Below are 57671 nucleotides of genomic sequence, written 5' to 3'. Positions count from 1 at the left end.
TCGCACGCGTGCCCTTCTTCCTCTCCAGATGCCTGCTCATGCTGATCACCTTGCATTGTAGCATATCGCAGCACGCAGACGCGCGCGGCGCGTCACTCGGGGCACGGCTGAGGCGAAGGCTTTGCGTCAAACCCTGAATGTCCCGCGGGAAGGCTATGCTCCCCACACCCCGCCGCGCGAGGCGGACGCTGCACCGGCTCCGGGCCGATGAGCTTTAAGTTGTTATGCCGTTTCCTGGCGCTCAGAATGCTTGCGGATCATCCCCTGGTCTCGTCAGGACGCTATTTACGGCCATCGAAAATCCAAAATCTGCCATCCGAAATGGCATGAGCCTTGTCACTGAAAGGTTACACCACAGTTACTCCATCGCAGGCGCGATCACGCTATACTCCCGCTGTACGCTGTGGCATAGTATTCAGGAGGCCATCGTGACCGCGCCATTGCTCCACAACGACCTGATCCGTCGCGCCCGGGCCGCCGATCCTGAAGCCCTCGGCGCCATTTACGAGCACTACGGCCCGGCTATCTATCGCTACATTTATTTTCGGGTAGGTGACACAGAACTCGCCCGTGACCTGCACAGCGAGGTGTTCGTGCGCGTCCTGGAGGGTATTGATCGCTACGAGGATCGCGGCTGGTCAATCAGCGCCTGGCTCTACCGCATTGCCTATGCGCGCACGATTGACGCGCTGCGGCGGAAGGAGCGCCATGTGCAGGTCGATCTGGAGCCGGCCGATCTTGCTACTGATGGGCCGGACACGGAGCTGGACGAGCAACTCAACCGCGCCGCTCTGCGGCGCGCCTTTCCGCGCCTGTGTCCTGCGCAGCGCCGGGTGCTCATGCTGCGCTACATCTACGGATTAAGCCTCGACGAGACGGCGCGACAGATGGGCCGCAGTGTCGGGGCGATTAAGGCGCTGCAGCACCGGGCCATCGAGAACCTGCGCCGTCTGGTGCTGGAGGATCTGGGAGAGGCCAGACGATAAGGCGCCAGGCGCATGTCGAATTACTCAAGAAAATACGGGTAAATTCAGGTACATCAGCGGAGCGCACCCTGAGCGTGACCTAAGGGTGCGTTCCGCTGCCCGCCATTCGACCGGCTCAAGGCGCGGACGGCGCACGATGCCGGATCGAATGCGTAAGAATCATCAATCCGCGCCAGCCGTTGGGAAAGGGAGGCATGTGCGAGGCTTTACCCCTTCTCAGGTGTAGGGTTTTCCGGCATATGCTCGCGTCGCATGCGCCATCCGGGGCATTGGGACGCCAACCCCCCCTCTCCTGCGCGCGGGAGAGGGGGGCGGGGGGGTGAGGATCGTAAGCGCATGGGAATGCCGAAAACCCCTTCTCCCTCGAAAAACCCTACCCCTGAGGAGGCTTTACCCCCCATCCTCCTTGCTGAGAGCGTCTATCATAAAGCGGGCGCAAAAAGAGCTCTACTCGCCCATACTCGCATTCGCGTTCATCAAGCGTCAGCGTTCCTTCAACACACTCACCAGGTCATCCAGCGAGAGCGCCGAGAGGCGCCGGGGAGGCGCCTTGGCCGTGCCGCACAGCAGCAGGCGCCGGCTCGGATGGAGGTACCAGTCGGCGTCACTATCAATCCGCTTGAGCGTGTGGTACACTGGCTTAAGATCCACGCTCGAACGACGTTGCGCCGCGACGCCCATGTAGCCCTGCCGGTCGCGGTAGGCGTAGAGCACCGCGCCGTGGCTGTAAGCCAGACGACTCGAGCCGCCATCGTCGCTCTGCATAGCGATCCCCAGCCCCCAGCGCGTCTGGAACTCTAGCCGCCGCTTGAAGGCCTGTTCCAGGCGCACCTGACGCAGTTCATGCTCATACCAGGCATCAAGGTTCGGCAGCATCGCCTGGGCTACATGGTGCGGCCGGTTGGGGAACAACGCATTGTAACCGGCGATCAGATCATTGATGTTGAAGAACACCGGCTGCCGTTCCGAGAACGTCTCGGCATGGTCAATGCGCGTTACCTGCGCTACCAGGCGTCGCAGAGCCTCATCGTCCGGCGCGAGCGCGCGGCGCACGAGTTCGGCGGCGCTCAAGCTCGGATCGGCGCTGTGGTGATGATCGAAACGCCCGCCCCCCGTATCCACATGGACAATCAGCGGATCGGCGTCAGCGTCAGCGTCATTCAAGGTGCGCCCGGCGGGAACAAATGCAAGTTCCGCATTAGCGGCGCCTCCGAAACGAACCAGAATCCAGATCGCCGCCAGGCAGTCCAGATCGGGCGCCAGGTGGCCAACAATAATCTGTGGAGTGACCAAGGAACGTCCGCTCACATTCTAGGCGCCTCTCCGAACGTCCCGCCCTCTTGCGGTTCCCGTAGATCGGGCAGGGAAATCGGAACGGCACAATCAGGCCTGCGAGAGTGATCCTGGTGGATTGGGCCGGAGGGGGCGCAGAAGGGTGCGGACCTCCTCGCAACAATCCATCCGTGCATACGCAACCTGTCAAGTCACCAGGTACAAATAATCTTTGAGACTTCAAGTATAACAGACAGGCGCCCTTATAGTCAATGAAATGTCATTTTCAGCATGGTATACTGCCCATCAGCACGGATCGCCCGGTCTCGCTGACTCAGGAGAGTTTGCCTCATGACCATTATTGAACGCGCAGGACCTGCCCACGCCCGAGAGGTGACGGTGGAATGGTTGCGGAGCATTCCCTACGTTATCCAGTCGCCGTATCGCCCGCCTACGATTGCCGGAGTGATTGTCAAGGATCTGACGGTGCATCTCGATGGCCGCGGAGATGTTATTGAACTCTGGAGCCGCCCCTGGATGGACAGCGACGGTCTGCTGATGCCGGCGCACGTCTATCAGAGCGCTACCGATTATGGCGTTACGAAGTGCTGGCACCTGCACAACGACCATACCGACCAGTTCACCGTGACGCGCGGCAAATTGCAGGTCACCCTGGTGGATATTCGACCTGATTCGCCCACCTTCGGCCATGTGAACCCGATCTTCCTTGGCAGCCAGAAGCCCCGCCTGATCAAGATTCCGCCGATGATTATGCACGGCTGGAAGGCTCTCTCACAACCTGAGGTGATTGTGATCAATTTGCAATCTCACGTTTATGACCCTGCCGACGAGTTTAAGCTGCCCTGGGATTGCGTGCTGACCGAGGTATGGGAGCCGCGCAACGGGTGAGACGCCCTCTCTGAGAAACGCTCTAGGACCCAATTTCTACAGCATGCTCAATGTGCTCCAGCCGGGCGATGCGCCCGGCGCGGTCCACTTCAACGGCAATCACGTCAATCCGCCAGGCGCGGTCGGCGCTGCCCTCGTGCTCGGCGAGATAGGCATAGGCGAGTTGAACGAGGCGCCGCGCTTTATGCGCGTTCACACTGGTTTCGGGTGGCACAGGCGTTGCGCCGCCCGCCCGTCGCGTGCGCACTTCCACGAAAATGACCTGGTCGCCGTCGGTGGCAACCAGGTCAATTTCTCCCGCGGAGCAGCGCCAGTTTCGCGCGACGAGGGCGAAACCGTTGCGTTGCAGGTACGCTGCAGCAGCCGCTTCGCCGAAGCGGCCCAGCCTGGCCTTAGCCGAAGGCATACTTGCGCCAGACATCGTGGCGTTCGATCTCGCCCAGCAGGGCGAAGGCGACATACTGCGGCTGCCGCGGGGTGGTTAGCAGCACCATATTCGCCTGTTCAGGCGTGCGCCCGCCTTTGCGATGGTTGCAGTCGCGGCAGGCCGTTACCACATTGTCCCACGTGGTTGTGCCGCCCTGAGAGCGGGGGATCACGTGATCCATCGTCAGATTGGCCCGCCCGGGCTGCGCCCCGCAGTACTGGCAGGTTTCACGGTCGCGTGCGAAGACGCCTCGCCGCGAGCAGGGCAATTTCATGCGACGTGGAATGCGGATATAGCGCACAAGGCGAATAACAAGGGGTACGTCGAAGCTAATTGAGCGGGCGCGGAGTTGCTGCGTGGCGGCCTCGACCAACTCCGCCTTTTCCTGAAGCAGCAGGATGAGAGCGCGCCGAACCGAGATCAGTTGCAGCGGCTCGTAGCTGGCGTTGAGAACGAGTACTCGTTGTCCCAAGGCACCCACCCCCTTAAGAACCGTTGTACATCTACAAGGGCTCTTCGCGCGGGGGTAAGGGTGTCCCCCGGCTAGAGCGCCAGGCTCCTGGCCCGGCTGGCGGAGGAGACCGCACGGATGGCTCGCAACACAACACTGCCTCCCATCCCGCCGCAGCGGTCGTCGAAGCCGGCGGGAGTGAGGATTGACAATGCCTGATCAGGGGCATTGTCGCAACCGGGTTGATGTGTTCGGTGCCGCGCGTGGGCCATGCTGCGCCAGTGTCCTGCAACGCCGCTCCGGTGAGTTCCGAAGCGCTCGCCGATGGTAGTGTCAATATAACAGTAACATAGATGGGCGCAGCTTGTCAATTTGTAATTGTTCACCGTTCGTCTTGCTCACGTTGAGGTGTGATGCCCGTTCAGCGCGTCTGTCGGCGAGCGGCTTCGCTCAGGATGAGGTCGTCAATCAGACGTTCGATAGGGGCCCGGTCGTCGGTGAAGGGCGCGTAGCGAGCTTCAGCCGGCATAAAGGGCCGCACCGGTCCGAAGCGCCCTTCGTTGAGGGCCCAGTACATCACCAGTTGCAGAGCGCGGTAGCGTGGCTCGTCTTCTGCCAGGGTCGCCATAACGGCCGCGTTTTCGATGAAATGCGTCGCGCCATCCCCCACCGGCGCGTTCATGCCCACCAGCAGGGCGTTCGAGAAGCGCGTGTCAATCACATACACCTCCGGGAAGACCGCCAGCATTGTCGAGGCCAGGGCGTTGACCAGACGGTCATCGCCGCTGGAGGGTCGCCCGGCGTTGACCACGGCCACCCCCCGCGGCGTGAGATGCGCCCGCACGTCGCGGAAAAACTCCACCGTAGCCAGATGAAACGGCACGTAGGGCTGCTGGTAGGCGTCCATCCCGATCACGTCATAGCGCCGGGGAGCGGCGGCCAGCCAGGCGCGGGCATCCTGAGCATAGGTTGTGTAGCGCGGATACGCCGGGTCGAGATCCTCCATGTCGAAGTATCGCCGGCCCATCTCGATGATCGCCGGGTCAATCTCTACCGCGTCTATCAGCGTCTCCGGCCCATAAATGGCGAGGAACTGCTTGGGAACGCTGCCCGCCGCCGAGCCGAGCACGGCCAGGCTCTGCACCTCGGCGGGGCGCATCGCCGGGTAGAGGTAGGGCGCCACGGCGAAATAATCCCATGGCCCGCCATCGGTCAACAGATCGAGCGGGTCGCCGGTCTCGCGATACTTAAGGCGGTAGACCGAATGGATGGCCTGCCCTTCGTTCAGGATTAACACCCGCCGCCGGTCAACCGCGCCCGATGTATAACTGATCGTTTGCTCGGCCACCTGAATGTAGTTGTGGCTCGATTCGCGTTCGGCAATCAGCGTGCAGCCACGGCAGTCGGCCGTCTTGATAGTCGAGACCAGCGTGGAGTGGACGAGCGCCAGCCCGGCCACGCCGGCGAGCATGAGCAGGGCGCGCCAGTCGCGCAGCCCGATGGCGCCAAGCGCCGCCAGGAAGCCGGCGAAGAGGAAGATCGTCGCCCTGGTGCCGATCAGGGGGATCAACACCAGCACGGTGAGAAAGGTGCCGACAATCGAGCCGATAGTGGAGAGGGCCGAAATCGTGCCCGCGGCTCGCCCTGCCTCGGCCACGCCCTGCCGGGCCTGGTGCAACTGCAAACGCACGGCAAATGGCCCCACCGTGGCCATCAGGATCACCGGGGCGGCGAAGAGCAGGATCACTCCGGCCAGCGCGCCCAGAAAGCCGCCCGCGGCCACGCCCCGCAGCGAGGACTGGGCCAGTTGCAGGAACGGGCGCGCCACCAGGGGCACCAGCGCCGTGAGCAGCCCGGCCCAGGCGATCAGCCAGAAGAGCAGCCGACGCTCCGGTCGCCGGTCAGCCAGTTGCCCGCCGAGCCAGTACCCTGCGGCCAGATAGACCAGGGTCATGCCGATCACCACTGCCCAGATCGGCTGCGAGGTTCCGAAGTAGGGCGCCAGCAGGCGCGGCATCACCATTTCTACGCCCAGGGTGCCGACCCCGGCGAGAAAGACGACGCTCAACAGAAAGCTGTCGGTGCGTGGAGGCGAATTGGTCATGATCGTTGCCGCGGCATTCCCTGCGCTTCAATCGGACAGGAGCGGCGGGGAAGGCGGGCAGGCCCGGACGGAGGACGGGCGCCAGCGCTCCCGTCCTGGAGGGGGGCGCGGCCCCTCCGAGCCTCGCCTGAAACGAAAAGCGTCGTCATACTCCTAACGAATCGCGTTTATGATCAATCCCTGGAGCAACTGGATCAGCAGGATCGCCACCAGCGGCGAGAGGTCAATCATTCCGATGGTAGGAATCACGCTGCGGATGGGCGCCAGGATTGGCTCGGTAATATCACGGAGGATCTGCGTCACCCGCAGGTTGCCCAGCGGATCGATCCACGAGACCAGCACCCGCCCGAGGATGGCAAACAGGAGCGCTTGAAACAGCAGGCTGATAAACGTTTCGAGAAAGCCCGACATACGTCAAAACCTTTCTGGTGAGAGCCCGGAATCGGAAGCTGACACGGTGACAATCAATGAACAAAGCCAGTTGGAGGGGCGCGGGGAACTCCGGGTTCCCCATCCCCCTGCCCGCCGGGTAAGGTGGCTACACGTGATTATCCAGACGGGCCTGCACGGCGGCGGCGTGGGCGAAGAGGCCCTCGGCCTCGGCGATCCGGCGCGCCGCCGGTCCGATCCGGGCAAGGGCGATGTCGTTGACCGCAATGAGCGAGATCACTTTGCGAAAGTCATCAACGTTCACTGGCGAGGCGTAGCGCGCCGTGCCCTCCGTCGGCATGATGTGCGAGGGGCCGGCGCAGTAGTCGCCCAGCACCTCGAAGGACTGCTCTCCGAGAAACACGCCGCCGGCATTGCGCACCTTGCCGACGCAGGCCCACGGGTCGGTCAGCAGCAGGCAGAGGTGTTCGGGGCCATAGGCATTGGCCAGGTCGAAGGCCGTGTCCAGATCGGGGGTGAGCACGATTGCGCCGCGCCGCTTGACGGCCTCGGCAGCGGCGCGGGCGTTCGCCGCCGGCAGGGCCTCGAGTTGCCGGCTGACCTCGGCCTGCACGGCCCGCGCCAGTTCCGGCGAATCGGTCAGCAGGATGGCGCTGGCGTCGAGATGCTCGGCCTGGGCGAGGAGATCCGCGGCCACATAGCGTGGATTGGCCGCAGCGTCAGCGATGACCAGAGTCTCGGTTGGCCCGGGCAGGCTCTCGATGCCTACTGCGCCGAAGACGAGGCGCTTAGCCTGGATTACGTAGCGATTGCCCGGCCCGACGATTTTGTCCACCCGCGGCACACTTTCGGTGCCATATGCCAGCGCGGCGATGGCCTGCGCGCCCCCTACGGCGAAGACCCGATCCACCCCGGCAATCCAGGCGGCGGCGAGCACCACCTCGGCTGGTTCGCCGCTTTCGCCTCGGGGCGGCGAGCAGACCACAATCTCGCTGACTCCGGCGACGCGCGCCGGCACGGCGGCGTGGATCAGCGACGAGGGCAACGGGGCCGCGCCGCCCGGCACGTACACGCCTACCCGTTGCAGCGGAACCACGAGTTGGCCTCGTGCTCCTTCGACGCTGAAATCAATCCAGGTGTTGCGCGTCTGACGCTCGTGAAAGCGGCGGATCTCGGCCACGGCCAGGCTCAGGGCCTCGCGCAGATCGGCGGGGAGCGCCTCAGCCGCCGCGCGCCAGCGCTCGCGGGGCACTTCCAGCATCGCCGGGGCCACGCCGTCAAAGCGCTCGCTGCATGCCCGCAGGGCCATATCGCCGCCAGAGCGCACCTCAGCGATAATCGCCGCCACTGCCGCGGTGGTCGCGGCATCTTCATCCAGGGGACGGCGGAGCAGCACGGTGGCGCGGGCCACCGCCAGGTCGGCGATGATCGGGATGGCCATAGTCGCTCCCTTTCGCTCAGTCGCGCACGGCACTTCCCTATTATACCCCGAAGGCGTGAAGATTACGCAGCAGGGTAAGGGCCCCGGCTGGGCCGATGCGATGTCTGCCACCAACAGCGGGTTTGGGCGCGGTTGCGCGGCCAGCAGGCCTCTCCCGCAGCCGTTACATCAGCCTTGAGGGTCCGCGAGAGCTGCGCCGGCCCGCCAGAGTCCCGGTTCACTCCCGTGGTGCAGGCGTGGTACGGATCGTCGCGCTTAATTAGCGCTGAATCCGCGCCACAGCGCGGATTCGTGGCGATCAACGCTTGACAGTCTGCATGCTATCGCGTATGATGAACCAGACAGAGTGTAAATCATAAAACACAGGTGCGTACGCGCGCATCCTGTATCCGCTTGCGCTTTTTCCCTTCTGAGGTCGCCGGGATTCGCTTTACGCACGCATATGGAGTAGCTATGGACCAGCTACGAGGACGACGGGCAGGGGCGCTGATGCTGCTGGTGGCGGCGATGCTGCTCGCTGCGCTGCCATCCGGCAACGCCCGGGCCCAGGGGAAGGTCTACTTCCCGCAGACGGGCCATTTTCTCGGCGGGGCCTTTCGCTCGTTCTGGGAGCGGAATGGAGGCGTCGAGATTTTCGGCTATCCGGTGTCTCCGGAGTTTGTGCAGAACCGTGATGGCCGGGTGGCCCAGTACTTTGAACGCGCCCGTTTCGAACTTGATGTGGTGAATAATCAGGCCGTGATCAGTCTGGGCCTGGTCGGACGCGAGTTTACGGCGGCCCGCGGGTTCGGCTTCCCGCCGGTTGCGCCCGTGCGCGCTCCGGGTGTGCGCTTCTTCCCCGAAACCGGCCATACCTTGCGTGGCGAGTTCCGCAATTTCTGGGAACGCCGCGGCGGCCTGCGCATCTTCGGCTATCCAATCTCCGAGGAGTTTGTCCAGCAACTCGATGATGGGCGCAACTACCTCGTCCAGTATTTCGAACGCGCGCGCTTTGAACTCGTTGGCAACCGGGTGCGGCTCGGCCTTCTCGGCAGCGCGCTGGCGCCCTGCCAGTTGCGGCCAGGCTTCCCTCCCAACGCCCCGCCGCCCGGACCGGTTCCTGAGGGGAGTTCCGAAGCCTGCTTCCTTATCCCGGGTTTTGCGGCGCGCGTCTTTCCTGAAGCCAGCGCGCCCGGCACGACCCTCGGCTTCGAGGCTCGCGGCTACGCGGGCGGCGAGGAAGTGGCCATGTGGATCAACCTGGCTGCTGGTGGAGCGCGCGCCGTTCCCTATCGCGCCATCGCCGACCCCGATGGCGTGGTGCTGGTCGGTTTCCGCACCCTGGCTACCGATCCGCCCGGCAACTATAGCATTGTCGGTCAGGGCCTCCGCAGTGGCCGCGTGACCGTAGCCGCTTTCCGGCTCGTCCGGTGACGGACGCGCCGGGGCGGTGCTACGGGCGCGCTTCGAGCACCAGGGGAATGTCCGTCGGCGTCTGGTCGCCATCGCGGAGCACGCTCAGGGTGATCGTGTCGCCGACGCGATAGTCCAGGTCCAGCAAACTGATCAACTGATCGCCGTCGGCTATCGGGTGACCGTCGAGACCCAGGACGATGTCGCCGCCGACCCGCAGGGGCACGCCGTTGAGCGTCACCTCACGCGAGCCGCCCCGCAGCCCTGCCCGCGCGGCAGGGCTGTTTGCCTGCACGTCGGTGATCAACACGCCTCGCGCCACCGGCAACCCCAGGCGCTCGGCGGTCAGCGCGTCGAGCGAGAACATCCGGATGCCCATCCAGGGATGTTCGTAGCGTCCCTCGCGGATCAACGCCGGAACAACCCTGAGCAAGGTGCTCGCGGGTACGGCGTAACCTACGCCTTCGAAGGACCCGCCGCCCTGGCTCACAGCAATCGCCGTGTTGACGCCGATCACCTCGCCGCGCGTGTTGAGCAGCGGCCCTCCGGAGTTGCCGGGGTTGATGGCTGCGTCGGTCTGGATAATGTTGGGGATGCTGAAGCTCCCAAAGGTCCGCGTCGGGCCGCGCAGGGTGCGGCCCAGACCGCTGACGACGCCAACCGTGAGCGTGTTTTGCTCGCCGAAGGGGCTGCCAATCGCTACCGCTGTTTGTCCTACCTCGACCTGGCGTGAGTCGCCGATCGGCAATGGCGCAACGCCAGGGGGCAGGGCGCGCACCTTGAGCACGGCCAGGTCGCTGTCCGGGTCGCTGCCCACCAGATCCGCCAGCGCCGTCGTACCGTCGTACCAGCGCACCTGGAAGCGCTCGGCGCCGCTGACCACGTGATGGTTCGTTACAATGTGGCCCTGATCATCGTAGAGAAAGCCTGAACCCTGCCCGCGCGAGCGTTCGGGCAACCCCGGTACAACCGGATGGTTTTCGGGCAGCGGCGCTCCAAACACGTCAATGCTCACCACCGCAGGATTGGCGCGGCGGTATAACTCGACCAGCAGGCGTTCCTGGTCGGCCAGGGCCGCGCTAACTGCCGGTTCCAGGGTTGGCTGTGGCGCGATGGTCGGCAAGGGCGCACTGGTCGGACGAGGGGCGGCGACGGGTGTGGCAGTGGCAGCCTCGCCTGCGGCTCCGGATAGGGGCGCCATGCTTTGCGCCGTTGGTTCCGCCTGCCGCCCAAAGGGCCATGGGGGCGGACTGCAGGCCACGAGTGCCAGCCCAAGCAATAGCGGCAAGAGGAGCTTTAACATACGATGACCATTCCAGCAGTTCGCTGCCCAGATGCTGCGCCCGCTGCGACCGTTCCGGTCGCCGGGGTGCTGAGGCCCGGCCGCCAACCGCGTTACTGCGCACGGCTACAGAAATATCATACCGCAACGCGCTGCGGCGTGCGGCGTATCCTGGTTTAGAGTTGCGTGAGATCAGGGCTTCTTAGCGGGGCGATCAGGGCGCCTGCTGTTCGTATGGCCGGAGTGGAACGATGTGAGAGGGCTGATGCGATTTGGAAATGCCGTCTATGGTGATCCGATGAGACCTGGCGATAACGTGCATCAGTCGATTCGGCCGAATGAATGTGATAGCCTCATTACAACCTGCACAAGGCCGCAATGAACACACCGGCGACGATCTGTGGGCTATCGGCTATGCTCAACCCTCGCGCATTGCCGTAGCAACGGGGATCGGGTCCTGGCGTTCGGCGACGGGCCAGAGACCCGGCCAGATCGAGCAGAAGAACAACCCGGCGAAAAAGCCGGCCTGCGCGCCGTTGAGCAAGAGCAGCCAGAGAGGCGCGTACCATGCGCCACGGTAGTGACCAACAATCTCCAGCGGCCAGAGCAGGAACGGAGCGGCGCAGAGGGTCAGGCGCGCCCACCAGGGCAGGGCGCGGAGGCTCTCCAGCAGCCTCAGCGCCCCTCCAGACCGCGCTGCGCTCCGCCGGTCCACCAGCAGGCGCGCGGCCCAGAGGCCGATGGTCGCGCCCCAGCAGCGCGCGCATACGGCCATTGGCAACCCGAAGAGCAGGTATGAGCGTTCCGGCGTCGGGCAGATGAACGTGGCCAGCACATCGCGGGCAAGTTGTCCGCTCTCTGCCGCCAGGGGCAGACCGGAGGCGCGGAAGAGGGGCGAAAGAACAGGCCCCAGAAACAGAATCCACAGCAGAGTGTCGAAAACCCATGTCGGCCAGCGGCGCGGCGCGTGCGGAACATGGTGGAGAACGCTGGTGGTCATAGGCTTCTTCAATCCTCATCCGAGACAATGCACATCCCACCAGATGCGGGGCAGGCGCGCCACCTTTTCGCGCAGCTTCAGGTGCGCCCGGCGCGTGTAGGCATCGTAGTCATTGGCTTCAAGCTTGTCAAGGATGCCGCAGTAGATCCGCGCGGCGGCCCCGATGGCCAGACGGCTCTGGGGAGGGAGCAGCGCGATCCCTGGCCAGCTCTCGGCATAGAGGCGTCGGGTGCGTTGGACCTCAAAGCGCATCAGCGCACGAAAACGCTCATCGTACACTTCGGCCAGGATATCCTCCGCCGTCAGACCAAAGCGCGCCAGATCCTCCTCGGGGAGGTAGACGCGCCCGCGCCGAGCATCTTCGCCCACATCCCGCAGAATATTGGTGAGTTGCAGGGCCACGCCTAGCTTGATCGCATACGGCTCGGCGCCAGGAACGTAGCCGGTTATGCCCATCACCAGCAGGCCCACGACCGAAGCGACGCGGTAGCAGTAGAGCCAGAGATCGGCGAAGTTTGCGTAGCGTGAAATGGTCAGATCCATGGCCACGCCGGCGAGCAATTCGTCAACCAGGGCCGCCGAGAGATTGTAACGGGAGCGTGTGTCAGACCAGGCCAGCAGCACCGGGTCGTGGAGGGCAGGGCGAGGGGCGCGCGCCTGTTGCACCCAGGCGGCCAGGGCGCGGGCGGGGTCGTCAACGGCCATATCCACCGTGTCGTCGGTGGCCCGGCAGAAGGCGTACAGTGCGCGCACGGCGCGCCGCACATCTGGAGCGAGGAACTGTGAACTGAAGTAGAAGCTCTTCGAGTGGCGGCGAATGATACGCTCGCACTCGGCATACGCCTCGGCAAGGGAGTGGGGCGGGCGGGGTGGGCGCTCCTCGCTGCCCGCGTATGGCGGAGTGTCGGTCAGGTGAAAGAGCAACGCCAGTTGCTCTTCGGCCGGCAGCGGCTGGGAGATCAGCTTTCCGGAGGCGCCAAGCGCCAGTGAGGAACCAGGATTCAGCGACACACGGCTTCTCCTTCGTCTCAGCTCCCGGGCATCAACCAGGGTGCGGCAGGCCAGCGCGCCAGGCTAGGGACCGATGCGCTCACGCGATGCGGTTGACCATTCCCAGGTGTGCCGCGTGGTCGAGCGCCGGTCCGGTGGTTGTGAAAGAAATCCCTTCCCTTTCATAATACGTGAATTGAGGGATTGAGGCAACTATGGGCTGTGCAAGACCCGTGCAGCGTAGTGCGAGCATTCTGAAGCCAGAAAAACGCCCGGATACCTGGCGGATCCGGGCGTTCATAGCCAGTGACGTTGCTCAATGCACAAGGAATCTGTGCTTATGAAATGTAATTATTTGTGCCTCAATGAAAATAGCGGCTTCCGTCCGGGCTGACGAAGGCGCTGCCTGAGCGGGGCCCGGGGCAGGCGAGGCCCCCTCAAGATCATTGCGTTGGCGTGCGGAGAAGCCGTGCAGACGTGAAACGCAAGAACCTCACAGGGGTAACCTGTGAGGTTCTGACATCTACCGATTCGTACCGAGGATCTCGGCGACATTGTCTACGGCTTCGAGGGCGTCGTGACCAAGGAAGGTGCCGGGCATTTTCTGGGTCAGCACCGGGTTGAGGTTAAAGGCCCGCCCCCCATAGGCGAAATGAGGCGTCGGAGGGGGGAGAGAGAGAATGGCGCGACCGGCTTCGAGGAGCTGGGTGGCCGTCTCGGTGGTTGAGGCCGACATTGCCACCATATCGGGCTGCAATTTGCGCACGCTTTCGAGCAGGTCACGCAGGGGCACCTCAGGACCGAGATAGATCACCTGCCAGCCCCGGCGTACAAGGAAGACTGCAAGCATCAGCGCGCCGAGATCGTGTTGCTCGCTGGGAGCGCAGGCCACCAGCACCAGGCCCCGGCCGTCGGTGATGTTATAGGTGTTGAACAATCCTGACAGCTTGCGGCGAACGAACTGGGTCGCGAAGTGTTCAGCCGTAACGGTGATTTTCCCCGCGTGCCACTGTTCGCCGATCTCCACCATCACTGGCTGTACGAGCTTCAGAAAGACATCTTCGACTGGATAGAGGGCGAAAGCCTCACCCAGGATCTGCTCGGCGCGGGTCGCGTCATAGTCCGTAAGGGCGGCGACCAGACGGCTGTTCAGGCGCTCCCAGGTATGGGGTTCGGTATCAACCGCGGTGTTGAGCCAGGAGAGATTCGACTCGTTGCCATCGTTCATGAGAGCGATGGCCTGACTGATCGTTAGCCCTTCGGCGGTGCGGTCGCGCAGCCAGCGGATGGTGGCGATGTCGCGCTCGGAGTACAGGCGATGCCCGCCATCGGTGCGCTGGGGACGCGGAATGCCATAGCGTCGCTCCCAGGCCCGAAACGTGTCTGCAGGAACGCCGGTCTCCTGCGCCACCGCTTTGGTGTTATAGCGCGGCTTGTCCGAGAATTGGAAGAGAAAGTGTTGTTGTGCCATAGCCGACCGCCTTTCACGTGGCACACTGCCTCGTGAACAGAGGCACATATTGTAGCACGCACGTGCAAGATTGGTGCGTGGAAGCGCGTATTTTCTGCAATTACATTGTATCACGCTGCACAAAACCCGTCAATGAAATGCACAATAAACATTGGCGGATAGGGCTTGCACGTACCGAACACCGTTGCACCGCAGAGGGCGCAGAGGGGTGCACAGGGTGCACGAAGCGCATCCTTCAGGCTTCTCTGCGTACTCTGCGGTAACTCTGAACACGTACACATCGGCTTCTGGCTACCCGTATCGAGGTCCAGCAGACCGGCGCCGTTCGTGCCGCCGGGACTTGCGACATCGGCAAGATCGGCTATAGTACAGGCTATGCGCGCGCTCATCACCGGCATCAATGGTTTCGTCGGCGGGCATCTGGCTGATCACCTGCTCAGTGAGGGCCGCTACGAGGTGTGGGGCCTGGCCCGCGCCCCGGAGCGGGCGCCCGCGGGTCTGTCGGGGCGTATCGGGCTGGTCTACGCCGACCTCAACGACGCGGAAGCAACCGCGCGGGCGCTCCTGGCGGTGCGCCCGGCGCTGATCTTTCACCTTGCCGGGCAACCCTTCGTCCCCGAATCCTTTCGCGATCCAGCCGGCACACTTATCACCAACGTCCTGGGGACGCTCCACCTGTTCTTGCCCATTATCGAGCACCGTCTGTCGGTGCGAGTGCTGGTAGTGGGCACCAACGAAGAGTACGGCGCCATTACGCCCGACGATCTGCCGATAGATGAAGACACCCCGCTGCGGCCCGCCAATCCCTACGGGGTAAGCAAGGCGGCTCAGAGCCTGCTGGCGCAGCAGTACGCCATGAGTCACGGTCTTGACGTCGTCTGCGTGCGTCCGTTCACCCACATTGGACCTCGCCAGAATGAGCGCTTTGTTACGGCCGCGTTTGCCCGGCAGATCGCCCGCATCGAGTTCGGCCTGCAACCGCCGGTGATGCAGGTCGGCAACCTCAGCGCCCAGCGTGATTTCACCGATGTGCGCGATATGGTGCGCGCCTATGCCCTCGTCGCCGAGCGCGGCGAACGGGGCGTCGTCTACAACGCCGGCTCAGGGCGGGCGGTGACGGTCCGCGACCTGCTCGACGTATTGCTGCAGGCCAGCACCGCCAGGATTGAAGTGCAGGTCAGTCCCGACTTGATGCGCCCGATTGATATTCCCGTGGTCATATGCGATCCGCGGCGCATCCAGGCGCGCACCGGCTGGACGCCCCGCATCCCCTTGCAGCAAACGTTACACGATATTCTGGCTTACTGGCGCGAAACCGTGCAGCGTGACCTTGCTCAACCTGCAAGATAACAATACTGTCATCACCCGTCTTCCGCCCGTTCAACGCCCCGCAGGGGTCGAGGCGTAAGATGAGGTCGCCTGTGTCGCGCATGCGGCTGTGAGGTAAACCCGTTTCGTGCTATCGAGGTGTCTTGTATGAAAGCTGTGATCCTGGTTGGAGGTCTTGGAACGCGGTTGCGTCCGTTGACCTGTAATACGCCCAAGCCGATGATCCCTCTGGTCAACCAGCCCTTCATTGAGTGGATGTTGTTGCGGCTCCGTGACCAGGGCATCAGCGAGGTGATCCTGGCGGTGCAATACCTTGCCAATCGCTTTCGCGAGAGTCTCGGCGATGGCTCGCGCCTGGAGATGAAGCTCCATATCGTAGAAGAGACCGAACCGCTCGGCACCGCAGGCGCCGTGAAGAACGTCGAACACATGCTCGATGGTTCTACGTTCGTCTTTAACGGCGACGTGATGACCGATCTCGACCTCCGGGCCATGCTCGCTTTTCATCGCGAGAAGCAAAGCAAGGTGACTATCTCGCTCACGCCGGTGGAGGATCCGACCCAGTTCGGTCTGGTCGAGATGGATCGGCAGAACCGTGTGCAGCGCTTCCTGGAAAAGCCCGGTCCTGAGGATATTACCACCGACCTGATCAACGCTGGCACCTATATTATCGAGCCGGAAGTGTTTCGCTACGTGCCGCCCAGGCAGTTCTACATGTTCGAGCGCGGCCTCTTCCCGGTCATGCTCCAGACCGGCGACCCGATGTACGGCTTCCCGTCCCGCGCCTACTGGACGGATATCGGCAAGCCCCAGACGTATATTGACGTCCATCACGATATTCTGATCGGCAAGGTGGCCTATAGCTTCCGTGGCCGGCAGATCGCCGATCGAGTGTGGCTGGAGGGGGATGCCGAGATCCACCCGAGCGCCCAGGTGGTCGGTCCGGTGGTGATCGGGCCAGGGACGGTGATCAAGCGCGGCGCGCGGATCATCGGCCCCACGGTGATCGGCGCGCGCTGTATGATCGGCCCGGATTGCACCATCGAAGGCGCCGTGCTGTGGGATGACAATGTGCTCGAGGAAGGCGTGGTCTTACGAAACTGTGTGCTTGGCAGGAAGAACGTCATTGGCGAACGCTCGCATATTACCGAGGGGGCCATCGTGAGCGATGACTGCAGTCTGGGCGCCGAGAATCGCCTGGAGCGCGGCGTTCGTATCTGGCCGAACACGCAACTGGGCGACCGCGCGATTTCGTTCTGAGCATTGCCCTACCGTCTGTTCCTGGCCGGGCCGGGTCCCGGGCGGCCTTCTTGCCTGCTCCTCGCGCCCGGCTGCCAATCGTTTCGATAGCGTTCGCAGCTACCGCACCTGTTCGTGCCGCAGAGAGGGCGGAGGGCGCAAACAGCTTTAACAGGCTCATCCTCTGTTCCTCTGCGTGCTCTGCGGTAAATCCAAACACGTATCCTTGCCGCGGGCGGTGCTTACTTCTTGCCCAATGCCTGATCCATGGTCGCTTCGCCTGAACTGCGCTCCGGTTCGCGAGGCGGGGGCGCGCCGGCAGTGGCAGACGACGCGGCTGGCTGCGCGGTTGAGGCAGCGGGCGCAGTGGCCGCTGTCCGCCGGGCGCGCACGAAGCGGGCGCCTCCACGGATCAGCACGATCGCGCCGGTGGTGGCGACAAGCGCCAGGATAAACCATGGCAACCACAACAACAGCACCTGGGCCAGCGGCGATGTCGCCACGAGGTCGGCCACGTCGCCGTTGACCCGGGCCATATCAGCATAGCGCAGCAGATAGCTGGCGATCAAGGCTCCGTTCAGTGCGCCCAGCAAGCCGCCGACGATCCGGTCAAGGATTTGCCTGGATCGGCTCTGCGCCGGGGCCCGGGGCAGCAGGGCGCTCCCACCGTAGCCGATGATCGCCACCGTCAGCAGAAACACAGCCGCAATGAGCAGGAAGGTCGGCAGTGCCGGCAATTCGGGTCGTAGCGTTTCACGGATCCAGGCTGCCAGGGGCCGGTTCCATAGATCGATCAGCACGGCGCCAAGCAGGGTTCCGGCAATAGCTGCCAATCCCGCGCGTGTGCCGCGCGCCAAGCCGATAAGACCGAGCACCCCTATGCCCACACCCAGGCTGACTGTCAAAAACATCTCCGTCTCTCCTGTCGCGACCCGGCCGCGACCCTGATGGCCGTCGCGTCCTCCCGGCGAGAGGTTCTCGCTCCCCCGGCGAAAGAACCGCAGCCGTTGCACAGATTGTAGCACACGGGCCCATGTCGGCTCGATAGCCGGCGTCAGGGCGCTGCGCTGTGCGCCTGCACCGGCGCTGCCCGGCAAACGTGCTATAATGCGACCGCGCCTATCGCCAGCGTTGTCCGGCCCGCCCGCCGCCCGATGTGCGCCTGGCGCCCCTGGCCCGGTAGTTCGATGGTGGAGCGTGGGGGCCAACGTGCTAGGGAAGGAGACCGTTATGGTACGTGTCGCGATTAATGGCTTTGGCCGGATCGGTCGGCAGAGCTTTAAGGCGATGCTCGAGTATCACCCTGACGAGTTTGAGATTGTCGCAATTAATGATCTCACCGACAATGAGACCCTCGCTCACCTCCTGCGCTACGACTCGACCTACGGTCTCTTCGATGGAGAGGTGACGGTAACGGAAGACAAGCTCATTGTTGATTACGATGATAATCACTACGAGATTGCGGCCCTCGCCGAACGCGATCCCGCGCAGCTTCCCTGGGCCGATATGGGCGTGGATATCGTCATCGAGTCGACCGGCCGCTTCACCGATGCCGAGAAGGCTCGCGCCCACCTGCAGGCCGGGGCGAAGAAGGTGCTGATTACTGCGCCGGCCAGGGGTGAAGATCTCACTATCTGTCTTGGCGTCAATGAGTCGAGCTACGACCATGCCCGTCACCACATTATCTCCAACGCCTCTTGCACGACCAACTGCCTGGCTCCCGTAGCCAAGGTGCTCAACGATCGCTTCGGCATTCAGCGCGGCCTGATGACCACCATCCATTCCTACACCATGGACCAGAACCTGCAGGACAATGTCCATAAGGATCTGCGCCGCGCCCGCGCCGCCGCGATGAACATTGTGCCGACCACCACCGGAGCGGCGAAAGCTGTGGCCCTGGTGATCCCTGAACTGAAAGGCAAGTTCCACGGCTACGCCATCCGCGTCCCGACGCCGACCGTCTCGGTGGTGGACTTTGCCGTGCTCCTCAACCGCCCCACGACGGTGGAGGAAATCAACCAGGCCTTCATCGAAGCGAGCGAGAGTGAGGAACTGGAGGGGATTCTGGGGGTCAGCGAGGCCGAACTGGTGAGTAGCGACTTCATTGGCACCACCTATAGTTCCGTGGTGGATCTGCCGCTAACTCACAGCATGGGCGATGATTTCTTCAAGATTATCGCCTGGTACGATAATGAGTGGGGCTACTCGGTGCGCGTAGCTGACCTGACTGCCTACCTGGCCGACCACTTCGACTAGGCGCGCATGCTCCTGCGCCGCTGCACCCTGCATTGACAGGACGAACGAGGGTCTGGAAGGGTGAAGCTCTTCCAGACCCTCGTTCTTTATTGCCCCTGTAGTCACCTCAGCAACGACAGGCGGGGCATGGCCGGGGGTTCGACGATCAGAGGTTGGGCGCCAGCATACGTCCTCGGCGACCGACAGCTTGCGCCAGGGGTGGTCCTTCCTGAAGCAGTTTCACCTCCGCCGCGCAGTGCGGGCAGATCGCCAGATGGTGCGTCACCGCCGCCGCCGCATACGGATCCAGCAAGCCGTGGCAGTAATCCACCAGCACTTCTGTCTGCAGGCAGTGGAGCCGATAGAGCCGGCGCAACAGATACGCCTGAAGCGCCCGTAGATGCATGACTCGTGCCATACAGACCGGGCAGTCCTGGAGGTGTGCCAGGGTCGCCTCGTCCGCCTCGCCATCGGCCGCTGCGATCAATGCGCTGCCACTCAGAGACGGTGGGCACGTGCATCGTTGTTTCCACTCCTCGTCATTGGTCATACCCCGCACTCCTGGACTCGCGGTCGGTTGCCAAACCCGTCTGTACTGTATGAAACGCGGTTTCAAACGGTTTTTACACAATTTTATCATGTGTAGTATAGCGTATTTCACACCCCGCCCTGGCGACACGACCAGAGACCACCAGGAGCGCGGTTCGACCAGGCCCTTACGTAACAATGCGTCGTCTGACCACGGGAACGAAAAGGGCCGGGCCTGGGAAAGGGCAATCTTCGCAGGCCCGGAGGCGGGTGCGCTATCTCCTGGCAATCAGGCGCCCTCGCTTCGCGTGAAGCGAGGGCGCTCCGGTGAAACAGCCAGTGCAGTTCCAGGCTTTGTTCAAAGACCGGCAAGCTAACCGGCGATCAACTGGCGCAACTGCTGATTGCGGCTCAGACGGCCCAGGACGTTGCGTTTGACGTTGTAGACTTCGTTGACTGTCGCGAATAGATCGGGGTGTCGCGCCTGAATTGCGCGCGGGGTCAGGCCGAGGACAAAGGAGCCATACACGACCACGCGTTCGGTTTCGCTATGGAGCTGGGTGTCAATGAAGCGCCAGAACTCCTCGCGATCCAGGCGGTGCATAGCCTCTTCATCGGGCGACGTGCCGGGGTTGCGTTCGGGGGTGAGCGTCTCTTCGAGAAGGGTTCCCGACCAGGAATTGGCCCGCACATTGTCGATAACCACGCTGGTGGCGCACAACTGCAGGTATTGCAACAGTGAAGCTAGCGTAGGGAAGGCGGCGAACCGTTCCGGGGAGATAGCGCGCCAGAACTTGGCGAAGGCGCCAACAACGAAGTACTCGCAGCTTTCACTGCTGCTGGAGAATGCCGCGCAGCGGCGAATCCAACCCTCGACCAGACCGCTGTAGTGCTGGTAGAGGTGCTCCCAGGCGGCTTCATCGCGTTCGACCAGCGCCCGCCGGAAGAGTTCATAGCTGAAGCGGGTATCGTGTTCCTGGCCGCGATAGAAGCGCTCGCTTTCGGTGGCGCAGTGCTGCATTAATGTCGGCAGATCCATGGTCGCCAATGCGGCAGCGTCCAGTTCGGTCGCCAGACCGCGATCTGCGCGCGGATATGCGCAATGACTGGGCAATGGGCCCAGAGTGTTGCGAGGGAGTAGGTCGATCGGCTGGGTGATCATAGCCTCCTCAACTCTCTTGCTGCGCGTGATGCCGGCGGCTTGTCGGGAAAGCTGCAGCGCAGGCGGATTGTGAGCTCCACCGTTCTATGGCCTTGATTGTAGGATGTCGCTTGGAGCGTGAGAAGGGCGCTGGATGATCGGAGGATGACAAACGCGTACGATTGAGGATGGTAGGAGGAGTTTCAACGCCTATGCGGTCGAGGCCGAGGCGTCGGACGCTCGATGCGAGGGGGGATCAGCAGGGTGCGCCGGCAGTGCGCCGGTGATCCCGGCATAAGGATAGAACGGCGTGCCGCCGAGTTTTGGGGCAAGCGGCAAGCATACGATTGAGGGGACAGCCAGAAGTTCCTGGCCCGGAGCAGGGGACGCAAGTGGCCCCACGCGCTGCCTTTGCCTTCCTCCGGAAGCACGCCTGTAGCGATTCTCGAACAGGTTAATGCGCACTGATGGCGGCGCTCGCGCAGCGAGCCACGTGGCTCAGTGGCCTCAGGGGATCAAGCATTCCCGTCAGTGCTCTAGAGGGCGCCTTCAAGGATCACATTCTGGCTCGGAGTAGCGCTGCCCCCGGATGGCTCGATGGTGATCATCACTTCGCGAAAGGCATTCACTTCACGCGGGGCCTCGACGACAACGTAGCCAATGCCTGTTGGATCGACGACGAACGTCTCGCCTGCCACCTGGCCCGTCTCATCGGCAAACCAGAACTGGTAAACCTGTCCTGGCGCCAGGGGCGGCAGGCCGCTAAAGATGACCACTGCGCTGGAGTGGCCGGGATACATATACATCTCTCCCTGGGCGGCAACGCCGGAACGGACGGAGCGCAACTGGCGCGTAGCCACTCCGGGCGCGCTGATGAAGGAGATGACATAATCGTCGCGCGCCAGGTCGGCGCCGAGGCGGGCGATACGCTCTTCACCGGCCTCCAGGCGGGTTGCAAGGACCTTGAGTTGCTCCTGACCGGCGGCGAGTTGGGCGGCAAGTTGCTCCTGGCGGGCCTCGGTCTCGGCGAGGGTTTGTTGCATACGCTTCACACCGGCGACCAGTTCGCGATTGGTCTGCTCAAGACGGGCGATGCTGGAACTGAGGGACAGGGTCGCGAGGCTAAGAGCAACCACCAGGGCGGTAAGCACGGCGACGAGGCCGGGCATAAGCCAGCGCATGCGTCGGCGTGGCGAGGTCGCTGGCGGCGCAGCAGCGCGGCTGGCGTCGCCCTCGGCTCTGGCCGCGGAGATGCGGGCGAACAGGCGCTCACGCACGCGGGCCGGGGGAGTAACCGGCGTCGCTGCATAGGGCAGCAGGGCGACAACCTGGCGTAACTGACGCAACTCCTCCTGGAGTTCGGGCGAACGCTCAAGCAGAGCCTCAAGTTGCAGGCGATCCTCAAGATCGAGGGCGCCGAGAGCATACGCGCCAATCTGGCTCGCAGGGGAGGATGGATCGTGATCGTGAGCGTTCATTACCAGTCCAGAACTTCTAGCGGTCATCGAGACCGATGCCCTGGTGTTGCAGCAAGGTTTTCAATTTCTGCAAGGCGAGACGCACGCGCGTCTTCACCGTTCCAAGCGGATCATTCAAACGTTCGGCGATCTCGCGCTGGGAGAGACCTCCGAAGTAGGCCAGTTCGATCACCTGTCGCTGGTCGGCGGGCAACTCGCTGAGGGCGTTGGTGATCAGACGTCGCCGCTCGGCTTCCCATGTCACCTCATCTATGCTGGTCTGCGTATCCGGGACAGCGGCGAGGGCCACGGCGTCGTTGCCGGCTCCCAGAGCGCCGGGCCGCGACTGTTGCCGGCGCAGTTCATCAATGCAGAGATTGCGCGCAATGCCAAACAGCCAGGGCGCGAACGCGCCGCTTCCGGCCTTAAAGGTGGCTGCGCGGTTCCAGACCCGCCAGAACGTTTCCTGCACCACGTCTTCGGCCAGTTCAGCGTTGGCCAGGATGCGCAGCGCCAGGCCGTAGACGACGCGGGAATAGCGAGTGTAGAGGTGCTCCATCGCGCGGGTATCGCCGGCGGCAACCTGGATCATCAGGTGCTCATCGCTGAGCACCTGTCCCTCAATGTCAGGATCCGGGGATACAGCCAAGTCAGCCCCTCTGGAAATAATACGCAACCATACGGCGCTGTGGATGTATTGCCACAGGCGTAGCCGCGGGCGAAACAACTGATATTATACACGAGATGCCATTCGCGGGATGGGCAAAACGCCTCTGCTTTGCCGGTTTGCCGGACCTGTGGGCCCGGACGGGGGCTGAGCGAGCTGCGCGAGGGCTACGCGTGACCAGACGGGCAGCATGCGGTATTATATGGATACAGCGTGTCGCAGGTTACAGACAGACCCCGTAAACTTGTGCAAAGTATATGTCGAAAGGTGTGCATCACCTCCCGTATTACTCTTGCTTGACACTGGCCTGGAATGTGCTATAGTGCAGTTCGTGGCGAAAATCACAAGCGAGTGTTCCCCTCACTTAGCCTGTGTCTGCCCAGGAACCGCTCCGATCGCCGACAGGCCCTAGAAGAGGAACAGCCTGATGGCTGGTCATCACACTCATTCCTCGGCGACCGAGAGCATCGTAGCCGTTGGCGTGCAGATGAGCGGCGCCGAGACGTTATCCTTCCCGCCGTCTACCGGCCGGGTTGCCGGGTTGACTGAACTATTTGCGCAGGCCGATCTCATTCCCGATCTCCGCGCCGTCGAAGAGCTGCTGTTGCGCCGGACGGCTTCGCGCTCGGAGTTGATCGCCAGCGCCAGCGCCTATACCGTGCGCGCTGGCGGCAAACGGCTGCGCGCCGCACTGGCGCTCCTGGCCGCCCGGCTTGGCGTCTATCACCTGTCGTGCGTGATACACGCCGCGGCCGCCGTTGAACTCATCCAGGCGGCCTCGCTCGTGCACGATGACCTGGTGGACCAGGCGGCGCGTCGCCGGGGCCAGATTACCGTGCATGCCCGCTGGGACAACGATGTCGCCCTGATGGTCGGCGACTACTTCTTCGCCCTGGCCGCGGGTGAAATGGCCCTCAGCCCGGACCCGCGGATCATCACCTACTATGCCCAGGCGGTGCAAACCATCGTTGAGGGCGAACTCAGCCCGGTGCTCGTGGCCGAACCTCTTGATCAGGCCCTGGACCAGTATTTCTACAAAACCGGGGCCAAGACGGCCTCGCTCTTCGAGGCGGCCTGCAAGGCGGGAATGGCCGCCGGCGGCGGCAGTGACGCCCAGATTGCCGCCCTCGGACGCTACGGCTTCGATCTGGGTATGGCCTTTCAGATCGTTGATGACGTGCTCGATTTCATCGGCGACGAACAGACGCTGGGCAAGCCTGCCGGGAATGATTTGCGCCAGGGCACCATCACCCTGCCGCTGATTTATGCCCTTGCCCGCAGCGATAGCCCCCATCTGCGGGCAATCGTGGCCCACGACAGCCCCACCGAGGCTCAGGTGCGCGCTGCAGTCGAGGAAGTCATCGCCATCGGCGGCGTCGAGGCGGCGATGGCCGAGGCGCGGCGCTTCGTCGTCCGCGCCAATCACCAGCTTGCTGAGTTCCCTCCTTCGGCGACCCGCCGGACACTCGAAGACATCGCCTACTTCGTCGTTAGCCGCGAGGCCTGATTTTCTTCGGCCAGAGCCTGGCGGGCCCCTGTTTGGTAGCGCAACCCTCCGGGTTGCGCTACTACGGTGTTTCCCCCTGGGCCAGAGTATGGGAAACCTGGTTTCCCTCTCGCCAACCGGCGTTGGGACTGACTCCCCCCGGCCACGAACGACCAAAAAATGAAAGCCCTCTCATTTTTCGGCGCGGGTCTAGCCAAATGTGCACGCGTGTGGTACAACTATTGCAAACACTTTGCACAGATATTGCACAGTGCGGGAGGTTCAGGATGAAACTCACGGGCAAGACGGCGTTGATCACCGGGGGTGGACGCGGGCTGGGGCGAGCGATTGCCATTGCCTATGCCCGGGCCGGGGCCGCGGTGGCAGTGGCCGCGCGCAGCGCCGACGAACTCGACGAGACAGCCTGGCTTATCACTGAACAGGGTGGACGCGCCGTAGCTCTGCCCGCCGATGTGCGCGATGCCACGCAGGTCGCCGCGATGGTCGCCGCCGTCCGTGAAGCCCTTGGCCCTATTCACGTGCTGGTAACCAGCGCCGGCATCGGCCTCCGCGCACCCGTTCACGAAACCAGCGAAGCTCAGTGGGACGCGGTCATCGACACGTTGCTCAAGGGCACGTTTCTCGTCTGCCGCGCCGTTATTCCTCAGATGATCGAACTCGGCGGCGGCAACATTATTACTCTTGGCGCGCCGCTCGAACGCATCGCTGTCCCTGGCTTCGGCGCCTACTATGCAGCCAAGTGCGGCGTTGACGGCCTGACGCGGGTGATGGCCAGGGATCTGCGCCGCTTCGGCATCAACGTCAATGCCCTGCACCCGGGGGGCTTTGCCGATACGCGCCTGGTGCGCGAGATGGCTCCCGAGGTTCGGACGGGCCTCCTCGCTCCAGAGACAATCGCCGCCGCAGCGATTGACCTGGCCGCTCTGCCTCCACGGGGGCCGACCGGCCAGACGATTGATGCCCATCAATGGAGATCCGACGAAGATAGCTCATAGCGGCCTTTCAGGTCTTGACAAAAACTGTGCAAAACCTGAAAATAGGGTTGCTTCAATGGTTGAGGCTCCAGATGTCTCCGTTCTAAAGCATCAGGTGATCCTCCGCTCCGCAAAGCGGCAACGCTCCGGCAACGGCGCCACGTGACCGCGTCTGTTGTATGTTGGCTCTGCCTGCGACAATCAGGAGAACGAACCGTGAAGGTCTTTCGCCTATCCGCAGATAGTGATACCGATGAGGTTCTGGCGTTCAACTCCTCTACTGCTGAGCCAGAAGAGATCGAGGAGTGGAATGCTGACGAGGCCGAGCTTGAAGCCGACGAGCTTGAGCTTGATCTTGAGGAACCTGAAGCCGCGGACATCGAGCCGGTTGAAGACTCGGTGCAGTTGTATCTGCAAGAGATCGGGCAGGTTCCGTTGTTGACGGCGGAAGAGGAGCGTGACCTGGCCATAAAGATCGCCCGGGGCAAGGAGGCGCGCCAGCGTCTCAACAATGAGCAGTATGTCTCGGGTCAGGAACGCTTCCGCCTCGAGCAGGAGGTCGCTCGCGGCGAAGAGGCTCGGCGCAAGCTTATTCAGGCCAATCTACGCCTCGTTGTCAGCGTGGCGAAGAAATATATCGGCAGCCCGATGGCCTTTATGGATCTGGTTCAGGAAGGTAATATCGGCCTGATGCGCGCCGTCGAGAAGTTCGACTATACCAAGGGCAACCGCTTCAGCACCTACGCGACCTGGTGGATCCGCCAGGCGGTGACGCGCTCGATCGCCGAACAGAGCCGTCTCATTCGCCTGCCGGTGCACCTGAGCGAGTCGATTGTGCATCTGCGCCGCGCGATTTATAAGCTGGAGCAGCAACTCGAGCGCGAGCCGACGCCGGAAGAGATTGCCCACGCCATGGGTATGAGCCTGCGCAAGGTGAAGCGTCTGCTGCGGGCCTCGACCCAGCCAGTTTCGCTCGAACAACCGCTCAATTATGAGAGTGAGGGCCGGGTTGGCGAACTTCTTGCCGATGAGAGCCAAGAGACGCCCATGGAGATCGCAGCGGCGAACATGCTCCATGCCGAATTGAATGCCGCCCTCAACGATCTCCCGGAACGCGAGCGCAAGATTCTCCAGTTGCGCTACGGGCTGATTGATGGCCAGCGCCGCACCCTCGAAGAGGTAGGCGTCGCCTTCGGCATTACGCGCGAGCGCACCCGCCAGATCGAGGCCGAGGCCCTGCGCCGCCTGCGCCACCCCAGTGTAGGGTCGCGCCTGCAAGGGTACCTCGATTAGCGTGCTTCCTGGAACGTTTGACGCAAAGGCGCGAAGCCGCAAAGCATCTGGCTTCGCGCCTTTGCGTCACGTGGGACGCCGCGTGCGGGAAATCCCGTCTCGCCACAGCCCGTGTTCGCCTCAGCGACGCAGCAATGGCAGATACAGTCGGCGCTCTTCTTCCAGTTGGATCGTCTGCGTGACCGTCGTGCGGTTCCCCACCCGATCGCTGAAGCGCACTGCCAGCACATGCCGCCCCGTGGGTACGGGCAAGGTCCAGCGGTAGGCGTCATAGTAGGGTTGCGGATCCTCAAAGATGCCGTTCAGCCCGAACTGCACGGCCATAATCCCGCCCCGGTCGTCTAGCGCGTTGGTGTCGATACGCACCGTCCGTTCGCGGAGCCGCACCACCGCTGCCGCATCTCTTGGCGGCGCTCCGGCAAGCGCCGCGATCTCCGCCCGACCCAGGGCGCGGTTGTAGATTGCCAGATCGTCCAGCCGCACACCACTGTGCCGGCCACCCGCGGCAAAGCGCCCTAACCGCAGCACCTCGCCCAGTTCCCCGGGCAACTCGACTCCCGATGTCTCCGCCGCCAGCGCGCCATCGAGGTAGAGCGCCTTGCGCCCTCCCTCAGCGTCCCAGGTGATCGCCAGATGATGCCAGCCCGCGCCGAGAGTGTCGGGCGCGGCGAGCAGGTCGCGGCTGGCCTCAGAGTCGCCGGTCGTCCAGAAGACCCACGCCGGGGCGCCGTCGGGTCCGGCGCTGTCGCGGCGGAGCGCCAGAGTTCCGCGGTATGCCGGGACGTCCCGGGGATTGGCGCTGGCCGCAAACAGGTAGTGCCGGGGAATGGCGCCGTCGGGGTAACGCGCGGGCAATTCGGCCCACAGGCTCACCGTGCCAGCGCGCGGGTCCAGGTTGCCAGCAAGGGGATAGGCTACTTCCGCCGGACCGGGTTCGAGCGCCTGCCCGGCGCGGCCTGGCCCGAAGCGGGGCGTTCCGCTGCTCTGCGGGAACCCCCGGCCAACCCGTTGCACGAGGTGTCCGTCGAACCCCGCTGCAAATAGCAGGTCGTCGGGGGGAGCGATGGTGATCGCCGCCGCCGGCGGCGTCTGGTCCGGCTCAGGGAGCCGGCTGCTGAGCATCGGAGCCATGGCGCCGGGCGGGGTGAAATCGTAGGTTCCGATCAGCGAGGGCGCCCAGAGCCACTCGCCGGGGAGGCAGCCGGCGTAGGCCGCGCAGGGGTCCGGGCCTGGCCCGAACCAGCCGTAGGGGTCAATCTGCTTGCCGAGGCGCCGCACCTCAAAATGGAGATGGGGCGTGCCGCCAGGGGTGCGGCTCGGCCCGCTGATGCCAAGGTAGGCGCCGGCCGCCACTGGCACGCCCCGGCTGGTATCAATGCGACCCTCAAAGATCGGCGCGAAGCCGCCCAGGTGCCAGTAGACCGTCTCGTAACCTCCGGGATGGACGATCACCACACCGTAGTCGGGACGGGTGCGGGCGTAGGCGATCCCGGCGGCAGCGGCGAGAATCGGCGTGCCGATGGGCTGATCGGGGAAGTAGTAGTCGTGGCCGTCGTGCCCGTCGTACTGCACGTGCCCCCGTCCGAGGTGATTTACCACTATGGTGTTGCCATCGTCGCTACTGTCAACCGTGGGGTAGGCGTGGTCGAAGTAGGCCAGATGGACCGCCCTGACGCCTGCGGGCCAGGGCTGGAGCAGGGTCAACCCGCCTGGAGCGCCGGCGTCTGCCGGGGGGACGCCAGCGGATGGCATAGTTGCGCCGAGAGCCGGTGGGCCGATCTGGACCAGTTCATTGTTGAAGTAGGCGGCGAAGGCATGGGTGAAGCGTTCGACCACTGCGCGCCACTCGGCGAGGGTGCGTCCCGCGGCGAGAAAGCGTTGCACGGCCACCCCTTCAGGGGCCTGTTCGAGGGTGAGGGTGAGGGTTTGCCCGTCGCTGAAGCGCAGCGTTGGAGGGCGCTCGTAGGGTCCCAGGCCAGCGCGGAGTTCGCGGCTGGCCCAGTCAATCTGCACGGCGAAGCCCTCGGGACCGGCGGGGCCGAAGGGCTGCCGGAGGGCCGCAGCGGTCGGGGCCGGGTCGCTCAACAGGCCTGAGGCGGCTTCGAGCAGCGCCAGATGCAGGCGGGGGCTCAGACCGTAGAAGAGGGCCGCGCTCTCGATGATCTCGGCGACGCCGCGACCGTCGTCGCGGTAGCCTTTGAGGGCGCCGGGCTGAGCATCGAGAAACCGTTGGACTCCGAGGTCATTACCATCTTGCGCCGCAACGAAAGGCCCCGGCAGTAAGGCCCCCAGCAGAGCGACGAGCAGTGCCGCCGTGCGTATAGCCCGTGGTCTCAACGCGGACTCCGGCGATGGTCATCCTTGCGGATGCAGGGAAAGACGGTACCGGCAGCCGGGTGCAAGGAGGTGCGGAGGTGTGGAGATATGGAGAGATCGTGGGTCCAGGATGAACATTTTGCGCGATCCTCGTTCGGCCAGGAAACTCACCTCATAAGATAGCCTCCCGTCGCTATTTGTCAAGTTACAAAGGGATGATCCTGGGACTGGCGCAACGTCTCCGGGGCATACTCCAAACCCCGGGTTTTTCGCCGGTTCTGGCGGCTATGCCGCCAGAACCGGCGAAGAATGACCGTATCGGGCAACTATGCCGCCCCGATCCCCCCGCTGGTGGCGAGCTTTGCGCGGGCCCTGGAGATGATCCGCCGTCAAGCGGCTTATGCCAACGTTGATGGTTTTCGAGACATTGCCGGGGATGCACGCAGTTACGTGCTGACCATCACCCGGCTCGCCATGCGCCGACCCGCTCCAACACCCGCAGCGTTTCTTCGGCGACCTTGCGATACGAAAACTGGGCGGCGCGTGCCAGGCCCTGGGCGCGCAGGTCAGCCTGCAGGTGGGCGTCACTCAACACCCGTCCCAGAGCGGCGGCCCAGCCTACCACATCGTCCGGCGCGACGCGCAGGGCCGCTGTGCCGACCACTTCGGGCAAACTGCTCGCGTCGCTGGTCACCACCGGCGCGCCGCAGGCCATCGCCTCCAGCGGCGGCAAGCCGAAGCCTTCGTATCTGGAAGGATAGGCGAAGACGGTACAGGCCCGATAAAAGAGCGGTCCATCCGCTGCCGGCACGTCAATCCGCTTCACGCTCGATCCCAGTTCGAGATCGGCAATCAGGCCATCGAGGTCGGGGAACAGCCGCGGGTCACGGCCAAGCGGGCGCCCGGCGATGACCAGTTGCGCCTGCACCCCACGCGAGCGCAACAGGGCAAAGGCGCGCACCAGGGTGGCGACATTCTTGCGCGCGTCGAGCCCCCCGACGTAGTAGATAAACGGTGTGTCGATGCCGTAGCGCCGGGCCACCTCCTCACGAGCGGTCTCGCTGTCGCCGGGAGTGAATTGTTCACCTGCGGCCAGGGGCACAACAGTGATCCGTTCAGGTGGCAGGCCGAGATGGGTGATAATATCAGCGCGGCTGTGGGCCGAGAAGGTCAGCACATGGGCGCTGCGGCGCACGGCCCGGCGCGCCAGGGTCAGATACGCGCGCACGTGCGCGCCGCCGCGGTACTCGGGCAACACCAGGGGTACGATGTCGCCCACCGTCGTCACCACCGGCAGCCGGCAATACAGTGGCGGAGCGAAGTACGGCACCAGCGCCACGCCAGCGTTGTGATTCGCCAGCCGGGCCGCCATCCGCGGAAAGGCCGCCTGCTCGAACCACAGCTTGGCCAGATTGTCATTAATACGGTCAAAGGGGGTCTTCAGACATGCCCCATCAACACCAGGAGGCAGTCCCGGACCAGGAGGAAGATAGGCGGGGGTAAGCAACAGGTAGTGATGCTCCGCGGCCACCCGGGGCAGGCAGCGTAGCAAACCATGGAGATACTGCCCGCTCCCAACCGTCGGCTGGGACCAGAAACTCCCGCTGATGACGACTTGCACGTGCGCCCCCTGGCGCTATCTATTGCATTGGCGCGTATGGGCCTATAGTACCATGTCTTGGGCAATGGCAGGTATACTACTACCATGCGTCAGGCGTGCGCCGCGGGATGCAGATCTGCTCCCAGGCAGGAGGGCAAAGCTAGCCAACGGCCCCTTTCCTCGATCGCTGCCAGGCGCGCCAGCAGGCGGGAGCGGGGGAAACCCGGTGTTCTCAATGTGCATGGCAAGGCACAGGCTGCTATGTGCTTGCCAATAAGCCCCACAAGTACGAGGAGACGTCATGGACGACCGCGCGGTTGTGACCCTCGCCGAATTACAGATCCGTTTGCAGACCCTCAAGCTCCTGCCGCGCACCGGCTGGTTGCAGCGCGGATTAGGCGATGTCGAGAGTGTGGCCGAGCATAGTTTTGGCGTGGCGGTTCTGGCGCTGATCATCGGCGATCAGCATCCCGACCTGGACCGGGAACGGCTCCTCGCCACGGCGTTGATCCATGATATGGCCGAGGCCCTGATCGGCGATCTCCCGGCCTCGGCCCGACGGCTCTTCGGAGCAGCCGCAAAGCAGGAAGCGGAACGCAAGGCGCTGCTCGAACTGCTCAATGGCCTTCCGCATGCCGAACGCTATCTGGCGCTCTGGGAAGATTACACCCAGGGGGCTACGCCCGAGGCCCGGCTCGTCAAGGCGCTGGATCGGTTGGAAATGCTCGGTCAGGCGCTGGTATACGAACGGGCCGGCGCGCGCACGCTCGATGAGTTCTGGCAGGATCGCAACGGCTGGTTCGACGAGTTTCCCCTGGTGCGCGCCCTGGCTGACCGCCTGTATGCTGAACATGACCGGCATACAGGGTAATGCCATTTCGAATGGTAGATTTTGGATTGCTCGATATGAGGTTAACGCCGGCCCATATGCAGCTTCCCCACACACCAAGGGGAGAAACATAAGAAAGCCGCTCCCTCCGGGGTGCGGCCCTTCCAGACCCTTCCGCGCGGGGCTATGGTCACCTGAATGGAAGCGGCTGGCACGTCGGGCAGAAAAACGTGCTGCGCTGGCCCACCACAATGCGCTCGATTGGCGTCCCGCAGCGCTGGCAGGGATACCCGCGACGGTCGTAGGCCAGGAAGTGTTCCTGGTTCTGGCCGCGCAGGCCATAGCCGTTGCGGTAGTTGCGCAACGAACTGCCTTCGTGCTCAATGGCGCTGGTCAGTACCTGGCGAATAGCGGCGTGCAAGGCAATTGCCCTGTCGGCCTCGATGGCGCAGGCCGGGGTTAGCGGGTGGATGCGGGCCAGCCAGAGGGCTTCGCTGGCGTAGATGTTGCCCATGCCCGCGATTGCGCGCTGGTCGAGCAGCAGCGGCTTGATCCTCGTGCGCCGCCCCCGCAGGATGCGCTCCAGCTCGGCGACGGTGAAGCGGTCATCGAGCGGCTCAGGGCCATAGGCTGTGTCAAGGGCGGCCAATCCGGCGGCGTCGAGCAGCCGCACCCGCCCAAACTTGCGCTCGTCGTCGAAGAACAGGCGTCGCCGATCATCCAGGCGGATGATCAGATGCACGTGGGCACGGGCTTCATCGTCGGGGGGATGGATCTCCAGGCGCCCCGACATGCGCAGATGGAGCGCCAGGGTCCAGCCCGAGTCAAGGTCGAGCAGCAGCCATTTGGCGCGCCGCCGCGCGCTGAGGATACGGCGGCCAACAATCTCCTGGCGAAAGACTTCCGCCGAGGGAGTCTCCACCATCCGTTCCCAGTCGAGGCGCTCGACAGCCAGGAAGGAGCGCCCGACCAGTTGGGGCGCCAGCGAACGAGCAATGATTTCGACTTCGGGTAACTCGGGCATAGGGGGGCGCTCACTCGCGCCACTCGGCTGCGCCGTCGGCCCAGTGCTCTTTCTTCCAGATCGGGGCGATTTCTTTGATCCGGTCCATAATGTAGGCGGCGGCCTGGAAGGCTTCCTGGCGGTGTGGCGCGGCAACGACCACCAGCACCGCGGTCTCCCCGATCTCCAGCCTGCCGATGCGGTGGTGCACCGCCACCCGGCCGATAGGCCAGCGCGCTCGCGCTTCTTCAGCGATCTGGGCCAGCACCGGTGTGGCCATGTCGGTGTAAGCCTCGTAGCTGAGAAACGCTGTGGGACGGCCGCCAAAGTGATTGCGCGCCACGCCGGCGAAAGTCACCACGGCGCCGTCACTCGGCGTCTGCACATAGGCGACCAGTGGCGCCGGGTCGAGCGGCGCCTCGGTGATCAAAAAGGGTTCAACGGATCGGACGCCTGATTGTGGGCGATGCGCACCCCCGCTCACGGGAGGAATAATCGCCACTTCGTCGCCATCCTGAAGCGTGGCCCCAGGCTCGGCAAACTGCTGGTTGACCGCGTAGAGGAGCCGACCGGTGTACCGGCCCAGCGAGGGATGCCTGGCGACCAGGTGTTCCCATACCGCACCGACAGTTGCTCCGGCTTCCATCGGCACAGTAAGTTCCGTCTGGCCGACGATATCGCGGTGGGCGGCAAACAATCTGACGCGTATGGTGATCATTGAAACCCAGGGCTATGATACGATAAGCCGCCGGACAGGCGCGGTCGTCGCGCCGAGGGAAGGGCGCCGCCGTGAGCGTTGTCTATGCTCCCGCGCATCACTACATCGAGCGAGCCATATCGCGCGGCGCTTCGGCGACAGGGGCCTTGCTGCGCGCCTTGCGCTCCAGCCACCACCAGCGCAGACGGCGGTGCTGCCGGGAGATCTGTTGCGCCGAACGCTGAGCCAGACGGCCAACCCGGCCGATCCACGGCGCGGGATGGGCCGCCCACTCCTTGAGAAACAACTTCAGATGCACCCGACACCAACGGACCACCCGGTTGCGTGGACCGACCAGCGCCAGCCCGATGAGCAGAAAGATCAGGCCGTTTACAATCGGCATCGGCATGCCGATCAAGCCGATGACAATAAAGAACCAGCCTAGCACCGGCTTCAGCACGAGCCAGGTGGTGAACAGGGCGACACGCAGCATCGAAATCATCAGTGCAATGCCCATCATAGTCCTGGTACAATATGCTTCTCAGCGCACTGATCGCGCAAACAGAGCGACCCGCGAGGGGTGCTATATCGAGTATACCATGTTCCCGGCGCGTTATCAGGGAAATTCATCACGATCATGCATGCTCGCACAGGCCGGAACCGGGGAGAGAGCCAGGGCCTTCCTACGGCTGGTCGCACCACGGTTGATCTTATGTGTATAATGGCTATGCCCGCTGCCTCGCTCGCGGCGGAGCGTGTTGCAGGGAGAGCGCACAGATGAGCGGCAAGTTGCAAGATCTGTTGGGTCGCTTCCGTAGTGTTGAAAGTGTAGAGCTGGCCGCGGTCGTCGCCACCGATGGGTTGCTGATCGAGAGCGTTGCCAGCCCCGATGTGGATGTGGACGCCGTGTGTGCGGTGGCCTCGAATAGCCTGGCGATGGCGGAGGCCCTTGGGCGCGAGATTGACAAGGGCGGCGCCATTCAGACCTTGCTTGAATACGAGAACGGGATTGTGTTGATCGAGCCGATCAGCGGGGATGCGATGCTGCTCTTGCTTGCCAGCGCCCGCGAGGATCTGGGTTACGTGCGCTTTCTGGTGGCAAAGCACCGTGATGACATGCTCGATGCGCTGAGCGCCATCTGAAGTTGATCTGGGGCGGAAAACCGCCGCAGCCGTGTTCAGGTCGTTCCTGGGGCGCTACAGTCTCTGTGCTATAATTTTGGGGAGCAAGCATCTGGCGGTTCCCTGCACTAGCTCTCAACAAGGTAGGCTGCAATGGATCCACAGCTGACAAGTATCATCGTTCCTTCAGAGGAGTTGGCCCAGATAGAGGAGTGCCTCGGCCGGCTGGTCGAAGATACGTCCAGCGATTATGCCCTGCTCCTCGACAAGAGCGGCCAGGTCATCTCCTCCAAGGGTGACGCTGATCGGCAGGATATCACCGCTCTGGGTGCGCTGATCGCGGGCGTCTTCGCTTCATCCCGTGAAGTGGCCAAGTTGCTGCGTGAGCGAGATTTTCGGAACACCTTTCAACAGGGTGTGCGCGAGAACATTTTTATCGCGCTGATTGAAGAGCAGTGGATTCTATGCATTATTTTCAATAAAGGCACCCATATTGGTCTGGTCAAGGTGTTGACGAAAAAGGCCACCGATGAACTGGCCGCGGTGCTTGAGCGCGTTCGGCAACAGCATAAGGCCCGTGACGAGGTGCTGGGCTCCTCGTTCCGCACCTCGATGGAAGATACGATTGACCTGCTGTTCCGTGACTGACCGGCAGCGGTTTTCGGCCTCCGCGCAGCGCTGCCGTGTACCAAGACAGGCGCTGGCGCAGGTTGCGCCGCTGTCCCCCATTCAACAGGCATGCGAGCGAAGCTATGGCGCTAATCAATGTTGCGGCACGCGAAATTCACTGTAAGATCGTCTATTATGGCCCCGGTATGTGCGGGAAGACGACGAATCTGCAGTACATTCACAGCCAGGTGCCAAAAGAGATCAAGGGTGACCTGCTGTCGATCGCTACGGAGACAGAACGGACCCTGTTCTTTGACTTCTTGCCCCTCGATCTTGGAAAGGTCCGTGGGTTCCAGACCCGCTTCCATCTGTATACCGTGCCCGGTCAGGTGTTGTACGAGCGCACCCGAGTAGCTGTGCTGAACGGCGCCGATGGAGTGGTGTTCGTCGCCGACTCCCATAAGAAGAAGATGCAGGAGAATGTCAATAGTCTCCGTGAACTGGCGCAGAATGTGACCCGGCAGAATAAGAAGTTTTCTGAGTTTCCAATTGTCGTGCAATACAATAAGCGCGATCTGCCCGAAGACGTGCTGGTCTCGGTGCAGACGATGGATCATTATCTGGGCGTAACCCGGATGAACTGGCCGCGCATCGAAGCCGTCGCGACGACAGGCGCAGGAGTGTTTGAGACACTGCGCGCCATCAGTCGGGCGGTAATTAGCAAGCTCTAGGGGAGTGTCGGTTCGCGGGAGCGGTGGCCGACGCCGTCACATGCGCAGCCGGTCGCCTCGCTCCTATCCCTGCGGTGAAGCCATGGCCCTCTCCGGCGATTTAAGCGAGTTTCCGCTGACGGATATTATCCAACTTGTCGCCCTGAGCAAGAAGACCGGCGGGGTCCACATCCGCGGGCAACGCGCCGGGCAGACGTATGAGGGCTGGTTGTATTTCCGTGATGGGCAGATCATCGGCGCCACGCTGCCCGGGATGCGCCCACTCGATGCCGTTTATACGTTCTTCACCCTCGCCTCAGGTCCATTCCGCTTCTACGACGACCAGCGCCTCGATACTCCCACGATCACCCTCTCGAATGAGGCGATCATTATGGAGGGGATCATGCGCCAGGAAGCCTGGGCCGCCCTGCAACAGCAGATTCCCTCGCTGACGCTGGTGCCTCGCCTGGTGCCCAATCCTGCCACCGGCTCAGGCGAGATCAATCTGGAGGCGGAGGAGTGGCGCGTGCTCACCATGGTGAACGGGAAGAACACCGTCGTCCAGATCGCCCAGCGCAGCGGACTGGGCGAGTTTCGCACCTGCGAGATCATCGGCCAGTTGCTCCAAAATGGCCTGGTTGAGTTGCGCGAGCCGAGTCTCGGCGAGATTCTCGCCCCTGAACTTGAACGCATCGCCGCCACTTTCGTCGGCGCGGGCGCCTCGGCCCTGCTCGAGGCTGCCTACCGGCACGTTGGCATCACCGATGTAGGCCGGGCCACGGTGGCACAGATGCTCATGGCCATTGATCGCTTTGAAGTGAGCGCCATGCGGGTGATCGGCTCGGAACGCGCCCGCGCCGCCACTGCCGCCCTCCGCGCCCGCGCCGAAGAACTGCGCGCCGCCGTGACGCTGCGCGAGTCTCCTCCAGGTGTGATAGAATAAGCTCCGGTCGCGATCCTGCCCGTCGCCCGGGGAGGGTTTTGTGCTTCGTCAGGCAGGGTGCGCCGATGCTTGCCCGATTGCGGCGCTCCGTCGCTTGCTCCGCTCAGACCACGGTCTCCGGGCGAGGGAGGCCGATGAGCGGGCTACAGGTCGCACCCTTCGGAGATTGCGACAACAATGGAGCACATGTGCGCGCATTACTCAGTGTGTACGATAAGTCGGGCGTGATTGACCTGGCGCGTGAATTGCTCGGCCTGGGCTTCGAGCTGCTTTCGACCGGCAATACCTGGCGCCTGCTGGTCGAGGCCGGTATTCCTGCCCGGTCGGTCAGCGAGGTCACTGGTTTTCCCGAGATTCTCGACGGTCGCGTGAAGACCTTGCATCCGGCCATCCATGCCGGTCTGCTCGCTCGCCGCGATCGGCCCGCCCATATGGCCCAACTGGCCGAGTATGGGCTGGCGCCGATTGACCTCCTGGTTGTCAACCTTTACCCTTTCCAGCAGACCATCGCTCGCCCCGACGCGACGCTCGATGAGGCGATCGAACAGATTGATATCGGCGGGGTGGCCCTGCTGCGCGCCGCTGCCAAGAACTTCGCCCACGTCGTATCCCTGGTCGATCCGGCCGATTACGCCGCAACGCTTGCCGAATTGCGCACAGGGGCGGTGAGCCTGGAGACGCGCCAGCGTCTGGCAGCGAAGACTTTCGCCCATACCGCCGCCTATGATGCCGCCATCGCCGCCTATCTGGCCGCCGATCCCTTCCCCGAAACGCTGGTCGCGGCCTGGCCCCGCGTTCAGCCACTGCGCTATGGTGAGAACCCCCACCAGCGCGCTGCCCTCTACGGCGAGTTTGGGCGCCTGTTCGAGCAGTTGCACGGCAAAGAGCTTTCCTACAATAACATCCTCGATACCGGGGCCGCGGCGGAGTTGATCGGGGAGTTCCCCGCCGCCGAGGGCGCCGCTGTAGCGATTATCAAGCATACCAATCCCTGCGGCGTCGGCGTGGCGCCCACCCTGCTCGAAGCCTGGGAAAAGGCCTTTGCCACCGACCGCGACGCGCCCTTCGGCGGGATCATCGCCGTCAATCAGCCCCTTGACCTGGCCCTGGCCCGGGCGATCAGCGAGATTTTTACCGAGATTATCATCGCTCCCGAATTTGCCCCCGATGCCCTTGAGCATCTGCGGAAGAAGAAGAACCTGCGCCTGCTCAGGGCGCTGCAACCGGTCGGCGCAAGCCCGGAGATTGTGTTGCGTAGCGTGCCCGGCGGCGTCCTGGCCCAGGAGGCCGACCGCGCGCCTCTGGCCGGCGAGGAGTGGCGCGTGGTGACGCGGCGCTCCCCTACCCCCGATGAAGAACGCGCCCTGCGTTTCGCCTGGCGCGTGGTCAAGCACGTGAAGTCTAACGCGATTGTCTATGCCGGCCCTGATCGCACCCTCGGCATCGGCGCCGGGCAGATGAGCCGGGTGGATAGCTCGCGCCTGGCGGTCTGGAAGGCCCAGCAGGCTGGCCTGTCGCTCACAGGGAGCGTGGTGGCGAGCGATGCTCTGTTTCCCTTTGCCGATGGCGTAGAAACGGCTCTGCGCGCCGGCGCCACGGCAGTGATCCAGCCCGGCGGTTCGGTGCGCGACGCGGAGGTCATCGCCGCCGCCGATGCCGCTGGCGCCGCGATGGTGTTTACCGGCCGCCGGCATTTTCGCCATTGAGAACCTGTCGGGCTAACAACCGGGGTGTCCGATGCGGTTCTGCGAGGATGAAGCTCTCCTGACCATGCGCGCAACTGGCAGGTTGCGCTATCGCCGGTTCCCCGGTGTCAGGGCGTCGCCCTCTCTGGCTCGTCGGCAGGCAGTATTCAGGCAGGCTCGAAGGGAACCTTATGGAGATACATTTCGATCCGCAGGGGCTGGCGCCTGCAATCGTACAGCACGCCCGCACCGGTGAGGTGCTGATGCTGGGGTACATGAACGCCGACGCGCTGGAGGCGACCCGCGCCACCGGCCTGGTGACGTTCTGGAGCCGTTCCCGGCAGGCCCTCTGGCGCAAAGGCGAGACGAGCGGCCACGTGCTGCGCCTGGTTGACCTGCGGGTTGATTGCGACGCTGATGCGCTGCTGGTGCTGGCCGAACCTGCCGGTCCTACCTGCCATACTGGTGAGCGTAGTTGTTTCCACCGTGATGTTGCGGGAACGCTGACCCGCCGGTCCGCTCCTCCCGGCGCCGTGCTTGGACGGCTGGCCGATGGCGTGCGCATTCGGCGCAATGCGTCTCCCGAAACATCCTACACCGCACGCCTGCTCCAGGAAGGAGTGGACCGGATCGCCAAGAAAGTTGGCGAGGAAGCGGTGGAAGTGGTTATCGCGGCCAAAAACGCTTCCCACGCCGAATTGACCTATGAACTGGCCGACCTGCTGTATCACATCGTCGTGTTGCTGGAAGATCAGGGTCTGTCCCTTGAAGCGATCTGGCAGGAGCTTGAACGGCGGATGAAGTCGTGAGCGTCATAGCGGGTGCGCTCCTATCACGCTCGCTGTACCCTATGAGCTACCATTCTGGGCACGCCCTGGTAATCGACAGTGACCCGGTCACCCGTGAAGTCTGTGCGACGACCCTGCGCGACGCCGGCTTTGTCGTCCACGCCCTGGACGCGCCCGCCGCCGCTCGCGATGCGCTCCTGAATGCCGCCTTCGACCTGGTGCTGCTCGATGGCGCCGCGCCCGGTGGCGATGGCCTGGCCCTGCTGCGGCAGTTGCACGAGCAGCAGGTGCGGGTGCCCGTGCTGCTGATGTGCGGCGACGCTTCGGTTGAGTTTGTCACTCAGGCCATGCGTCTGGGGGCGCGGGGGTTGTTGGTCAAACCCTTTAGCGCTGACGATCTGCGCGCCACGGCCCTGGAGATCGCTGGCGAACGCCGCGCGGCTCGCTCGCGCGATCGGGTGGCCGCCCTGCGCCCAGCGGTGCGCATCGGCCAGCGGCTCCTTGGCGAACTCGACCTGCAACGATTGCAGGATCTGATCATCGAAACGGTGCGCACCGAGCTTGAGGCCGACCGCGCCTCGCTCATGCTGTTCGAGGACGATGGGCAGTGGCTGCGTATCGTCGCCTGCTCCGGCCTCCCCGCCCAGGTGCGTGTAGGTCACCGTGTGGCTGCCGAACGCAGTCTGGCCGGCTGGGTGGCCATGCGTCGTCAGCCGGTGCGCCTTGACTTCAGCGGTGACGTGGCCCTCCCCGTGGACGAGTTGCGTGGCGTCTTCCTGACCGAAGAGATCGGCTCGGCCCTGTCGGTGCCGGTGCTGGCTGGCGAACAGGTGCTGGGGGTGCTCAATGCGGCCAAGACCCATGCGCGGCAGCCCTTCACCGAGGATGATCAGGAACTCTTGATGCTGCTAGCGGCCCAGGCCGCCGTCGCCATCGAGAATGCGCGCCTCTACACCCGCGTCGCTTCCTCGGAGGGCCGCTATCGCGCTCTGCTCCAGCACGCCAGTGACGCGGTGTTGCTCGTTGACGCCAGCGGACGTGCCATCCTCGATGCTAATCTGGCCCTGGAACATTTGAGCGGCTATAGCCATGCTGAGTTGCTGGCCATGCCGCTCGACCGGCTCTTGCCAGCCCTGGCCCAACTGATTCAGCGCACCGTTGAGGGATATACTGGCGGAGCGGTGCGTGAGGGGGCGGAAATCGAGATGGACCTGTACACCCGCCAGGAGCAGACCACACCGGTCGCGGTCAGTCTCAGCGCCGTCTCGCACGCCGGCGAGCGCCTCATCCTGGTGATCGCCCGGGACGTGAGCGAACGCCAGCGCATTGCCAAGCAACTGGTGCAGGCGGAGAAACTCGCGGCCCTGGGCCGTCTGTCGGCGTCACTGGCCCACGAGATCAACAATCCCCTCCAGGCCATTCACAACTCGGTGTATTTGCTGTTGACCCGGCCGCTCGCCGAGGAGAAGCGCCAGCGCTACCTGCAAATGACCCTGGAGGAGATCGAGCGGCTGATCAGCATCGTGCAGCGCATGCTCGACTTCTACCGTCCCAACCGCGAGGGGATGCGCCCGGTGGATGTTGACGAGATCCTTGATGCCGTGCTGACTCTAACCGAGACGCAGATGGCGGAGCAGGGGGTGCGATTGATCCGCCAGCGAGCCGGGCGGCTGCCACGCATTTTTGCCATCAGCAATCATCTCAAACAGGTGTGTTTCAACCTGATCTTTAACGCGCTCGAAGCCATGCCTGACGGCGGCGAACTCTACGTCAAAACCGCCCTGCTCGAAGAGGGCGCGACGCTGGACCGCGAAGGGTTCGTGACTGTCCTGGCGGGAGGATCAGCGGAGGGGGTCGAACGGGCCAGGGTGGTAATCGAGATCAGCGATACCGGCAGCGGTATCCCGAACCACGATCTGCCCAAGATCTTCGAACCCTTTTTCACCACGCGCACCAAGGGCACCGGCCTGGGCCTGGCGGTGAGCTACAGCATCATCGAGCAGCACCACGGCGATCTGGCTGTACGCTCGGTGGTCGGTGAGGGGACCACGTTCCGCGTCGCGCTGCCCGTAGCGCAGTGACTCTGATGCAGGGGGCAAACCTGCCTTCCCCATCTCCGCGAGAACACCCGGACATGTAACCCTCCGGGTTGCGTTCAGGAAAAGCGCTACCCTCCCAGAATGTCACTGCATGCCCTCCTTCTCGGGAACAGACCGCATACGCAGCATCCCCGAACTCTTACCAGCGCTCCGCATACAGCAATCCAAAATGGTATGAGACGCCCATTCGCGGGATGCACCGCTGGCGGCGGCCTATCGGCTGTTGGTTATGTTCACATCAGAGGAGGCCCTCGATCGGGCGGATAACGATGCGCCGGTTGGCAATATCGAGGGTGACGATGAAGTCGCGGACCATTGGCACGAGCGCGTCGGCGAGGTCAGGACGGGCGATGACCAGCACCTCGCCGGCGCCGGTTTCAAGGACTTCCCGCACCTGACCGATGATCTGGCCATCCTCGGTGGTGGCGCTGAGGCCGATCAACTGGTGCAGGAAATACTCGTCTTCAGCCAGGGGGGCCGCCTCGCTGGCGCGGATGTAGATCTCGACGCCGCGCAGCGCATCGGCCGCCTCGCGGCTGGTGATTTCGCGCAGTGTGACCACCAGCATCCCGGGTTTGTGCTCAATCACCCCGGTCAGCGTCAGAGGCGTGCGCTCGTCGCCGAGATAGACCGTGCGCACGGAGCGGCTGAGATGGTCAGGCCGATCAGTATAGGACTTCACTTTGATCTGCCCGCGCACGCCGAAGGGAGCGGTAATCTGGCCGATCAGCAGAAACTCGTCAAGATTGGTCATAGTAACAAATAATGGAGGGGACTCACCCCTCCACCCTTGACCCTGCCGCGAGGGGCTGAGAGGACCTGCTCTCCTGGAAGCGGCCTTATCGGCCCCGTGCGACGTAGTGCGCCAATCACTCAATATCAACGTGGACCCGTTTATTCTGGCGCGCGGCGGCAACGCCCATCAAGTCACGGATGGCTTTGGCCACCCGCCCGCTGCGGCCGATCACCTTGCCGGTCTCGTCCGGGGCGACGGAGAGTTCGTAGGTGACGGTAAAGCGACCCACTCGTTCCTTGATACGCACGGCCTCGTGGTTATCCACAAGGTTCAGGGCGATATACTCGAGCAGCGCTTTCATAGGGTATCGTGCACGTTCAGCGGAGCCCATAGAGTGCCACTGGCATTACAGGCGCCGATCACGCCTCGGCCGGGGCTGGTATCAGGCGGCCCTGCTCATCGAGCACATTGACGCGCTGGAGCAGCTTGACCACGATGTCCGTAGGTTGGGCGCCGACGCTGAGCCAGTAACGGGCGCGATCGGCCTTGATTTCCAGCACCTTGGGCTGGCGGATCGGGTTATAGTGGCCGATAATCTCGATAAACTTGCCGTCGCGAGGCGAGCGCGAGTCGGCGACGACCACGCGGTAGCTGGGCTGCTTGGTCTTGCCGGTGCGGCGAAGACGGATCTTTACCATACGTGTATAGTTCCTCCCGTAGACAGATCGATATTGGGACTTTCGGCAGGTTGGGGAAGCCAGGATTCCCCGCGCCCCGGTCATGGCGCAACTTCGAGGGGCGCGCCTGCAGATATCTGATCGCTGATTATACCATACTTGCCGTGCCTGGCGGAAATGCCCCAGAGCTGATGCAAGTCCGCCTCCGGCGGCAGGATCGGGGCGGCTATGCCGCCCGATACGGTCATTTTTGGTTGATTTTGGCGGCTACGCCGCCAAAACCATCGAAGAAACCGGGGTTCGGTGCAAGCTCCAAGTACGTTGGACAGCCCTGAGGGCCTGGGCGAGGCCAATCCAGATGCAGCTCTGCGGTGCAGCCGGGGCAGCCAGGTTGCCCAACAGGGTGAACAACCTGGAGTCTGGAGGGTTGCCCCGCGCGGTCACTTCAGCATACGCATCAATTCGTTAATATCAAGGCCGTCGGGGCCGCGCCCGCCGCGCCCGCCGCGGCGCCCGCCGCGGCCCTGGTCGCTGGCGATCTGCTTCATCAAACGCTGCATCTGCTGGAACTGCTTGACCAGCGCGGCCACTTCGCGCTCAGAGGTGCCGCTGCCGCGGGCAATTCGCGCGCGACGGCTGCCCTTGATCACCTCGGGGTTGCGGCGCTCATAGGGGGTCATCGAGAAGATCATGGCTTCGATGCGCTTCAGCTGGCGCTCATCAACCAGTTCTTCCTGGCGGGCTAGCTGGCCCAGGCCGGGGATGAGCTTGAGCAGTTCCTGCAGCGGGCCGAGCTTGCGCATTTGCTGCATAGAGGTCAGGAAGTCCTCGAAGTCGAACTTGCCCTTGCGCAGCTTCTTTTCCATTGCGCGGGCCTGTTCGGCGTCGTACATCTGCTCGGCCTTCTCGATGAGCGAGAGCACATCGCCCATGCCGAGGATGCGCGAGGCCAGCCGGTCAGGGTAGAACGGCTCCAGCGTATGGGCGTCTACCTTTTCGCCGGTGGACAGAAACTTGATCGGTACGCCGGTAACGGCGCGGACCGAGAGCGCCGCGCCGCCACGGGCATCGCCGTCCATCTTCGTCATCACCAGGCCGGTCAGGTTCACGCGCGCGTTAAAGGCCTCGGCGACCCGCACCGCTTCCTGGCCGGTCATAGCGTCAACGACCAGCAGTCGCTCGGTGGGATGCACTCGCGCGTCAATCTCGGCGAGTTCCTGCATCAACGGCTCGTCAATCTGCAGGCGGCCCGCGGTGTCAATAATCACCACGTTGACCAGATCGCGCCGGGCCTGTTCCACGGCGCGGGCGGCGATATCCGGCGGACGCGCGGACGCGCCCTCGCTGTAGACCGGCACGTTCAACTGCTTGCCGAGGGTCTCCAACTGAGTGATGGCGGCGGGACGGTACACGTCGCAGGCGGCGAGCAGCACGCGGCGCCCCTTCTTGCGCAGATGCAGGGCCAGTTTGGCGGCCAGGGTCGTTTTGCCGGTGCCCTGAAGCCCGACAAGCATAATCACAGTCGGGCCAGGCCGGGCTTCCTGCAGCGGCGCATTTTCAACCCCCAGCAGGTTGATCAGTTCGTTGTGAACGATCTTCACCACCTGCTGATGGGGCGTCAGGCTTTTCGTGACCTCTTCGCCAATGGCCTGTTCGGTGACGCGGGCGACGAAATCTTTAACAACCTTATAGTTCACGTCGGCTTCAAGCAGGGCCAGGCGGACTGACTTCATCGCCTCGCGGACGTCATTCTCATCAAGGCGGCCCTTGCTGCCGAGTTTTTGAAACACCGCCTGGAGGCGGTCGGAAAGGCTTTCAAACATTGGCGTTCACTTTGTGCTGGCGGGGCTCAGATCCCATGCGGCGTTGCCGTGGCTAGACGGCGGCCGGTCACAAAACGATTGGAAGAAAAAAAGGATTCTTGGCGAGCAAGAACGCTCTGGAAATTGCTGCAGGATGATTACCGTCACATTGTAGCCGCTTGACAGGAGGGAGTCAACTCAGGCCGAAAAGCGCCGCCTCGGGTTTGCCGCAGAGGGCGCGGCGGAGCGCGGACGGTAGGCCGCAGGCGTCTGGGTTCAGATTTCCCGCAGAGCGCGCGGAAGCGCGGAGAGGCTAGCTTTTTGAGGCCCTCCGCGCCCGCTGCGGTGCGAACGTTTTCGGTAGATGTGAACGCTATCCCGCGCTCGCCAGCCGCAGGCGCAAGTTCAGCGGTCCCGATTCTCCCCATAAGCGGGTCATCGTCGGCACGGGGTTTCTGGTATAATCCTGGAGAGTATCAACCGACCAACGACAAATATGACGCAAGATACGCGGTCTTCTGGCGTGACTGTAACTATGCCTGATCGAGATGGCGCCCCCCGCTCTGGCGCAACGCCGTCGTTTCACGCGCGCAAGCGATTTTTGCGCGTTTCCGCATACTTCCTTCGGGTCGTCATTCATGTTTTTGTCTGGGACATTTTTCTGGGCCAGATTGGTGTACTGCGCTGGCTGGTACGGCGCAGCGCCAACCGCCGCTGGCGGCGTCTGGCCCGTGATTTTCGCAAGCTGGCCATAGAACTGGGCGGGATGCAGATCAAGCTCGGCCAGTTTCTCTCCTCGCGCGCCGATGTTGTGCCGGAAGTGGTGCGCCGGGAGCTGGCCGGGCTGCAGGACGAGGTGCCGCCGGCGCCGGCCAGTCACGTGCTGCAGGTGATTATCGAAGAACTCGGCGCGCCGCCAAGCGAGTTGTTCCTGCGCTTTGAGGAGGAGACCGTTGCCGCCGCTTCGCTTGGCCAGGTGCACTTCGCTACCCTTCATGACGGGCGCGACGTAGCCATCAAGGTGCAACGCCCCTTCATCGAACAGATCATCAAGGTGGATCTGAGCGCGGTCTCCTGGGTTATCCGGCTCATCAAGAACTACCCCCCGATCCGCCGTCGCGCCGACCTGGAGGCGCTCCTGGCCGAGTTCTCCAGAGTCCTGATGCTCGAACTGGACTATGTGGAAGAAGGGCGTAACGCGGCCACGTTCCGCAAGAACTTCGCCGGGGTCTACGGGATCTATTTTCCCGAGCCGATCCTGGAACTGACCACCAGGCGCGTGCTGGTGATGGAACGCATCAGCGGCATCAAGATCACCGATCTGCGAACGCTGGACGCGCTGGGGGTCAGCCGGGTGGAACTGGCTGCGCGGCTGAACAACTGCTATTTGAAGCAGTTTTTCATTGATGGCTTCTTTCATGCCGATCCCCATCCAGGGAACCTGTTCGTGCGCGTGGATCCCGAACTGCCAGTCAACTACGGCGTCTTTACCAACGGCAAGTCCCCGGCGAACGTCCCCAACGGGAACGGCGTGCTCCCTGACGGGCACCTCTTTGGCGATGCCGAGGCGCATGCCGCGGCGCCAGGGCGGCCCTTCACTCTGATCTTTGTGGATTTTGGCATGGTCGGTGCGCTGCCGCCGCAGACGATGGACATCGTGCGCAGCGGGGTGCTGGGCCTGGCGATGAATGACGCCGAGCGGATCGTTGACGCGCTGGATCGATTGAACATGATCCTCCCCGGCGCTGATCGCCGCCAGATTGTCCAGGCCATGCAGATTATGCTGCGCCACTCCTACAATCGCACCATGCGTGAGATGACCAGTATTGATGTCGAGGCGATCTTCGATGAAACCAAGGATATTCTCTACGATCTGCCCTTCCAGATCCCGCAGGATCTGCTGTACTTCGGGCGGGCCCTGAGCATGGTCGCCGGTCTGGCGACGGAGATCTGCCCGGACATCAACCTGTTCCACGAGTTGCGCCCCTTCGCGCAGATGTTGCTGGAGCGCGAACGGAACGGCGTCAACTGGGCCGAGCGGGCGCAGAAAGAATTGCGCGACCTGGGGCAGTTGCTTTTCTCACTGCCCCGGCAGATGGAGGCCTACTACCGTTCGGCCAATCGCGGAGAGCTTCTCCTGCGCTCGGACCTGTCGCGTCTGGAGCGCGGCATCCGCCGCGTGGAGCGTTCGAGCGACCGGCTCGCCGGGGGGATGCTGGCGACGGGGCTGTTCCTCGGCGGCGTACAGTTGCGCACCCGTGGCTTCGAGAAGGAGGCGAGCCGCGCGTGGATGGCGGCGGCGGCGGCGATTGTCTGGGCGCTCTGGCCCCGCGGGGAAAGGTAATGCGATTTTGGGTTTTGGATTTTCGATTGCCGGATAGGTGAAGCTGGCGGTTATGCGCGTGCCGGGTATTGCGCAGGGACCGGCATAAGGGGGAACGCCCTCTCCGTCCAGGTCTTGTGGATTCTGAAAGCGGCAGGATGGACATCCTCGCACCATTCCCCCGGCGCTGGCGGGCAGTGGTGACGCTTCTCGCGCGGGCGGCGCTGCTGCTGCTGCTGCTGGTCGCGGCGCTCGTCCTGGCGCTGCGTCCTGACCATCGCGACGGGTTGCGGTCCGCCGACCGGCTCTTCGCTGCGGGGCGCTACCATGAGGCGCTGGCGATCCTGACTCCGCTGGCGCCGGCGTTGCCCGAGGCGCAGGCGCGCCTGGGGATGCTGCGGGCGCTGCGCGGCGAGCACGCCGCCGCCGAGCGCCAGTTGCGCGCGGCAATGTTGCGCGGCCTGGGGCCGGTGGATTATCAGCGCGCCTTGCTCTACCTGGGGCGGGCGCTCGCCGACGCCGGGCGGAGCGATCTGGCGGCGCGCACCTGGGCGCTGGCGGAGGATTGCCGCTCAGCCGAGGCGTGCGCCTATCGCGCCCCGGCGCGCCTGCTGGCCGCCGACGAAGCCTTGCGGCGAGGCGAGTACCTGCTGGCGATGGCCGGGATGCAGGCAGCCCTGGCGGAGCCGCTGCCGCCGGCCTGGGCCGAAGCCGCCCGCTTTCGCCTGGCTGCGTTGCGCGCGGGCAGCGCTCCCGAAGTTGCGCGCCAGGATCTGACCCTGGCCGTTCCCCTGGCGCGCAACGACCCGCTGATCAGCCCCTTGCTGCCCGTGACGGGTGACGGTCCGCGTCGACTCCGGGCCGCGCTTGACGCGTCGCCAGCCGGGCGGCCCCAGCTCCTGGGCATGTTTTACCTGCACCTGGGTCTGTATGGTCTGGCCGAGGAGCAGTTTACGCGCGTTGATCCGCATGGCCCCGATGCTCTCGGCGCTGCGGCCTACGCCGCCTATACACGATGGCGCGCTGGCGATGCCAGCGGTGGCCTGAAACGGCTGCAAGCCCTGGTCGAGGCGCACCCTGATGACCCGCGAGCGCGCACGCTGCTGGCGCTGACCTATCTGACGAATAACGCCAGCGATGCAGCGCACGATGAACTTGACGCCGTTGCGCGTCTGCGCCCCGATGATCCGGGCGTGGCGCTGGCCTGGGCCAGTTGGTATGCCGCGCGTCGCGAATATGATCAGGCCAGCCGGGCCTACCGGCGCGCGGTGGCCCTGGCCCCGCAGGCTGACCAGGGCCGCTATGCGCTGCTGGCGGCGAAGTTTCACCTCGCCACCACCTTTGAACTGTGTGAAACGGGGTTGTCGTTCGCCGAAACGGCTGCAACCAGGTCAGCCGGCAATCCAGAGGCCCTGACCGTGCTGGCCGCCCATCGCTACCACTGTGGCCAGTTCGCGAGCGCGGCGGAAGCCGCCCGCGCGGCCCAGCAAACCGGCGGCGGCCCCGCCGCGTTGTATTACCTCGGAGCAGCACTGGCGAACCTCGGCGACGCGGAGAACGCGCGCACCGCGCTTATCCGCGCTGCCGATCTGGCGCCTGCCTCTGACTGGCGCCGGAGAGCGGAACTGGCGCTGGGCATGTTGCCGCTCTACGCCTCTTCAAAGTAACCATGCAGCCGGCGACCCAGCAGCGGGTCGCGCAACTTCTTGAGGGCCTCGCTCTCAAGTTGCCGCACGCGCTCGCGGGTCAGGTTGAGGCGCTGGCCGATCTGCTCAAGGGTCAGCGCCGGCTCGCCGTGCAGCCCGTAGCGCAGGCAGAGGATGTGGCGCTCGCGAGGCGTCAGGTGCGACATCGCCTCGCTCAGATCGTCGCGCAGCAACGTGTGCGACACCTCATCGAGCGGGGAGGGCTGCAGCGGATCGGAGATCACCTCAGCCAGCGTGCCGGTGCCGTCCTCGGTGTGCGCTTCGTCAAGCGACGCCGGGGTCAGCGCGGCCTGCTCGGCGCGCGTCACCTGCTCAGGGGTGAGGCCAGCCTCGCTGGCGACCTCTTCCGGCGTCGGTTCGCGGTCGAGACGCTGGATCAACTGCTGGCGCACGCGAGCGAGCCGCGAGAGCCGCTCGCCCAGATGCACCGGCAGACGCACCGTGCGCCCGTGATCGGCGATAGCCCGCCCAACGCTCTGGCGGATCCAGTAGGTGGCGTAGGTTGAGAACTTCAGGCCACGGCTGGGATCGAACTTATCTACGGCGCGCATCAAACCCAGGCTGCCCTCCTGGATCAGATCCAGCAGGCTCAGCCCGTGCCCCTGGTAGCGACGCGCGATGCTAACCACCAGGCGCAGGTTAGAATTGATCAACTGAGCTCGCGCCCGCTCGCCCGCGGCGACCTGCTGCTCCAGACGCCGGCGCTCGGCGACGGGCAGGTGTGGCTCGGCTGCGAGACGGTTGGCCGCTTCCAGGCCCTCGGCCATCGCGCGGGCCAGGGCCTGTTCCTGATCAAAGGTCAAGAGCGGCTCGTCACCGATCTCGTTGAGATATAGAATGATTGAGTCGGTAGCACCGGGGCTGATAACCGCCGGATTGGTCATGGGTCGCTCCCCTTTCAGGTTCGTTGTTCGGGCTGCGACCGAACCAGACGAACGAGTTGCTTGTCCCGTTAACAGAGGTGATCCTCGTGGGGACGAGAGCCAGCGGGAGTCGGGGTGCTCCCGGGGGACGTCAGAAGGGTAGTATAGACCAGAGGGCTAAGAATGGGGTTAGGTCTGGATGAGAAGAGGATGAGAGAAGGAACGCTGCGGATTTTGGATTGTGCCCCTCGCGGGTAGGGGCGGTTCGCGCATCGTCCTTGCCGCTCAGGCCGGGGAGAGGTCGCGCTTCTTCTTTTCGCGACGCCGTTCGTCGGCGCTGAGCAGCTTTTTCCGCAGTCGCCAGCCCTTAGGGGTGACCTCGACCAGTTCGTCGTCGCCGATATACTCGATGGCGTCGTCAAGGGAGAGGGTGCGCGGGGCCTCAAGGCGGATATTCTCGGCGCCCCTGTTATTGCGCATGTTGGTGAGGTGCTTTTCCTTGCAGACGTTGACCTCGAGGTCTACGTCGCGGATATGCTGGCCGACCACCATGCCCGCATACACTTCCTGGCCGGGGGTAACGAAGAAGACGCCGCGATCCTGTACCTGGTTGATGCCGTAGGTGGTGACGACGCCACTTTCGGAGGCGATGAGCGAGCCATTTTCACGCGCGGCGATCTCACCCCTGAAGGGCGCGTAGCCGTAAAACAGACTATTGAGCACGCCGGTGCCGCGAGTGGCGCTGAGAAAAAGCTGGCGGAAGCCGAGCAAACCGCGGGTCGGCACGAGATAGACATAATGCACGCTGCCATCATCACGGACGTGCATATCGCGCATCTCGCCCTGGCGTTTGCCGAGCAGTTCGACCACCACGCCCTGGTAATCAGCGGCCACCTCGATTTCAACCAGTTCAATCGGTTCCAGGCGATTCCCGTGCTCGTCCTCATGGAGTATCACTTCAGGGCGAGAGACCTGGAACTCGTAGCCTTCGCGGCGCATAGTTTCGATCAGAATGCCGAGGTGTAGTTCGCCACGTCCGGCGACCAGAAAGACATCGGGGCTCTCGGTGTCTTCGACCCGCAGGGCCACATCGCGTTCGGTCTCCTGGTAGAGGCGTTCGCGGAGCTTGCGCGAGGTGACGAAAGTTCCTTCACGACCGGCGAAGGGGCTGGTATTGACGCCGAAGGTCATGCGCACCGTCGGCTCCTCGACCTTAATAGGGGGAAGAGCTTCGGGCTGGAGCGCGTCGGCGATGGTATCGCCGATGCTGGCGTCGCCGATCCCGGCAAGGGCGATAATATCGCCGGCCTGGGCCAGCTCAACCTCCTGACGTTCCAGGCCGTTGTAGACGAACAGTTGGCTGAGGCGCGCGGGATGGATCGCACCGTGGCGATCGATGCGCACGAGGGCCTGCCCCTTGCTGAGCGTGCCGCGACTGAGCCGGCCCGTAACTATTTTGCCTTTGTAATCGTCATAGACGCTGGTGGTCACAAGGAACTGGACCGGGGCGTTCACATCAACCTCAGGGGGCGGGATGCGGTCAAGGATGGCCTCAAAGAGCGGTTCGAGGGAGTCGTGCAGCTTGAGCGGCGAGCGGCCGGCGTGACCGGCCAGGGCATTGGTGAAGATGGTGGCGAATTCGGCCTGTTCATCGCTGGCGCCGAGATCGACAAACAGGTCGAAGGTTTCATTGATGACCCAGTTGGGACGCGCCTGGGGCCGGTCAATCTTGTTGACCACCACAATGGCGCGGTGGCCGGCCTGCAGGGCCTTGCGGAGCACGAACTTTGTCTGCGGCATAGGGCCGTCAACGGCGTCAACCAGAAGCAGGACGCCGTCAACCATATTCATCACCCGTTCCACCTCGCCGCCGAAATCGGCGTGGCCGGGCGTATCTACAATGTTGATCTTCGTGCCCCGGTAGGTAACGGCGGTCGTTTTGGAGAGAATGGTAATCCCGCGCTCTCGTTCGAGGGCGTTGGAGTCAAGCACCCGTTCCTCAACGGCCTGATTCTCGCGGAAGACGCGGCTCTGCTTGAGCATGGCGTCAACCAGGGTGGTTTTGCCGTGATCGACGTGGGCAATAATAGCGATGTTGCGAAGATCGTGACGCAGCATACGTCCTCAGCGCCAGCGATGGCGACACATAGAGACGCTCAGGCGCCTGGCGCGGCAGACCTGAGCGTTTGCTCACTCTGCATTCTACCACAGGTCAACGGGGGCTGCGGACCTTCTCTCAACCCGACTGCGCCCCGTTGGCGCGCGGCGCAGCCGCAGGGAGCACAGACGAGTGTGCTACACTAAAATCATGAAGGCAAAGGCATCGCCCCAACGGAGGATTATCACCACAATGGCTCTGCCTTATCCGTTTGCCGTGCAGAGCGTGGTGACGCTGGCGCTGCTTGGCGCGCCCCTAAGCGCCCTCGGGCAGAGTTATGCCGCCTGGCGGCTGGTGACGCTGGCAGGGCTGTGCGGCGTCTGCCTGATCGCGGTGACCTTCGTTCCGGCGCGACGGTTGCCCCGCTGGGGACAGGTGCTCTTCTTGCTCGGGCAGGTGGCGCTGACGGCCCTGGCACAGGCGCTGGCGCCCGCGCCGCTGCTCGATTATGTGTATCTGGCGCTGGTGCTCCAGGCTATCGCCCTGTTTCCGGCGTGGCTATGGATTACCTTCGCGGTGGGAGCCTATGCGGTCTGGAGCGGGATGCTGCTGGTGGCCACGGCGAACCTGATAGACTGGCTACAGGGCAACCTGGCGCTGGCCTTTCCAGCCACCTGCGCGATCATCGCGGCGCTCTTCTACCTGCGCCAGCAGCGCCGGAGCGAGCAGGTGCAGCACATGTTACAGCAGGTGCAGCAGCGCTACGATGCGCTGGCCGCGGGCCTGCGGGAGATGCAGCAACGCATCATGCTGGAGGAGCGCCACCGGCTCGCGCAGACGATCATTGATGAAGTGCAGACGGCCCTCGCCCGCACTGAGCAGAGTGTGGCGGCGGCGCTGGCGCAGGCGCAGAGCAACCTCTCACGGGTTGAGGCGGCAGTGAGCCAGACGCGGGCCGCCGCCGCCAGCGCGCTGGAACGCCTGCGAGCCACGGTGGCGACGTTGCGCCAGGGCGCGGCCGAGCCGCCTGCCGGCGTCCCGTCGCTGGAGCATGTTCTTCCGTCTGATGAACCGGTGATCGCGCGGCCGCTGAACCGGGTGCTCACGTGGGTGTTGCCGGGGGTCTTTCTGGCTCTGACGATCAGCTCCGCCGCGCTGGAACGGCCACTGGCGCCGGGATCATTCAAGATGCTTCTGGTATGGGCGGCGGTATTGATGCTCGCCTACGTGACCACCCAGCGCATCACGCATCTGTGGCTGATCCAGGTGGGTCTGGCGGCGCAGTCGGTGGCCATCCTGGCGCTGGCGCAACTTGCCCACACCCTCACACCCTTGCTGGGACTCTTGCTGGTGCTCTGGCAGGTGGCGGTGCGGCTGCCGGTGCGCCAGATCGTGCTGCACCTGGCGGCCTTGCTGGTGGGGATCACCACGCTTGCAGCATACTGGGGACCGGAGCGGTTCGATCATAACGCCCTGCTGATCGGTGCGGTGACGGCGGCGGCGGTCGGCGGACCGTTGCTGCTGGCCCGCCGGCAACTCGAGCGGCGCAAGCAGGCGGAGTTGCGTCTGGCGCTGTTGAGCGCGGAAATTGAGCAGCAGATGGCCGAGGCGCGTATGCTGGCGGTGGCGGCTGAGCGAGCGCGACTGGCCCGTGAGGTGCATGATGATCTGGGATCGCGGCTGGTGATGGTGCATTTGCACCTGCAACTGGCCGAGGATCTGGCAGCCGAAGACGCCGAAGCGGCCCTGGAACAGGTGCGCGAGAGCCGCGAACAGTTACGTCTGGCCTGGCGCAGCATGCTGGCCGTGGCCGATGCCGAACTGCCGGTGCGAGGCAAGGAGCTGCCGCAGGCGCTGGGGGAACTGGCAGCGTCGGCGGTGGCGCCGCCGCAGGTGACGCTGATGCTCGACAGTGAGCTTGAGAACCTGCCGGACGCGCTGGCCTGCACCGTTTACCGCGCGGTGCAGGAGGGCGTGACCAACGCTCGCAAGCACAGCCGCGCCACCCGGATCGAGGCGCAGGTTGTGATCCAGGGAGGCTATATCACGGTCACGGTCACGAATGACGACTCTGGCGACGCGGCGCCCCCGGCGTTTCGACCGGGATCGGGCGAGCGTTTCGGGTTGGTGGGCCTGCGTGAGCGGGCCGAGGCCCTCAACGGCGGGATGGAGGCCGGACCGTTGCCCGGCGGCGGATGGCGCTTACGGGTGGTGTTGCCGACCGAAGGCGTATGAGTCTTTCCACAGAGGGCCGCGACGAGGTGCCAACGATGAGCGAGAAGATCCGCGTATTGATTGTGGATGATCAGACTTTGATCCGCACGGGAATTGCTACGCTGCTGGCGCGCAAACCCGGCATCGAGGTGGTGGGCCAGGCCAGCAATGGGCAGGAAGCCCTGGAGCTTGTCGCCGCACTCGACCCTGACGTGGTGCTGATGGACGTGCTGATGCCGGTGATGGACGGCGTGGAGGCCACCCGGCGGCTGGCGGAACGGGGATCGCGCCCGGCGGTGATCATTTTGACGACCTTTCGTGACGATGCGTATGTCTTTCGGGGGCTTGCGGCAGGTGCGCGGGGCTACCTGTTGAAGGATGTGGATCACAAAGCCCTTGCTGATGCGGTGCGCACCGTCGCTGCCGGCGGCGCGCTGCTGGCGCCGGAGATCACCGCTCAGATGCTGCCCCATCTGGGGCGGCTGGCGCACGAGGTGGAAGGGAGCAAGCCTGCCGCGATGCCGGCGCCTGCAGAGCGCCTGGCCTTCCTCACCGAACGCGAACGGGACATTCTCGCCCTGCTGGCGCGGGGGCGCACCAACCAGGAGATCAGCGAGACCTTGCTGATCAGCATCGGCACGGTGAAGAATCACATCAGCAACATCCTCGGCAAACTTGGCGTCCGTGACCGCACCCAGGCGGCTCTCTGGGCGCAGCAGCACGGGTTGGGGTAAGCTCCGGTTCAACGGCGCTTCAGAGGTGCGGGGAAACCGGGTTTCTCCGCACCCCCGCTCGGTCTTGTCCCGTGACCCCCGTCATAGGCCCCTGGTTAGGTGTGCACAACGTCACAAAGTAGGTCAATGGTGACGAATGACTGGACTGGACGCACTTACGCGACGCGAGAGCGCGAGCTACACTGGGATGCAGTGGCCGCGGAAGGATACGCGGCCAGATGTCATTATTAAGGAGATACCAGATGGCCCGCGTCGCACCCTCCGCTCCGGTCGAACCCCAACTTGAGAAGAGTCTTGGCGAGAAAATTAGCGTCTTGATCGTGGTCGTACTACCGTTTCTGGCCACAATCTATGCCGTGGTGATGCTGTGGAACCGCGCTGTTGACTGGCTGGACGTAACGCTGATGCTGGTGTTTTACGCCGTCTCCGGTCTGGGGATCACGGTCGGTTACCACCGGATGCTGACCCACAAGAGTTTTGAGACCCACTCGTGGCTAAAGCGCCTGTTCCTGATCATGGGCAGCATGGCCTTTGAGGGCAGCCCGATCGCCTGGGCCTCGACGCATATTCAGCACCACGCCCACTCCGATGGCGAAGACGATCCTCACAGCCCGCTGGAGGGCCTGTGGCACGCGCATATGGGCTGGCTGTTCCACCACAAAGAGAACGTGGACGTGTACGGCACCTGGTTGAAGCGCGACCCTGACGTTGTCTGGGCCTCGCGCACCTGGCTGTTGTGGGCCGGATTGGGGCTGCTCATCCCCTTCCTGATCGCCGGCTGGAGCGGGCTGATCTGGGGGGGGCTGGTGCGGGTCTTTCTCACCCACCACGTGACCTGGAGCGTCAACTCGATCTGCCACACCTTTGGCGGGCGCGATTATCAGACGCGCGACGCGAGCCGCAACAACTTTGTCGTCGGTCTGCTGGCGTTCGGCGAGGGCTGGCACAACAATCACCACGCCTTCCCTCGCTCGGCCTTCCATGGCCTGCGCTGGTGGCAGATTGACATCTCGGGCTACGTGATCCGCGGCCTGGAGGCGGCGGGTCTGGCCTGGGACGTCTACCGGGTGAAGGAGGTCGATCTGCGCAAGCGGGTGATCCCCGCGAGCGCCGAGGGGATGGGCGATTAGCACGGCGTCTGCGTTTCATTGCCAGATTTGGGCCGAAGCACTGGCTGTGCCAGTGCTTCGAGCTTACCGTCGCATGCCCCGCCCGGTGTTAATTCCCGGTTGACGGCGGGCGCGGAAGGGGGTATTATAGCGAATAATCCCGAGAGAAGAACCGCCGTAGTCGTGGCAGCGCCGCCCGCTCAGCTCTCTCCGATGTCTGGCTTCAGATTCGGTAGAAAGCCCTAGCACTGCACATCTATGCTCACCGAGCACCGCGCGCGCGCGAACGGCCATTCGCTCTTCGCCACCTACGATCTCGGCCCCGCCTACGACGAGATGTTTGACGAGGCGGGTGAACCACGCCCCCACTACCGGCTCCTGTACCAGCGCCTGCAGGAACTCTCCCCGCGCGACCTCCAGCAGCGGCAAAGCTACGCCGATCTCACCTTTCTCAATCAGGGCATCACCTTCACCGTCTACGGCGACGAGCAGGGCGTCGAGCGCATCTTTCCCTATGACCTGCTGCCGCGGATCGTGACCCACGACGAATGGGCGGTGATTGAGGCGGGGCTGAAACAGCGCATCCGCGCGCTGAACATGTTCTTGCACGACATTTACCATCAGGCGCGCATTCTGGCCGATAAGATCATTCCGCGCGAACTGGTGTACACCTGCCCGCACTTCCGCCGCGAGATGCGGAACGTCGCGGTGCCGCAAGGGGTGTATATCTCGATTACCGGTACGGACCTGGTGCGTCTGCCATCGGGCGAGTTCGTGGTGCTGGAGGATAACCTGCGCGTGCCCAGCGGGGTGAGCTACATGCTCACCAATCGGGCAGTGATGAAACGGGCCTTTCCGGGGTTGTTTGCCAATTATGGCGTGCGTTCGATAGACCACTACGGCCATGCGCTGCTCACGACCCTGCGCGCGCTGGCGTCCCCGCATCGGCCCGAGCCGACCATTGTGCTGTTAACACCGGGGGTGTACAACTCGGCTTACTTTGAGCATACCTTCCTCGCCCGGCTCATGGGGGTGGAACTGGTCGAGGGCCGTGACCTGCTGGTGCACGACAACGTCGTGTACATGCGCACGACAGCCGGCCTGCGGCGGGTGGATGTGATTTACCGGCGGGTGGATGACGATTTTATTGATCCCCTGGCCTTCCGCGCCGATTCGATCCTCGGTGCGGCGGGGCTGTTCAACGCCTTCCGCGCTGGAAATGTCAGCCTGGCGAATGTTGTGGGCACCGGCGTGGCCGACGATAAGGCGATCTACGCCTATGTGCCGAAGATGATCAAATACTATCTGAGCGAAGAGCCGATCCTCTCAAATGTCGAGACCTATCTCTGCAATGATCCGGGGGAACGGGCCTACGTGCTCGAGCATCTGGATGAACTGGTAGTGAAGGCAGTGGGTGAGTCGGGGGGCTATGGGATGCTCATCGGCCCCCACAGCACTGCTGAGGAGCGCGAGCGCTTCAGGCGCCTGATCGAGGCCAATCCGCGCAATTATATCGCCCAGCCCACGCTACAATTCTCGCGCGCTCCCTGCTTTGTTGATGGCCGGGTCGAGCCGCGCCATGTCGATCTCCGCCCCTACATCCTCAACAGCGGCGACCAGATTACGATTGTGCCGGGGGGCCTTACCCGTGTGGCGTTGCGCAAAGGCTCCCTGGTGGTCAACTCGTCGCAGGGCGGAGGCAGCAAGGATACGTGGGTTCTGTTCGAGTGACGGGCCGTTCCTGGATTGGCTGGAGAGTCAGCTATCGTTCACGCCTGCTTGCCACTGAGCGCCTCACTCTTTACAGTGATTGTGGAGGTGTGGAGGTGTAGAGATGTGAAGTGTGGAGAAACCGGAATCCTGAATGGCTGACCCTGCACCTCGTTACGTTAGCATGATATGCTCTCACGCGTAGCTGATGGCCTCTACTGGATGAGTCGCTACCTGGAACGAGCCGAACATACGGCGCGACTGATCGGTGTCGGGTTGAACCTGATGCTCGATCAAACCCCCGAATCGGTCGAGCCGCGCTGGAGACGGCTGCTGGCCGCCCTGCGCACCGACACGCCCCCCCAGGGCCTCGCTGACGCCTATGCCATCACCCGGACTTTAACCTTCGATCCCGAAAATCCCAATGCCATCGTCAATTGCATCGCGCTGGCCCGTGAGAACGCCCGGCAGGTGCGCCAGCAGATCAGTTCGGAGATGTGGGAGCAGGTCAACCGCCTGTACCTCTCTGTGCGCGCGGCAACCCCGGAGCAGGTCTGGCAGGGAGAGCCGATTGAGTTCTATCAGGCGATCAAAGAAGGCGCGCATCTCTTTCAGGGTATCACCGACAGCACTATGAGCCACGGCGAGGGTTGGTATTTCATTCAGGTCGGCCGCTACCTGGAACGGGCCGGCGCGACAGCGCTGCTCCTCGACGTGCATTTCCGCCCCTATCTGGAGGCGCCAGATGATCCGGCGCTGATGCTGGAGTACAACGACTGGGTCGGGCTGCTCAAGTGCGCCACCGCGTTCGAG

General features: G+C 63.8%; 51 protein-coding genes (2 of these 51 running past the window's edge). 24 read left to right on the top strand and 27 right to left on the bottom strand.

Translation table 11 applies throughout. From position 1 onward, the window contains the following. Positions 1-6 carry the 5' portion of a site-2 protease family protein gene (locus NZU74_10405; GenBank protein MCS6881735.1) on the bottom strand. Its footprint begins 630 nt before the window's first position, so only the first 6 of its 636 coding nucleotides appear in the window; its start codon is at positions 4-6; its stop codon lies beyond the left edge, outside the window. 422 nt (positions 7-428) lie between these two features. On the opposite strand from NZU74_10405, the gene NZU74_10400 reads away from it, so the two are divergent. Then, positions 429-986: a sigma-70 family RNA polymerase sigma factor gene (locus tag NZU74_10400; GenBank protein ID MCS6881734.1), complete on the top strand. Its 558-nt coding sequence runs from the start codon at positions 429-431 to the stop codon at positions 984-986. Between the two features lie 483 nt (positions 987-1469). On the opposite strand, the gene NZU74_10395 is transcribed toward NZU74_10400, so the two are convergent. Next, positions 1470-2294, bottom strand: a complete 825-nt coding sequence (locus tag NZU74_10395; protein MCS6881733.1) for a hypothetical protein — start codon at positions 2292-2294, stop codon at positions 1470-1472. Between the two features lie 315 nt (positions 2295-2609). Between NZU74_10395 and NZU74_10390 the strand changes: the two genes are divergently transcribed. Next, positions 2610-3167, top strand: a complete 558-nt coding sequence (locus NZU74_10390) for a dTDP-4-dehydrorhamnose 3,5-epimerase family protein (protein ID MCS6881732.1) — start codon at positions 2610-2612, stop codon at positions 3165-3167. Between the two features lie 22 nt (positions 3168-3189). Here the strand turns inward: NZU74_10390 and NZU74_10385 are convergent, their stop codons facing one another. From NZU74_10385 to hisD, 5 genes are all read right to left on the bottom strand, one after another. Next, entirely contained in the window at positions 3190-3573 is a 384-nt protein-coding gene (locus NZU74_10385) for a YraN family protein (protein ID MCS6881731.1), read from the bottom strand. After that, entirely contained in the window at positions 3560-4075 is a 516-nt protein-coding gene (locus tag NZU74_10380; GenBank protein ID MCS6881730.1) for an HNH endonuclease, read from the bottom strand. Before NZU74_10380 ends, NZU74_10385 begins: the two co-directional genes overlap by 14 nt. Before the next feature lie 391 nt (positions 4076-4466). Further along, the gene (locus tag NZU74_10375; protein MCS6881729.1) at positions 4467-6149 is read right to left on the bottom strand and encodes a fused MFS/spermidine synthase; all 1683 of its coding nucleotides are present in this window, start codon (positions 6147-6149) and stop codon (positions 4467-4469) included. A gap of 153 nt (positions 6150-6302) precedes the next feature. Then, a complete protein-coding gene (locus NZU74_10370) occupies positions 6303-6560 on the bottom strand; it encodes a YggT family protein (GenBank protein ID MCS6881728.1) in 258 nt (85 codons plus the stop codon). Between the two features lie 127 nt (positions 6561-6687). Next, positions 6688-7980 (bottom strand): histidinol dehydrogenase, encoded by a 1293-nt coding sequence (hisD, locus tag NZU74_10365; protein MCS6881727.1) that lies wholly within the window; start codon positions 7978-7980, stop codon positions 6688-6690. A 453-nt stretch (positions 7981-8433) separates the two neighbouring features. On the opposite strand from hisD, the gene NZU74_10360 reads away from it, so the two are divergent. Further along, entirely contained in the window at positions 8434-9393 is a 960-nt protein-coding gene (locus tag NZU74_10360; protein MCS6881726.1) for a hypothetical protein, read from the top strand. A gap of 19 nt (positions 9394-9412) precedes the next feature. On the opposite strand, the gene NZU74_10355 is transcribed toward NZU74_10360, so the two are convergent. The 4 genes from NZU74_10355 to NZU74_10340 all read right to left on the bottom strand — a co-directional run bounded on the left by NZU74_10355 (position 9413) and on the right by NZU74_10340 (position 14115). Further along, positions 9413-10573: a trypsin-like peptidase domain-containing protein gene (locus NZU74_10355; protein MCS6881725.1), complete on the bottom strand. Its 1161-nt coding sequence runs from the start codon at positions 10571-10573 to the stop codon at positions 9413-9415. 499 nt (positions 10574-11072) lie between these two features. Then, positions 11073-11654 carry a DUF2085 domain-containing protein gene (locus NZU74_10350; protein ID MCS6881724.1) on the bottom strand — a complete coding sequence of 194 codons (582 nt, stop codon included), beginning with the start codon at positions 11652-11654 and terminating at the stop codon, positions 11073-11075. Positions 11655-11669: 15 nt separating this feature from the next. Continuing rightward, entirely contained in the window at positions 11670-12665 is a 996-nt protein-coding gene (locus NZU74_10345) for a phytoene/squalene synthase family protein (GenBank protein ID MCS6881723.1), read from the bottom strand. Positions 12666-13167: 502 nt separating this feature from the next. After that, entirely contained in the window at positions 13168-14115 is a 948-nt protein-coding gene (locus NZU74_10340) for a MerR family transcriptional regulator (protein MCS6881722.1), read from the bottom strand. Positions 14116-14490: 375 nt separating this feature from the next. Here NZU74_10340 and NZU74_10335 point away from each other — a divergent pair, with 375 nt between their 5' ends. Together NZU74_10335 and NZU74_10330 are read left to right on the top strand one after the other, a co-directional pair. Next, positions 14491-15465: a GDP-mannose 4,6-dehydratase gene (locus NZU74_10335; protein ID MCS6881721.1), complete on the top strand. Its 975-nt coding sequence runs from the start codon at positions 14491-14493 to the stop codon at positions 15463-15465. A gap of 126 nt (positions 15466-15591) precedes the next feature. Then, positions 15592-16704 carry an NDP-sugar synthase gene (locus tag NZU74_10330; protein MCS6881720.1) on the top strand — a complete coding sequence of 371 codons (1113 nt, stop codon included), beginning with the start codon at positions 15592-15594 and terminating at the stop codon, positions 16702-16704. Positions 16705-16925: 221 nt separating this feature from the next. Here NZU74_10330 and NZU74_10325 read toward each other — a convergent pair whose 3' ends face one another. After that, positions 16926-17594, bottom strand: coding sequence for a CvpA family protein (locus tag NZU74_10325; GenBank protein MCS6881719.1), 669 nt, complete (start codon positions 17592-17594; stop codon positions 16926-16928). 319 nt (positions 17595-17913) lie between these two features. Here NZU74_10325 and gap point away from each other — a divergent pair, with 319 nt between their 5' ends. Continuing rightward, positions 17914-18939, top strand: coding sequence for a type I glyceraldehyde-3-phosphate dehydrogenase (gap, locus tag NZU74_10320; GenBank protein ID MCS6881718.1), 1026 nt, complete (start codon positions 17914-17916; stop codon positions 18937-18939). 145 nt (positions 18940-19084) lie between these two features. Here gap and NZU74_10315 read toward each other — a convergent pair whose 3' ends face one another. From NZU74_10315 to NZU74_10300, 4 genes are all read right to left on the bottom strand, one after another. After that, positions 19085-19336 (bottom strand): hypothetical protein, encoded by a 252-nt coding sequence (locus NZU74_10315; GenBank protein MCS6881717.1) that lies wholly within the window; start codon positions 19334-19336, stop codon positions 19085-19087. A gap of 483 nt (positions 19337-19819) precedes the next feature. Next, positions 19820-20485: a sigma-70 family RNA polymerase sigma factor gene (locus NZU74_10310; protein ID MCS6881716.1), complete on the bottom strand. Its 666-nt coding sequence runs from the start codon at positions 20483-20485 to the stop codon at positions 19820-19822. A 638-nt stretch (positions 20486-21123) separates the two neighbouring features. Next, complete coding sequence (locus NZU74_10305; GenBank protein ID MCS6881715.1) at positions 21124-22065, bottom strand: anti-sigma factor; 942 nt, start codon at positions 22063-22065, stop codon at positions 21124-21126. A 16-nt stretch (positions 22066-22081) separates the two neighbouring features. After that, a complete protein-coding gene (locus NZU74_10300; protein ID MCS6881714.1) occupies positions 22082-22693 on the bottom strand; it encodes a sigma-70 family RNA polymerase sigma factor in 612 nt (203 codons plus the stop codon). Positions 22694-23138: 445 nt separating this feature from the next. On the opposite strand from NZU74_10300, the gene NZU74_10295 reads away from it, so the two are divergent. From NZU74_10295 to NZU74_10285, 3 genes are all read left to right on the top strand, one after another. Beyond that, positions 23139-24218, top strand: coding sequence for a polyprenyl synthetase family protein (locus NZU74_10295; GenBank protein ID MCS6881713.1), 1080 nt, complete (start codon positions 23139-23141; stop codon positions 24216-24218). A 266-nt stretch (positions 24219-24484) separates the two neighbouring features. After that, positions 24485-25213 carry an SDR family oxidoreductase gene (locus NZU74_10290; protein ID MCS6881712.1) on the top strand — a complete coding sequence of 243 codons (729 nt, stop codon included), beginning with the start codon at positions 24485-24487 and terminating at the stop codon, positions 25211-25213. Between the two features lie 195 nt (positions 25214-25408). Next, positions 25409-26485 (top strand): sigma-70 family RNA polymerase sigma factor, encoded by a 1077-nt coding sequence (locus NZU74_10285; protein ID MCS6881711.1) that lies wholly within the window; start codon positions 25409-25411, stop codon positions 26483-26485. Between the two features lie 120 nt (positions 26486-26605). Here NZU74_10285 and NZU74_10280 read toward each other — a convergent pair whose 3' ends face one another. Both NZU74_10280 and NZU74_10275 read right to left on the bottom strand, forming a co-directional pair. Beyond that, positions 26606-28822 carry a peptidoglycan DD-metalloendopeptidase family protein gene (locus tag NZU74_10280; protein ID MCS6881710.1) on the bottom strand — a complete coding sequence of 739 codons (2217 nt, stop codon included), beginning with the start codon at positions 28820-28822 and terminating at the stop codon, positions 26606-26608. A gap of 439 nt (positions 28823-29261) precedes the next feature. Continuing rightward, on the bottom strand, positions 29262-30422 hold the full coding sequence (locus tag NZU74_10275) for a glycosyltransferase family 4 protein (GenBank protein MCS6881709.1): 1161 nt from the start codon (positions 30420-30422) through the stop codon (positions 29262-29264). A 280-nt stretch (positions 30423-30702) separates the two neighbouring features. Between NZU74_10275 and NZU74_10270 the strand changes: the two genes are divergently transcribed. After that, entirely contained in the window at positions 30703-31272 is a 570-nt protein-coding gene (locus NZU74_10270; protein MCS6881708.1) for an HD domain-containing protein, read from the top strand. A gap of 148 nt (positions 31273-31420) precedes the next feature. Here NZU74_10270 and mutM read toward each other — a convergent pair whose 3' ends face one another. From mutM to NZU74_10255, 3 genes are all read right to left on the bottom strand, one after another. After that, positions 31421-32254 carry a bifunctional DNA-formamidopyrimidine glycosylase/DNA-(apurinic or apyrimidinic site) lyase gene (gene mutM / locus NZU74_10265; protein ID MCS6881707.1) on the bottom strand — a complete coding sequence of 278 codons (834 nt, stop codon included), beginning with the start codon at positions 32252-32254 and terminating at the stop codon, positions 31421-31423. A gap of 10 nt (positions 32255-32264) precedes the next feature. Then, complete coding sequence (locus tag NZU74_10260) at positions 32265-32951, bottom strand: MoaD family protein (GenBank protein ID MCS6881706.1); 687 nt, start codon at positions 32949-32951, stop codon at positions 32265-32267. Positions 32952-33051: 100 nt separating this feature from the next. Continuing rightward, a complete protein-coding gene (locus tag NZU74_10255; GenBank protein MCS6881705.1) occupies positions 33052-33450 on the bottom strand; it encodes a hypothetical protein in 399 nt (132 codons plus the stop codon). A 257-nt stretch (positions 33451-33707) separates the two neighbouring features. Here NZU74_10255 and NZU74_10250 point away from each other — a divergent pair, with 257 nt between their 5' ends. From NZU74_10250 to NZU74_10220, 7 genes are all read left to right on the top strand, one after another. After that, positions 33708-34073 (top strand): roadblock/LC7 domain-containing protein, encoded by a 366-nt coding sequence (locus tag NZU74_10250; protein MCS6881704.1) that lies wholly within the window; start codon positions 33708-33710, stop codon positions 34071-34073. A 132-nt stretch (positions 34074-34205) separates the two neighbouring features. Continuing rightward, positions 34206-34700 carry a roadblock/LC7 domain-containing protein gene (locus tag NZU74_10245; GenBank protein MCS6881703.1) on the top strand — a complete coding sequence of 165 codons (495 nt, stop codon included), beginning with the start codon at positions 34206-34208 and terminating at the stop codon, positions 34698-34700. 104 nt (positions 34701-34804) lie between these two features. After that, positions 34805-35392: a GTPase domain-containing protein gene (locus NZU74_10240; protein MCS6881702.1), complete on the top strand. Its 588-nt coding sequence runs from the start codon at positions 34805-34807 to the stop codon at positions 35390-35392. Positions 35393-35474: 82 nt separating this feature from the next. Next, on the top strand, positions 35475-36314 hold the full coding sequence (locus NZU74_10235) for a DUF4388 domain-containing protein (GenBank protein MCS6881701.1): 840 nt from the start codon (positions 35475-35477) through the stop codon (positions 36312-36314). 188 nt (positions 36315-36502) lie between these two features. Beyond that, complete coding sequence (gene purH, locus NZU74_10230; protein MCS6881700.1) at positions 36503-38020, top strand: bifunctional phosphoribosylaminoimidazolecarboxamide formyltransferase/IMP cyclohydrolase; 1518 nt, start codon at positions 36503-36505, stop codon at positions 38018-38020. 170 nt (positions 38021-38190) lie between these two features. Then, positions 38191-38808, top strand: a complete 618-nt coding sequence (gene hisIE, locus NZU74_10225) for a bifunctional phosphoribosyl-AMP cyclohydrolase/phosphoribosyl-ATP diphosphatase HisIE (protein MCS6881699.1) — start codon at positions 38191-38193, stop codon at positions 38806-38808. A gap of 41 nt (positions 38809-38849) precedes the next feature. After that, entirely contained in the window at positions 38850-40868 is a 2019-nt protein-coding gene (locus tag NZU74_10220; GenBank protein ID MCS6881698.1) for an ATP-binding protein, read from the top strand. A gap of 256 nt (positions 40869-41124) precedes the next feature. Here the strand turns inward: NZU74_10220 and rimM are convergent, their stop codons facing one another. The 4 genes from rimM to ffh form a co-directional block, all read right to left on the bottom strand. Beyond that, positions 41125-41640, bottom strand: a complete 516-nt coding sequence (gene rimM / locus NZU74_10215) for a ribosome maturation factor RimM (GenBank protein ID MCS6881697.1) — start codon at positions 41638-41640, stop codon at positions 41125-41127. A gap of 115 nt (positions 41641-41755) precedes the next feature. Beyond that, positions 41756-41983 carry a KH domain-containing protein gene (locus NZU74_10210; GenBank protein MCS6881696.1) on the bottom strand — a complete coding sequence of 76 codons (228 nt, stop codon included), beginning with the start codon at positions 41981-41983 and terminating at the stop codon, positions 41756-41758. Between the two features lie 58 nt (positions 41984-42041). Beyond that, positions 42042-42320 (bottom strand): 30S ribosomal protein S16, encoded by a 279-nt coding sequence (gene rpsP, locus NZU74_10205; GenBank protein ID MCS6881695.1) that lies wholly within the window; start codon positions 42318-42320, stop codon positions 42042-42044. Positions 42321-42739: 419 nt separating this feature from the next. Further along, positions 42740-44122, bottom strand: coding sequence for a signal recognition particle protein (gene ffh, locus NZU74_10200; protein ID MCS6881694.1), 1383 nt, complete (start codon positions 44120-44122; stop codon positions 42740-42742). Positions 44123-44702: 580 nt separating this feature from the next. Between ffh and NZU74_10195 the strand changes: the two genes are divergently transcribed. Both NZU74_10195 and NZU74_10190 read left to right on the top strand, forming a co-directional pair. Beyond that, positions 44703-46445 carry an AarF/UbiB family protein gene (locus NZU74_10195; protein MCS6881693.1) on the top strand — a complete coding sequence of 581 codons (1743 nt, stop codon included), beginning with the start codon at positions 44703-44705 and terminating at the stop codon, positions 46443-46445. Between the two features lie 137 nt (positions 46446-46582). Next, positions 46583-48091, top strand: coding sequence for a tetratricopeptide repeat protein (locus NZU74_10190; GenBank protein ID MCS6881692.1), 1509 nt, complete (start codon positions 46583-46585; stop codon positions 48089-48091). On the opposite strand, the gene NZU74_10185 is transcribed toward NZU74_10190, so the two are convergent. Both NZU74_10185 and typA read right to left on the bottom strand, forming a co-directional pair. Next, positions 48073-49014, bottom strand: coding sequence for a sigma-70 family RNA polymerase sigma factor (locus NZU74_10185; protein ID MCS6881691.1), 942 nt, complete (start codon positions 49012-49014; stop codon positions 48073-48075). The two genes, NZU74_10190 and NZU74_10185, sit on opposite strands and share 19 nt — an antisense overlap. A gap of 264 nt (positions 49015-49278) precedes the next feature. Continuing rightward, positions 49279-51111 carry a translational GTPase TypA gene (gene typA / locus NZU74_10180; protein ID MCS6881690.1) on the bottom strand — a complete coding sequence of 611 codons (1833 nt, stop codon included), beginning with the start codon at positions 51109-51111 and terminating at the stop codon, positions 49279-49281. Between the two features lie 232 nt (positions 51112-51343). Between typA and NZU74_10175 the strand changes: the two genes are divergently transcribed. From NZU74_10175 to NZU74_10155, 5 genes are all read left to right on the top strand, one after another. Next, positions 51344-53326: a histidine kinase gene (locus tag NZU74_10175; GenBank protein MCS6881689.1), complete on the top strand. Its 1983-nt coding sequence runs from the start codon at positions 51344-51346 to the stop codon at positions 53324-53326. Beyond that, complete coding sequence (locus NZU74_10170; protein ID MCS6881688.1) at positions 53323-54039, top strand: response regulator transcription factor; 717 nt, start codon at positions 53323-53325, stop codon at positions 54037-54039. Before NZU74_10175 ends, NZU74_10170 begins: the two co-directional genes overlap by 4 nt. 242 nt (positions 54040-54281) lie before the next feature. Next, positions 54282-55169, top strand: coding sequence for an acyl-CoA desaturase (locus NZU74_10165; protein MCS6881687.1), 888 nt, complete (start codon positions 54282-54284; stop codon positions 55167-55169). 237 nt (positions 55170-55406) lie between these two features. Then, positions 55407-56879 (top strand): circularly permuted type 2 ATP-grasp protein, encoded by a 1473-nt coding sequence (locus NZU74_10160; GenBank protein ID MCS6881686.1) that lies wholly within the window; start codon positions 55407-55409, stop codon positions 56877-56879. Between the two features lie 168 nt (positions 56880-57047). Beyond that, positions 57048-57671 carry the 5' portion of an alpha-E domain-containing protein gene (locus NZU74_10155; GenBank protein ID MCS6881685.1) on the top strand. 339 nt of this gene lie beyond the right edge of the window, so 624 of the gene's 963 nt are visible here — the first part of the coding sequence; the start codon lies at positions 57048-57050; its stop codon lies off the right edge, out of view.

It is taken from the genome of Chloroflexaceae bacterium, assembly GCA_025057155.1.
Lineage (GTDB): Bacteria > Chloroflexota > Chloroflexia > Chloroflexales > Chloroflexaceae > JACAEO01.
Note: the sequence above shows the minus strand (reverse complement) of the source record. Positions and strands in the feature narration are given on the sequence as shown.

What these genes read in the sequence shown, in the direction of transcription:
- NZU74_10390 (MCS6881732.1), top strand. Translation starts at nt 2,610, where the DNA reads ATGACCATTATTGAACGCGCAGGACCTGCCCACGCCCGAGAGGTGACG.
- NZU74_10385 (MCS6881731.1), bottom strand. Translation starts at nt 3,573, where the DNA reads ATGCCTTCGGCTAAGGCCAGGCTGGGCCGCTTCGGCGAAGCGGCTGCT.
- NZU74_10375 (MCS6881729.1), bottom strand. Translation starts at nt 6,149, where the DNA reads ATGACCAATTCGCCTCCACGCACCGACAGCTTTCTGTTGAGCGTCGTC.
- NZU74_10370 (MCS6881728.1), bottom strand. Translation starts at nt 6,560, where the DNA reads ATGTCGGGCTTTCTCGAAACGTTTATCAGCCTGCTGTTTCAAGCGCTC.
- hisD (MCS6881727.1), bottom strand. Translation starts at nt 7,980, where the DNA reads ATGGCCATCCCGATCATCGCCGACCTGGCGGTGGCCCGCGCCACCGTG.
- NZU74_10360 (MCS6881726.1), top strand. Translation starts at nt 8,434, where the DNA reads ATGGACCAGCTACGAGGACGACGGGCAGGGGCGCTGATGCTGCTGGTG.
- NZU74_10355 (MCS6881725.1), bottom strand. Translation starts at nt 10,573, where the DNA reads ATGGCGCCCCTATCCGGAGCCGCAGGCGAGGCTGCCACTGCCACACCC.
- NZU74_10350 (MCS6881724.1), bottom strand. Translation starts at nt 11,654, where the DNA reads ATGACCACCAGCGTTCTCCACCATGTTCCGCACGCGCCGCGCCGCTGG.
- NZU74_10340 (MCS6881722.1), bottom strand. Translation starts at nt 14,115, where the DNA reads ATGGCACAACAACACTTTCTCTTCCAATTCTCGGACAAGCCGCGCTAT.
- NZU74_10335 (MCS6881721.1), top strand. Translation starts at nt 14,491, where the DNA reads ATGCGCGCGCTCATCACCGGCATCAATGGTTTCGTCGGCGGGCATCTG.
- NZU74_10330 (MCS6881720.1), top strand. Translation starts at nt 15,592, where the DNA reads ATGAAAGCTGTGATCCTGGTTGGAGGTCTTGGAACGCGGTTGCGTCCG.
- NZU74_10325 (MCS6881719.1), bottom strand. Translation starts at nt 17,594, where the DNA reads ATGTTTTTGACAGTCAGCCTGGGTGTGGGCATAGGGGTGCTCGGTCTT.
- gap (MCS6881718.1), top strand. Translation starts at nt 17,914, where the DNA reads ATGGTACGTGTCGCGATTAATGGCTTTGGCCGGATCGGTCGGCAGAGC.
- NZU74_10315 (MCS6881717.1), bottom strand. Translation starts at nt 19,336, where the DNA reads ATGGCACGAGTCATGCATCTACGGGCGCTTCAGGCGTATCTGTTGCGC.
- NZU74_10310 (MCS6881716.1), bottom strand. Translation starts at nt 20,485, where the DNA reads ATGGATCTGCCGACATTAATGCAGCACTGCGCCACCGAAAGCGAGCGC.
- NZU74_10305 (MCS6881715.1), bottom strand. Translation starts at nt 22,065, where the DNA reads ATGAACGCTCACGATCACGATCCATCCTCCCCTGCGAGCCAGATTGGC.
- NZU74_10295 (MCS6881713.1), top strand. Translation starts at nt 23,139, where the DNA reads ATGGCTGGTCATCACACTCATTCCTCGGCGACCGAGAGCATCGTAGCC.
- NZU74_10290 (MCS6881712.1), top strand. Translation starts at nt 24,485, where the DNA reads ATGAAACTCACGGGCAAGACGGCGTTGATCACCGGGGGTGGACGCGGG.
- NZU74_10270 (MCS6881708.1), top strand. Translation starts at nt 30,703, where the DNA reads ATGGACGACCGCGCGGTTGTGACCCTCGCCGAATTACAGATCCGTTTG.
- mutM (MCS6881707.1), bottom strand. Translation starts at nt 32,254, where the DNA reads ATGCCCGAGTTACCCGAAGTCGAAATCATTGCTCGTTCGCTGGCGCCC.
- NZU74_10260 (MCS6881706.1), bottom strand. Translation starts at nt 32,951, where the DNA reads ATGATCACCATACGCGTCAGATTGTTTGCCGCCCACCGCGATATCGTC.
- NZU74_10255 (MCS6881705.1), bottom strand. Translation starts at nt 33,450, where the DNA reads ATGATGGGCATTGCACTGATGATTTCGATGCTGCGTGTCGCCCTGTTC.
- NZU74_10250 (MCS6881704.1), top strand. Translation starts at nt 33,708, where the DNA reads ATGAGCGGCAAGTTGCAAGATCTGTTGGGTCGCTTCCGTAGTGTTGAA.
- NZU74_10245 (MCS6881703.1), top strand. Translation starts at nt 34,206, where the DNA reads ATGGATCCACAGCTGACAAGTATCATCGTTCCTTCAGAGGAGTTGGCC.
- NZU74_10240 (MCS6881702.1), top strand. Translation starts at nt 34,805, where the DNA reads ATGGCGCTAATCAATGTTGCGGCACGCGAAATTCACTGTAAGATCGTC.
- NZU74_10235 (MCS6881701.1), top strand. Translation starts at nt 35,475, where the DNA reads ATGGCCCTCTCCGGCGATTTAAGCGAGTTTCCGCTGACGGATATTATC.
- hisIE (MCS6881699.1), top strand. Translation starts at nt 38,191, where the DNA reads ATGGAGATACATTTCGATCCGCAGGGGCTGGCGCCTGCAATCGTACAG.
- NZU74_10220 (MCS6881698.1), top strand. Translation starts at nt 38,850, where the DNA reads ATGAGCTACCATTCTGGGCACGCCCTGGTAATCGACAGTGACCCGGTC.
- rimM (MCS6881697.1), bottom strand. Translation starts at nt 41,640, where the DNA reads ATGACCAATCTTGACGAGTTTCTGCTGATCGGCCAGATTACCGCTCCC.
- NZU74_10210 (MCS6881696.1), bottom strand. Translation starts at nt 41,983, where the DNA reads ATGAAAGCGCTGCTCGAGTATATCGCCCTGAACCTTGTGGATAACCAC.
- rpsP (MCS6881695.1), bottom strand. Translation starts at nt 42,320, where the DNA reads ATGGTAAAGATCCGTCTTCGCCGCACCGGCAAGACCAAGCAGCCCAGC.
- ffh (MCS6881694.1), bottom strand. Translation starts at nt 44,122, where the DNA reads ATGTTTGAAAGCCTTTCCGACCGCCTCCAGGCGGTGTTTCAAAAACTC.
- NZU74_10190 (MCS6881692.1), top strand. Translation starts at nt 46,583, where the DNA reads ATGGACATCCTCGCACCATTCCCCCGGCGCTGGCGGGCAGTGGTGACG.
- NZU74_10185 (MCS6881691.1), bottom strand. Translation starts at nt 49,014, where the DNA reads ATGACCAATCCGGCGGTTATCAGCCCCGGTGCTACCGACTCAATCATT.
- typA (MCS6881690.1), bottom strand. Translation starts at nt 51,111, where the DNA reads ATGCTGCGTCACGATCTTCGCAACATCGCTATTATTGCCCACGTCGAT.
- NZU74_10175 (MCS6881689.1), top strand. Translation starts at nt 51,344, where the DNA reads ATGGCTCTGCCTTATCCGTTTGCCGTGCAGAGCGTGGTGACGCTGGCG.
- NZU74_10170 (MCS6881688.1), top strand. Translation starts at nt 53,323, where the DNA reads ATGAGTCTTTCCACAGAGGGCCGCGACGAGGTGCCAACGATGAGCGAG.
- NZU74_10165 (MCS6881687.1), top strand. Translation starts at nt 54,282, where the DNA reads ATGGCCCGCGTCGCACCCTCCGCTCCGGTCGAACCCCAACTTGAGAAG.
- NZU74_10160 (MCS6881686.1), top strand. Translation starts at nt 55,407, where the DNA reads ATGCTCACCGAGCACCGCGCGCGCGCGAACGGCCATTCGCTCTTCGCC.